Raw genomic sequence first — 49,013 nt, forward strand, 5'->3', positions numbered from 1 at the left:
GAGCCTTGCTCACCCAAGCCCTCAGCGCGTGCAACCCAAGCCGACCACAGACCCGAACGCGGGGCTGAAGGACGAGCAATGGGGCGGCGTGTGACTTGACTAGACATTAGGCTGACTCGCTGCCAAAGGTTTGAGCCAAAATCGCCAACACCAATTGGCTAAAATCCAAGCCGGCTGCTTGAGCGGCCATTGGCACCAGTGAGTGATCGGTCATGCCGGGCACGGTGTTGATTTCGAGCAACCAGAAACGGCCCTGGCTATCGCGCATGGCATCAATGCGGCCCCAACCCTTTGCGCCAATCACCTCAAAGGCTTCTTCAGCAATGGCCTGCAACTGGCGCTCTTCTTCTGCAGCTAGGCCACAGGGGATCTTGTACTGCGTGTCGTTGCGCTGATACTTGGCTTCGAAGTCATAGAAATCGTTAGCTGGGATCATGCGGATCACCGGCAGCGCCTTCCCGTTCAGCATGCTAACGGTGTACTCACTGCCTTCAATAAAGTGCTCAGCAATCACTTCACTATCGTGTTCGGCGGCGACGGCATAAGCCTTGGCCAAATCATCCACGGTGTAGACCTTAGCCATGCCAATGCTGGAGCCTTCGCGTGAGGGCTTGACCATGAGTGGCAAACCCAACTCGGCCACCACAGCGGCAAAATCGCAGCCAGCCGACAGGCGACGATAGGTCGGTGTGGGCAGACCACAACCCAGCCACAACTGCTTAGTACGTGCCTTGTCCATGCCAATGGCAGAGGCCATAACACCACTGCCGGTGTACGGCACGCCGAACTGTTCAAGCACGCCCTGCATCACACCGTCTTCGCCACCACGGCCATGCAGGACGATGAATGCGCGGTCATAGCCTTGGACTTCCACGATGTCACGTTCGGCTGGATCAAACGCATGGGCATCAACGCCCGCTGCCTGCAATGCCTTCAGCACTGCAGCGCCACTGATCAGCGAAATAGGACGCTCAGCCGCAGTGCCACCCATGAGCACGGCAACACGGCCAAAACGCTTCACATCAATCATAGTCATCATCAATCTCACTTTTTCGCAGCGGTCAGATACAGACCGTTCTGAGCCAGCTCCAGCGCAATCGCGCCGACCGTGCCTGCTCCCTGTGTCAGCAGCACATCACCGGCTCGCAATTGCGAAGGCAACAGCTGTGCCAGCTCTTCGGCCTTTTCCACAAACACTGGATCAACCAAGCCACGCGTACGGATGCTGCGCGCCAGCGTGCGGCTATCGGCACCGGCAATGGCTTTTTCACCTGCGCTGTAGACATCGAGCAGCAGCAGCTGATCCACGGTAGACAGCACCTGCACGAAATCCTCGAAGCAGTCGCGGGTACGGCTGTAGCGATGTGGCTGGAACATCATGACCAAGCGGCGACCGGGGAAGGCCTGGCGGGCAGCGGCAATTGTCGCAGCGACTTCACGCGGGTGATGGCCGTAATCATCCACGAGCTGCACACCGCTGGCTTCAGCAAGCCGCTGGAAGCGACGCCCCACGCCTTGGAAGTTACCCAGCGCACTCATAATGGCGCTATCTTCCACTTCTTCATCCGTCGCAATCGCAATAGCCGCCAGCGAGTTCAGTACGTTGTGCAGACCTGGCAGATTCAAGGTGACCCGCAGCGGTTCACGGCCTAAACGATGCACGGTGAAGTGAGTTTGCAGGCCTTCCTGATGCACATCGGTGGCACGCACATCGTTATCAGCATCGAAACCGTAAGTAATGGTTGGACGCGCAATTTTCGGTAACAGCTCGCGCACCACCGGATCATCGCCACAGACCACGGCGAGGCCGTAGAACGGCAGGTTGTGCAGGAACTCGATGAAGGTGCGCTTGAGCACCTCGAAATCGCCGCCATAGGTGTCCATGTGATCGGCGTCGATGTTGGTAACGACCGAGGCCATGGGCTGCAAATGCAAAAAGGAAGCATCGCTCTCGTCGGCTTCGGCAACAAAATAGCGGCTGCTGCCGAGCTTGGCGTTGGTGCCGGCGCTGTTGAGCAGGCCGCCAATCACATACGTTGGATCGAAGCCGCCTTCGCCCAGGATCGATGCGATCAAGCTGGTCGTGGTGGTCTTGCCATGCGTACCCGCGATGGCAATGCCGTGGCGATAGCGCATCAGCTCTGCCAGCATCTCGGCACGGCGAACGATAGGCAAACGACGTTCCTGCGCAGCCTTCACTTCAGGATTGCTCGAATCGATGGCCGTGGAGACCACCAACACATCCGCCTTCTCGATATGTGCCGCATCGTGACCAATAAAAATTTCGGCGCCGAAGGACTTTAGGCGATCGGTGGTCTTGCCCGCTTTGGCATCTGAGCCTGCGACTTCATAACCTTGATTCAGCAGCACCTCAGCGATACCGCACATGCCCGCACCACCAATGCCGACAAAATGAATACGGCGAATACGGCGCATTTCGGGAATTTCAATTAAGCGCGTACGCGGAATGGCTTTCATGCATGACCTCTCAAAATAGCGTTGACGACCAAAGCCGTCGCATCGGGCTTGGCCAGCGTGCGGGCTTTTTCTGCCATTTGCTGCAGCGTCTTACGATCGAGTAACTCAGCCAGCGTGACGGCAAAGGCAGCGGGCGTCAGATCGCGTTGCTGAAACAGGCGAGCCGCCCCTATATCACTTAAAAAACGCGCATTCGCGGTCTGGTGATCATCAACCGCATGCGGGAAGGGAATGAGAATTGAAGCCACGCCAGCAGCGGCAATTTCAGACACCGTGAGCGCACCCGAGCGGCAAATGACTAAGTCAGCCCAGTCGTAAACCGCCGCCATGTCATCAATAAACGGCAGGATGTCGGCTTGCACACCGAGCTTGCGATAAACCTCAGCGGCTTTATCGGCATGCTTGCGACCCGCCTGATGACGAATCTCTGGGCGTTGTGCTTCGGGCAGCTCCGCAAAGGCAGCAGGCACCAATTCATTTAATGCGACGGCACCCAAACTGCCGCCCAAAACCAACACGCGCAGGGAGCCCCGACGAGCGGCATATCGCGCACTGGGCTGAGCCAGTGTGGCGATTTCATCGCGAACCGGGTTGCCGACCCAAATCGCTTTATCACAGGACTCAAAGGCATCAGGAAACGCCTGCAAAACCTGAGTTGCAAACTTGGAGAGGGCCTTGTTGGTAAAGCCGGCAATGGCATTTTGCTCATGGATATACAGGGGTAAGCCGGACAGCCGTGCTGCCAAGCCGCCGGGTCCGGTGACATAGCCACCCAAACCAATCACGGCATCGGCATTCACTGCCGAAAACACGCGAGTGGCCTTCCAGACGGCACGCAGCAATTTGGTGGGGGCTTTCAACAGTGGCTTGAGACCATTACCGCGCAAGCCGCCAACATCGAGATAGGTAATATCGAAGCCCGCCTTGGGCACCAGATCTACCTCAATGCCAGCTTTTGTGCCAAGCCAGTGAATACGGACACCTTGCGCCTGCAGGGCGCGAGCCACTGCCAGCGCTGGGAACACATGGCCACCGGTCCCCCCAGCCATCACGACTACAGACTTAACGAGCGCCATTGCTGCCTCCTTCTGTGCGTCGCAAACCACGCTCGCTGACCTGACTAGACTCGGCATCAATGCGCAGCAGAATGGCGAGAATCACGAAGACCATGACCAGACTCGACCCACCGTAGCTCACCAGCGGCAACGTCAAACCCTTGGTTGGGAAGAAGCCGATGTTTACACCGATATTGATCGCGGACTGCACGCCCAACATCACCGCCAAACCGTAGGCGACGTAGGCAGAAAAATATTGGCCGGCACGTTCAGCTCGCTGCCCAATGCGCAGAGCGGCTGTGACCAAGGAAGCCACCGCCAGCAGCAAAACCAGCACACCAATCAAGCCAAATTCTTCGGCATAGACCGCAAAGACAAAGTCGGTATGTGCTTCGGGCAAATAAAACAGTTTTTGCACGCTGTGACCCAGCCCCACACCGAACCAGTCACCACGCCCAAATGCAATCAAGCTCTGAACCAATTGATAGCCGGTGTTGTACTGATCAGCCCATGGGTCTGTGAAGGCCAACAGGCGCTTCATACGGTAGGACTCCATCATGACAACAGGAATACCCGCCAGCGTGACCGTTCCCATGACGGCGAGAAACTGCTTAAGCGGCGCACCTGCTAGGAACAGCATGCAGGTTGTCGCCATGATGACCACAATACTGGCACCAAAATCGGGCTCTAACATGAGGAACATGACCACAAAAAACAGCGCCACTAAGGGCTTAACGAACCCCATTGCGCGACTGCGAACTTCTTCTTGACGCCTCACGAGATAAGCCGACATCGCCAAAACCGCCGCCAGCTTCATCACTTCAGAGGGCTGCATGGTGATACCGCCAAAGCCAATCCAGCGCATGCTGCCATTGACCCGACGACCAATGCCTGGAATCAACACAATCGCGATAAGAATCAACGCTATTAAGAACACCCAGTAACTGTAGCGACTCCAAAACTGCATCGGCACTTGCAGCACCACGGCACCCACGACCAGTCCGATGCAGAGGTAGATGGCATGACGAATAAAGAAGTAGAACGGATTGCCGAATGTGGCCTCGGCAACACCCATTGAGGCCGACCCCACCATGATCAAACCGATACACAACAAGAAGCCGGAAGCGACCAACACGACCTGGCGCTCCGTCAGCTCAGCAACGATATTTCGTAGCAGTTGCATCGGTGGATTCATGCTTTGGCTGGTCATGCGTGCCCCTCAACCAAACGACGAACGCCCGCAACGAATTGATCACCGCGATCTTCGTAATGCTTGAACATGTCAAAGCTGGCGCAGGCAGGAGACAGCAGCACGGCATCGCCCGGCTTGGCTAAACGCAGCGCCTGAGCAATGGCTTCATCCAGACTTGTGCAATGGAATCGTGGCAATGCCGCCGCGACGGCCAAATCAATAACCGAGGCATCTTCGCCAATGAGAATAAGTGACCGACCAAACTGAGCCATGGCAGGCGAAAGCGGGGTGAAGTCCTGCCCTTTGCCTACACCGCCAGCAATCAGCAGAATTTTGCCGCTAATCGCTGCGCCTAGGCCGTTAATGGCCGCCAAGGTCGCACCAACATTGGTGCCCTTAGAGTCGTTGTACCAACCGATACCATTGTGCATGGCCACGCGCTGGCAGCGATGCTTTAGACCGGTGAATGAACGCAGCGTGTTCAGCATGGCATCCATGGGCAGGCCAACGGCCTCGCCTAGCGCTAGGCAGGCCAGCGCATTCGCCACGTTGTGATCACCAAAAATCTGCAGCTCACTGACCGGCATGAGCATCTCGCGACCGCGCGCCAAGTAGGGTTTCCCCTCGACGACACGAACACCAAAATCATTCAAATCTGGCACGCCCAAACCAAAGCTGGCACGGGGCAGATCATCGGCAATTAATGGCACTGTGAGCGCATCCTCACGATTAAACACAAAGCGCTCACAGTTGCGGTAAATACGATGCTTGGCTTGGTGATAGTCCACCATGCCGGTGTAACGATCCATATGGTCTTCGCTGAGGTTCAGCACCACCGCGACGGCTGCCTTCAGGGAGTGTGTTGTTTCCAATTGGAAGGACGACAGCTCCATCACATACAGGTCTTTTTCACCCTCAGCGAGCATGTCCAACACCGGCGTTCCGATATTGCCGCAGACGCCCGTGCGCTTACCGGCAGCTTCGCCCATTAGGCCAACCAGCGTGGTCACCGTACTCTTCGCATTAGAGCCGGTAATTGCCACAATCGGTGCCTTTGCCGCACGGCAAAACAGCTCCACATCACCGACCACAGAGACACCCGCAGCCATTGCAGCGGCAATGGCCGGCTCGCGAATGGAGATGCCAGGGCTGCTGATGACTTCGCTGGCACGCAAGAACAATTCCGCATCGAGCTTACCGAGGCTGACCTCAACATCTGGAAACTCTGCACGCAGCTCGGCTAGGCCTGGCGGATGCTCACGCGTATCGTTAACCGCAACGGGATAACCCTGCGCTTTTAAATAACGGACGCAGGACAGCCCAGTCTTTCCCAGACCGATGACCACCCGCAAACCGTCGCGCTGAATAAGCATGCCCGCCTCTCCTTAACGCAGCTTCAAGGTCGCAAGACCAATCAGCACCAACATGAAGCTAATGATCCAAAAACGCGCCACCACACGCGTTTCTGGCCAGCCCTTAAGTTCAAAATGGTGATGAATCGGAGCCATGCGGAAAATGCGTTTGCCGGTCAACTTGAAGCTGGCCACTTGCAACATCACCGAGACTGTTTCCATGACGAAGACGCCGCACATGACAAACAGCACAATTTCTTGACGCACGATGACAGCGATGGTGCCGAGCACCGCGCCCAGCGAGAGCGCGCCGACATCGCCCATGAATACTTGCGCGGGGTATGCGTTGAACCAGAGGAAACCGAGGCCGGCACCGATAATGGCGCCGCAAATGATGATGAGCTCGCCAGCACCGATCACGAATGGAATCTGTAAGTAGGTGGCGAATTTGATGTTGCCGGTCAGGTAGGCAAAGATTGCCAACGCACCCGCGACCATCACGGTCGGCATAATGGCTAAGCCATCCAAGCCATCGGTGAGATTCACCGCATTGCTGGCACCGACAATAACGAAGTAGCTAAGCACAATGTAGAACAGGCCCAACGGGATAATCACGTCCTTAAAGAACGGCACGATCAAGCTGGTTTCAATGGGCGTCTTCGCGGTGAGGTAAAGGACAATGGCTGCACCTAAACCACCGACCGACATCCAAAAATACTTCCAACGACTGGGTAGACCCCGTGGGTTTTTCTCGACCACTTTACGGTAATCGTCGACCCAACCGACGAAACCAAAAATCGCCATGACGGCCAACACAATCCAGATATAAAGATTATCTAAGCGCGCCCAAAACAGCGTGCTCACTGCAATAGTCAGCAGAATCAGTACGCCACCCATGGTGGGCGTACCAGTTTTGGCCAAATGCGTTTGCGGGCCATCATTACGAATAGCCTGACCAAACTTCATTTCTTTGAGCTTTTCGATCAAGTGGGGGCCCCACCACAGCGACAACGCGAACGCGGTGACAATGCTGAGCATGAAGCGGAAGGTCAGGTAGTTGAATACCCCGAAACCCTTGTAGTGTTGCGCCAGTTGGTCGGCAAGCCAAAGTAGCATGTCAGTGCACTCCTACTTCGCCCGTCAGGCCTTGCACAACCCGCTCCATACGTGCGCTGCGCGAGCCTTTCACGAGAATGGTCACTACGCCTTGCAGCTCAGCCTCTAAGGCTTTCAGCAACGCTTGGTGATCCGGAAACAGCTGTGCTTGGCTGCCGAAACCGGCGGCATAATGGGCGCTGTGCTGCCCCGTTGCATAAAGGGCGTCGATATTTTTCATAGCTGCATATTCTCCGACTTCAAGATGACCCGATGCCGTGGCATCGCCCAATTCCCCCATATCCCCAAGCACCAAGACATGACGACCCGGCAAGGCTGCCAACAGGTCAATCGCGGCCTTTACAGAGCTCGGGTTGGCGTTATAGCTATCGTCAATGACATAGCGTTGATGACCCAAGCTGTGCGGCACACTTCGACCAGCATAGGCACGTGTCTTTTGCAGGCCATCAACAATGCGTGCCAGGCTGATGCCGCAGGCGTGTGCCAGCGAGGCTGCCGCCAACGCGTTCATGACTTGATGACGACCCAGAATCTGTAACTGAACCGGCGAGCTTTGCGCCCCAATGTGCAGCGTGAAGGCAAACAGCGGCATGTCGCCGGCATGTATGTCGGTGGCATAGACATCGGCAACCGTACGTTCCGAGAAGGTTTGTACGCGACGGCCAGCCAACTTTTCTAACCAATACGAGGCGAAGTCGTCATCGATATTGACGATAGCGATGCCCTCTGGCGTGAGACCGTCGTAGATCTCACCTTTAGCTTTGGCAATGCCTGCACGGCTGCCAAAGCCTTCCAGATGAGCGGTGCCAACGTTAATAATCACCGCGGCTTGGGGCTTAACCAGGCCAGAGGTGTAAGCAATTTCGCCGGCATGATTAGCGCCCAACTCAAACACGCCAAACTGATGCTCTTCGCGAAGACGCAACAGTGTCAGCGGCACGCCAATGTCGTTATTGAGGTTGCCCAGCGTCGCCAGCGTTTCGCCCTGCTGTTCAAAAATGCGCGCCGTCATTTCTTTCGTCGAGGTCTTGCCGGCACTACCGGTCATGGCAACACGCACTAATTGCGGAAAACGCGCACGCCAGGCAGCGGCTATCTCGCCCAAGGCGCGGTGGCAATCGTTCACAATAATTTGGGGAATACCGGCATTGGGGTCCATGCGCGAAACCACAGCGGCAACGGCGCCTTTTTCAGCGGCCTGACACACCAAGGCATTGGCGTCGAAATTGGGTCCTGACAACGCAATAAACACATCATGGGTCTGCAGCGAACGGGTATCACTGGAAAAACTGCCGACATCGGCATCCAGACCAATTAATTCGCCCGACACCACGCGTGCGATTTCAGACAGTCTCATGCTGCACTCCACTTGCTTAGCGCTAGCTGTACTTGCTCAACATCACTGAATGGGTAACGCACACCCATCACTTCTTGATAGGTTTCATGGCCTTTTCCTGCCACCAGCACCACATCATCGGAGACTGCATGGGCAAGTGCATAGGCAATGGCCTCGGCGCGATCCAACATCACCACCGCCGCACGCCCCTGAATACCTTGCTGCATGTCGTCAAGAATGGATTCCGGCGCCTCTTCACGAGGATTGTCCGTGGTCAACACCAGCTTATCGGCGAGTTCAGCGGCAATACGGCCCATGTCCACTCGCTTACCGGTGTCACGACCGCCGCCACAGCCGAATACACACCAGAGCTTACCCATGGTGTGTTCGCGCGCTGCTTTTAGGGCTTGCTCTAAGGCATCGGGGGTATGGGCGTAATCCACAACCGCCAAAGGCGAGTTACCTTGACGAAGACACTGCATGCGCCCCGCGACGGGTGGCACGGATGCTAGGGCATCTGCAGCCGCTTTCAGGTCATAGCCCAGTGTCAGCAAGCCTGCTAACACGGCGAGTAGATTGCTCGCATTGAAACGGCCAAGAAGCGGGCTGTGCAGGCTCAGCGACACATTACCGTAGCGCACTTGCATCCGCAGACCGTCAAGGGACGGGGCTACTTGCTCAGCAACCACATCGGCAGTACTGGCGGCGTTCAAGCTGTAGCGGAGACATTGCACGTCAGCAGCGAGTTGCTGACGATAAATCTCACCCTGCGGGTCATCGGCATTGATGACCGCTGCACGCAGGCCAGGCCAGGAAAACAAACGTCCCTTAGCCGCTGCGTAGCTCGCCATGTCGCCGTGATAATCCAGATGATCACGCGTTAAATTGGTAAACAGCGCAGTATGGATAGGAGTGCCCACCATGCGGCCCTGTTCTAAACCGTGGGAGCTCGCCTCCATTGCAACCAGCTCAGCACCGCGATCACGGAACTCTGCAAGTAAGCGCTGGAGTTGCAGCGGGTCCGGCGTGGTGAACTGCGAGGCCGCTAGCTCACCATAGAAGCCATTGCCCAGCGTACCAATCACTGCACTACGACGACCCAGCTGAAGAGCAGCGCCCGCCATTAAGTTAGCAATACTGGTTTTACCGTTGGTGCCCGTGACAGCCATAACAGTCATGTCAGCCGCCGGCTGATCATAGAAGCGCGCAGCAAATTGGCCTAATTGCTGCGTCAGCTCCGGCACCACTAAAACGGGCACGCCGGCCTGCTCAGCATGAGCCAGCCACTCACCACCCGCCTCCACCAGAATGGCACCGGCACCTGCAGCCAAGGCTGCCGGCACATGGCTACGCGCATCGTGGTGCAAGCCCGCCAGGGCGACAAATACCGAACCCGGCTTAACTAAACGCGAATCGGACACCAGCGAGGGCACAGGCACACCAGCCCACTGCGCTGGTACATCCTTCCAAATTTGCGCTAGTGTTTTCAATTAGCCCTCCCGCCCTGGACGAGCCCATGTTGATGGGTGGGGGTAACGATGCTGCTCCGCTAAGCGTTCAGCACTGCGGTCAGGCTCAATGTTCATCAAGCGTAACGTGTCTGACATCATGCGCGAAAACACGGGCGCTGCGGCAAGGCCACCGTAGTAACCACCCTTACGGGGGTTATCAATAATCACTGCGGTTACGACGCGAGGCGCACTGGCGGGAGCCAAACCAACAAACAATGACATGTAAGCATCGCTGGCATATCCGCCCGCCTGTGCTTTGTGCGCAGTGCCCGTTTTACCCGCAACACGATAGCCTGGAACCGCTGCGCGCAGGGCTGTACCTTCTTGAGTAACCACGGTTTCCATCATCGGAATCAGCGCACGTGCAATCTTCTCATCCATGATGCGCTTGCCCGCTACCGGGCCGCTGACCTTGGTAAAGCTCACCGGGCGTTGAATGCCGCCACTCGCGATGACCGCATAGGCTTGAGCCAGCTGCAACGCAGTGACAGTGACGCCGTAGCCATAAGACATGGTCGCCACTTCAACGGGATTCCAACGGCTTTGTGGCTGCATGCTGCCGGCGCTTTCGCCAGGGAAGCCGCTGCCAGTGTTGCGCCCGAACCCCAAGCGACGATGCAACAGCGGCAAGGTATCGCGGGGCAGCGCCATTGCAATTTGTGCTGTCGCCACGTTACTGGACTTGGTGAGCAAGGTTGTCATGTCAATCACGCCGTAATTGTCATGATCCCGAATCAACTTATTCAACACCTTGTAGGTGCCGGGATGGGTATTAAAGTGACTATGCGTTGAATACTTGCCACTCTCTAGCGCAGCCACCACAGTAAATGGCTTGAGAGTTGAGCCCGGCTCAAACTGATCGGTAACCGCGCGATTACGCAGGGCATTAACGGTCAATTGCTTACGGTTATTCGGGTTATAGGAGGGCATATTCGCCATGGCTAATACCTCCCCTGTATCCACATCCAGAGACACCAATGCGCCTGCGGAGGCATTGTGCTCAGCGACACCACGAGCCAGTTCCCGATACGCCGCATACTGAACGCGAGTATCAAAGCTCAATGAAATGTTTTTACCGGGATGGGCCGCTTTAATAAGTGCCACATCTTGCACACGGTGCCCTTTGAGATCCTTCACGACCCGCTTAGCGCCAGCCTGACCCGACAGCAGATCATTGAGCGCCATCTCAAGACCTTCTTTGCCTTGGTCATCGAGGTCTGTGAAGCCTATCATGTGCGCCGTTACGTCTGCCTCAGGATAGAAACGACGATATTCGGTCATGCCATACACACCCGGCATATCTTTAGCCAGAATCAGCTCGGCGGCGGCAGGCGATAAATGCCGCTTAGCATACATAAAGCCTTTGCGCGCATTACGCTTCACGCGTGCAACTAAGGAGCCCGCAGGTAGCGCCAGATCGCGCTCCAAATCGGCAATCGACGCATTCGCTGCCAAGGCTTGACGTGGATTAATCCAAATAGACACCACGGGTGTGCTGACTGCCAGCGGCGCCCCATTACGATCCAAAATCATGCCGCGCATGGCCATAACAGGTTCAATACGCAGGGATCGCGCATCGCCCTGCTTACGCAAAAATTCACTGTCTACCACGGTTAAATACACGGCACGCGCAACCAAGCCCGCAAACAAAAACAGCAAGGCGCCACCCAGAAAAAAATGACGATGGCGGAACTGCAATGTAGTGCCGCCCGTGGTGTTTTTCTTGAGAGGGATTTGAGTCATGGCCGCACCATCATGACTTCATGGGGCGCGGGGGTACGCATGCCTAATTCATCGGTAGCGACTTTGCCGATTCGACCATAAGCACCCCAAGCTTGCTGCTCCAGCAAAAGCTGCCCCCACTCCACTTCTAGGTGATCTCGCTCTACCTGCAAGGTTTGCAATTGGTTGAGATAGACGCGGGATTTATGAACGCTGTAAGCAACGCCCAGTGAAGCAGCAATCAGGGCCATCAAGATGGCGGCAACTTGACGCATTTCGGGCTGCACAATCATGCGAGCCATTGCGCTTAAGCGCGTGGACCACATCATGAGAACACCTGCAAGCGCTCAGCCACGCGCAAATGCGCACTTCGCGCACGCGGGTTCATGGCCACTTCACTCGGGCTTGGCTCAATGGCTTTACCGATCTTTTTAAGGCCAGGCTTCATTTGCTGCCAGGTCACCGGCAAGCCTGGTGGAAAGTCATCGCCCTTGACCTCACGGTTAATGAATTGCTTAACCATGCGATCTTCTAAAGAATGAAAGCTAATGACCGCTAAGCGCCCGCCGGGAGCCAAAACCACTAAGCTTTGTTCGAGAAAATCTTCTAAATCGCTGAGCTCACGATTGACCGCAATTCGAATAGCCTGAAAACTGCGCGTTGCTGGATGTTTATGCTTTTCCCACGCTGGGTGTGCGACCGCAACAATGTCCGCCAATTGTTTGGTACGAATAATTGGGGCCTGGCCACGTGCCGTCACAATCGCACGCGCAATACGCTTAGCAAAACGCTCTTCACCATAGGTTTTCAGCACATCCGCCAAATCGGCTTCACTCACGGTTGCTAACCAATCGGCCGCACTCTGACCGCGCGTAGTATCCATACGCATATCCAGCGGGCCATCATTCATAAAGCTGAAACCACGCTCAGCGTCATCAATCTGCGGGGAAGACACCCCTAAGTCAGCTAAAACGCCAGTGACCTGGCCAAGCAAACCAAGACTCGCCACATGCGACTTCATGCTCGCAAAAGAATCATGCACGATGCTGAAGCGAGGATCCGCCTTAGCCAATGCCTCTCCCGTCTCGATGGCTTTGGGGTCTTTATCAAACGCAATGACACGAGCTGAGGGGCTCAAAGCTGCCAACAACTTGCGTGTATGGCCGCCACGACCGAACGTGGCATCGATATAGCAGCCAGAAGTCTGCGTCAGCACCGCATCCACGGTTTCATCACACAGTACGGTGAGGTGCTGGAAGTCAGTCATGGTCAGAGCGCCAGGGTATCGATGGCTTGCGCCAATTCAGCCGCAGAGAAATTCGCATTCAGCAGCTCGGCCTGCAGAGCATCCCAAGCTGGCTTGTGCCAAATTTCACACTTCTTACCTTGGCCAGCGACAACGACCGCTTTATCTAAGTGCGCAAACTGGCGCAGCTCAGGGCTCACCAAGAATCGACCCGCACTGTCCAGCGTGACTTCGGTGGCATAACCCAAAATGCGGCGCTTTAACTGAGTCATCGCCACACTGGACGTTGGCAAGGCATTAAAACGCAACTCAATCTGTTCCCACTCGGTTAGCGGGTAAAGCACGAGGCAAGATTCACGAATATCTACGGTCAGCACGAACTTACCCTGACTTTCAGTCATGACGCGGTCGTGGTAGCGCGTCGGCAAGCCGATGCGTCCCTTTGCGTCCATCGTCAGTTCGTCATAACCACGAAACATGCGTTTTTCTTCCTAGAGCAGGTGATTATTTGAAATAAAAACCACAAACCCACACTTTTCCCCACTCTGCGGGCAAATATAGAGAGCACCCCCTAATCCGTCAACATCAAAGGGCGGTGGTTATAAGCGGCATTTATCTTATTTAAATCAATAGCTTATTTAATTCACATCAAATAGACCAAGGAGTCGTAGGTCATTAAAATCAATGACTTACGAAACTATCTTGCAAAAGATTTTAGGTTATCAGAAGTGCTAGAATTTTTTGCTATAAGTGAATTAGTCGTACAAACCTTACACGCAAAGAGAATAGGTCGGAGTCGGCCTGTAAGCCGGGTTCTGTCGTGGATGATCATTCCTCTAGGCCCATCGTCGCCAATGGGCTCAAGCAACCTACCCGTGTCCCGCGCGGGCCGCACGTATGGACACCTATTTGGTCTTGCTTCAAGTGGGGTTTGCCGTACCGGTCTGTTACCAGACTCGTGGTGCGCTCTTACCGCACCGTTTCACCCTTACCACGCCTTCCACTTCGTCTTGCGACGATGCAGAAACGTTCGGCGGTCTGCTCTCTGTTGCACTTTCCGTCGGCTCACGCCGCCCAGGCGTTACCTGGCACTTTGCCCTATGAAGCCCGGACTTTCCTCCCCCCTGCAAGCAGGGCAGCGATCATCCAGCCGACTCCGGCGCGCAGCTTAAGGCTCAAGCTCCCTTAACTCAAGGCGAATCGGTTTCCTGCTTTAACTTAAGCGCCATATCGTAAAGTCCATTGCGCTTCAGTCCCATCAGTTCGGCTGCCAAGCCTGCTGCCTGCTTCACCGGAAGCTCACGCACTAACACTCGCAGAATAGCCTCCGCAGAGAGTGGGCGCGTATCCTGAGCATCACGCTCCGGCGCACCGGCTACCACCAAGACAATCTCGCCGCGCTGCTGGTTACTGTCTGCCATTACCCAAGCCAATAGCTCAGCCAGAGTCGCACGCTTAATCGTCTCAAAGGTTTTGGTGATCTCTCGCGCCAGCGTTGCCAGGCGATCCGCGCCAAACGTAGCGACTAAGTCCTCCAAAGTCTCCACGATGCGATGCGGCGCCTCATACAAAATCAAGGTGGGTGTTGCCTCCGCCAATAAACTCAGACGCGCAACTCGCGGCCCCTGACGACTGGGCAAAAAGCCCTCAAAATGAAATCGGTCAGATGCCAATCCAGCCACGCTTAAAGCAGCAATCGCCGCACAAGGCCCGGGCACGGGAGCTACGGGAATGCCCGCATCATGTGCAGCGGCGATGAGGCGATAACCGGGGTCGCTGATTAAGGGCGTACCTGCATCTGAAATTAATGCCAACGACTCTCCTGCTTGCAGCTTGGCAATCAGCCCCGGCACTCGATGCGCCTCGTTATGGTCATGAACAGCGGTGAGCGGCGTGCGCAAATCCAATTGATCGAAAAGTTTCGCTGAAGTCCGCGTATCTTCAGCTGCGACCTGATCGACTGCGGCCAATACAGCACGCGCACGAACACTCATGTCGCCTACATCACCAATGGGGGTTGCCACCACATACAAGCAGCCCGGCTTAATCGTCACAGTCATGCTCACGGGCCTCCGTCAAAGTTGACGCATTATCGCGGCATCGCGAGTCATCACCAAGACAAACTAGCGATATCTCCCCGGCTGAACTACAACTTAGCCAGACCATCACGGATGATGCCCAATGAAACCAGCGCCCCGAATTGCCAGCTCCCCCAGCCAAAAAGCGGGTAAATTCGCCGAAAACGCGGCACTCAACTTTCTACGGCAACAAGGCCATGAACTGATCGCGCACAATGTTTATTGTCGCCGTGGGGAAATCGACTTGATAACCTTGCATAATCGCTGGCTTGTTTTCACCGAAGTCCGCTGGCGACGCCACAGCAATTTTGGTGGTGCGGCCGCCTCCATAACAGCGCAGAAACAACAGCGCATCATTGCGGCGGCGCGCTATTTTTTATGCCGAGAACCGCACTGGCAGCAATATCACCTGCGTTTTGATGTCATGCTTTTTGAAGGAATACCACCCACCTGGCAGCAACGGTGGATACAGGCTGCCTTTAACGCTTTTTAGAGAGTTCAGATGCAAGCTCAAATCACCCAGATGTGTCATGACAGCATGAATATGCTATCGCGCCTAGCTGAAGAGCAGGCTGAAGCGATATCCCAAGCCGCACTGGTTATGGTCGACGCCCTGATTCATGAGCGCAAGATTATCTGCTGCGGCAATGGTGCTTCGGGAGCCAATGCCCAGTCCTTTGTCAGCAAAATGCTCAATCGATTTGAACATGAACGCCCCGCCCTACCCGCTTTCGTACTAGCACCTGACAGTGTGACGCTCAGCGCCCTAGCGCAAGATAATCGCCTGACCGAATCATTTTCACGCCCATTTTTAGCGTTTGCACAGCCAGGTGACGTCCTTATTGTGCTGTCCGCTACCGCTACTGCCGCCAATATTGTCTCGGTCGTGCAAGCAGCGCAGGAGCGCGGCTGCCCAGTAGTTGCCATTACTGGCGCCAATGGCGGTGAAGTGGCACGCCTGCTCACCTCTGACGATGTGCTCATTCAGATACCCGAACATCGCGCTTATCGGGTTCATGAAGCACAATTGTTTACATTGCACTGTTGTTGCGCGTTAATCGACACCTCACTTTTCGGAGATCCCGACCTTGCTTAATTTAAAACGCACAAGAACGTTTGCAGCCCTAGCCCTCGCCACCACGGTTTTAGCGGGTTGCACGACGCTGGCTAAAGTCGGCGTAGGCCCAAGTGTTGCCGAGCCTGGGACGCGCACCACTTCCTCGCGCATCAATGACTTCACGCTGGCTCAGTCAGTTCGCGTCGATATTTATAAGATGGTGCCTGCTGCCAAAGACGCTCGCATTGAAGTGGTTAGCTTCTACCAGTCCGTCCTTCTGGTCGGTGAAGTGCCCAATGCAGACATAAAGACGCAAATTGGTAACGTAGCAAAGCGTTATACCGATGTGAAGGTCGTGCACAACGAACTCAGCATTGGCCTGAATCGCTCAATCAGCGATCGCTTAGGTGATGACTTATTGGAACGCAAAGCCAACTTCAGCCTGCTATCAGCGGATGGCCTACGCAGCAGCCAGGCCACGGTAACCGCCATTAACGGCACGCTTTATCTGATGGGCAAGTTAACGCAACGCGAAACCGATCGCGCCATCGTTCGCTTACAAGCACTGGATGGCGTGACACGCATTGTCAAGATTGTGGATATATTGCCTGACACCGCCAGCTGATTTATTTCACAACACGCAGACTGGGGCGCGGCTTAGTTTCCTTTTTAGGTAGCTCAGCCGCCTTCACTTCAGCGGTTGGTGCCAAATCTGGCGTGTACTCATCTTCATCAAAGAATAAGCCTTCGCCATTTTCTCGCGCATAAATCCCCAAGACCGCACCGATGGGCACTTGAACCCACTGAGGCGAGCCCGCGAAGCGTGCTGAAAAAGTCACTTCATGATTATTCAGCTGCAGCTCACGAACCGCAGACGGATTGATGTTCAACACGATCCGGCCGTCTTCAACAAATGCCTCAGGCACCTGCACTTGGGGCCACTGGGCATTGACCAATAAATATGGCGTCAAGCCTTGATCTAAAATCCATTCATTCAATGCCCGCACCAAGTAGGGACGCGTACCCTTTAACGACATCGCTTAGCCTCCGCGACGCATGTCTCGCTCGACATCCGTCAAGCTAGCCAAGAAGCCATCACGACGGAAGATACGATCCATGTAACGCAACATCGGGGCACAGGCTTTTTCGGGCAGTTCAATGTCGAGATTCGGCAAACGCCACAAGATGGGCGCCAACATGCAATCCAGTAATGAGAACTCATCGCTCATAAAGAACGCTTTTTCTTGAAAAATCGGCGCAATGGTAATCAGGCTGTCACGCAAATCTTTACGTGCCTTCTGAATAACCAACTCTTTGCCCTTACCTGCCAGCGCAGCATCCACTAAAGCGCACCAGTCTCGCTCGATGCGGTAGGCTAGGAGTCGAGCCTGAGCACGCGCCACAGGATAGACCGGTAATAAAGGCGGGTGCGGAAAACGTTCATCGAGGTATTCCATCATGATCTTGGTTTCGTACAACGAGAGCTCACGATCCACGAGAACGGGAAGCTGATTGTACGGATTCAGATCTGCTAAGTCCGCAGGGCGATTGTTGTCTCGCACATTGATGACATCAACAGAAACACCCTTTTCCGCTAAAACAATACGGACACGGTGACTGTAGTGATCGGCAGCATCCGAATAAAACGTCATTGAGGCGCGACGCGCAGCGGTTGCCATGATGAAACCCTCCTAACAACAAAAAAGACAAAAGGGCGACGCCCGTTTAGACGTCCCCCTTTGTCAAAAGCCGGCTGCACGGCACGTGCAGCCGGCTAGCTTATTTGACGTCTTTCCAAAACTCTTTATTGAGCAAGTAGACTGGCACCATCAGCAATGCCAAGAACAGTAGCACCCACACACCCATGTTTTCACGCGTCACACGGCTAGGCTCAGCCATGTAAGTCATGAAATTGACCAGGTCGCCCACAGCCGCTTCAAACTCTTCTGGGCCTAACTGCTGCTCCAGCGGATCCAAAACGTGTGGCATACCCACGTCCTTGAATACACGGTTGTTCACACCCCAAGGACGCTTGTCATCGGGATAGAAGTTCAACAGGTAGGTGTAAACCCAATCGGGTGAACGGAAACGTGTTTCCAAGGACAGGTCAGGTGGAGCATTACCAAACCATTTCGCCTGATCCTTTTGATTTACTTTGGGGTCAATCGGATCACCGATTTTATCCGCCGCAAACATCATGTACTTCTCAACCAGCTTAGGCTCAATATCCAAGTCCTGAGCCATACGCTCATAACGAAGATACTTGGCGCTGTGGCAGCCCGAGCAGTAGCTCAAATAAAGCTGAGCACCGTGCTGCAGTGACTCTTTGTTGCGCAAGTCAACCGGCGCTTTATCGCACACAGGCAACTCTCCACAACCACCGCCAGCACCCGCCAGAACCCAAGAGGGAGCGAAAACCAGACAAAGGGCAAGAATCAGCTTTTTCATCAGTGTGCTCCCCCTGTGACACGGTCAGGTACGGCTTTGACCGTCTCCATCGAGGTGTAGAACGGCATGAGTAAGAAGAACAAGAAGTAAATGATCGTCAGAATCTGCGAGATCACCGTTTTAACGGGATCAGAAGGTACCGCTCCCAGATAACCCAGACCGATAAAGCTGACCACGAACAAACCTAACCAGATCTTGCTCTGCGTACCCTTGTAGCGCATGGACTTGACAGGGCTCTTATCCAGCCAAGGCAACACAAACAGGATGGCAATGGCAGCACCCATGGCAATCACACCACCAAGCTTGGACGGCACCGCACGCAAAATCGCGTAGTAAGGCGTGTAGTACCAAACCGGCGCAATGTGCTCAGGCGTTTTCAGGGGATTCGCCGGCTCAAAGTTCGGACGCTCCAGGAAGTAGCCGCCACCGTCTGGGAAGAAAAACAAGACCGCGCTAAACGCTGCCAAGAACACCACAATACCCACCAAATCATGAACGGTGTAGTAGGGGTGGAACGGCACGCCATCCAACGGGATGCCGTTCTCGTCCTTCACTTTCTTGATGTCAACGCCGTCAGGGTTGTTGGAACCCACGTGATGCAGTGCGACCAAATGCATAAACACCAGTGCCACTAGCACCAACGGAATCGCGACCACGTGAAGCGCGAAGAAGCGGTTCAGCGTAATACCCGAAATCAGGTAATCGCCACGAACCCAAGTCACCAGCTCTTCACCCACAACAGGTACAGCGCCAGCCAAGTTCAGAATAACCTGAGCACCCCAGTACGACATGTTGCCCCAAGGCAGCAGGTAGCCGAAGAAGCCTTCAGCCATCAGTGCCAAGTAGATGGCCATACCGAACAACCACACGAGCTCGCGTGGCTTTTTGTACGAACCGTAGAGCAAGCCACGGAACATGTGCAGATAAACCACCACGAAGAACGCTGACGCGCCTGTCGAGTGCATGTAGCGCAACAACCAACCATATTCCACATCACGCATGATGTATTCAATGGAGTCAAATGCGCCTTCACCCGATGGGTTATAGGACATCGTGAGCCAAATACCGGTCACCAACTGGTTGACCAATACGATCATGGATAGCACGCCGAAGAAGTACCAGAAGTTGAAGTTCTTCGGGGCGTAATACTTCGACATGTGATATTCGTAAGTTTCAGTCGCGGGGAAGCGCGCATCCACCCAGCCCATCAGGCTTTTGCCGATATTGGCCATTATGCTTTCTCCTCGCCAATGATCACGATTGCATCCGACTCATACATATGGGGCGGAACCACCAAGTTCGTCGGCGCAGGCACATTGTTATAAACACGACCGGCCATATCGAAGCGCGAACCATGGCAAGGGCAGAAGAAGCCGCCTCTCCAATCCGCGCCGAGATCGGCTGCAGCAACTTCAGGCCTGAACAACGGCGAGCAGCCCAAGTGCGTACAAATACCCGTCAGAATAAGAAACTCAGGCTTGATAGAGCGCACCGCATTGCGTGCATACTCAGGCTGCTGCCCTTCTTCCGACGACGTAGGATCTTTCAGTTCCGCATCATTTTTCGGAAGATCAGCTAGCATTTGTGGCGTGCGACGCACCACCCAAACCGGCTTACCGCGCCACTCGAATACCGCACGTTGGCCAACTTCAAGTTGGCTGATATCGGCCTTGACCGATGCACCCGCGGCTTTTGCTTTGGCGCTTGGGTTCCAGGACTTTACAAAGGGAACCGCAGCCGCTGCGACGCCAACTGCGCCCATGGCTGCAGTGGCACCAATCAACAGGCGCCGGCGATCAACATTTACGCCGTCAGTACTCATTGACGCACTCTCCGAATCAGCTAATGGCCACCGAAAATGCACACAAGACGGGCATTTCGGCTCTGCTTAGAAAACCGAGTAATGGTAATGAAATCACCTACCACTGACAAGGTAATTGATCGCCTGAAACAGCCGTATTGCATGGGGTTTGTCCGAATGAAATACAAACATCCTGAGAAACAAAAAAGCCCAAGACAAAGGTCTTGGGCTTTTAAATTGGCTGGGGAACTAGGATTCGAACCTAGACAGACGGTGTCAGAGACCGTAGTCCTACCGTTAGACGATTCCCCACTATTAGCCGCCGTCAGGCGGCCAATATTAACGCTTGGAGTACTGTGGACGCTTACGTGCTTTACGCAGGCCGAGCTTCTTACGCTCAACTTCACGGGCATCACGAGTTACGAAACCAGCCTTGCGCAGCGGCGACTTCAGTTCTTCGTTGTACTCAACCAGCGCACGGGTAATGCCGTGACGGATTGCGCCAGCTTGACCACCGATACCGCCGCCAGCGACAGTAACTTTGATGTCAAACTTAGTCAGCAGCTCAACCAACTCGAGTGGCTGTCGAACAACCATACGCGCAGTTTCGCGACCAAAATAGGTATCCAGCGGACGGTCATTGACAACAATGTTGCCAGTGCCTGGGCTGATGAAAACGCGTGCAGTAGCTGTCTTACGACGGCCTGTTCCGTAATTTGTTGTCATAGCATTCAGCTCAGATGATCAGTTCTTTGGGCTGCTGTGCAGAATGCGGGTGCTCGGCGCCACCGTAAACCTTCAGCTTGCTCAGCATGTCGCGACCCAATGGGCCTTTTGGCAACATGCCACGGACAGCGATCTCGATTGGCGCAGCTGGCTTAGCAGCAATGAGCTTCTCGAAATTGACACCCTTGATACCACCGGGGAAACCCGTGTGGTGCCAGTAAACTTTGGCGTGAGCCTTGTTGCCTGTAATAGCAACTTTAGCGGCATTCACAACTACGATGTAGTCGCCTGTATCAACGTGCGGAGTGAACTCCGGCTTGTGCTTGCCACGCAGGCGGCTTGCAATTTCGGTCGCTAAACGACCGAGAGTCTTGCCGTCTGCGTCAACGACGAACCAGTCGCGCTTAACGTCTGCGGGCTTGGCACTGAAAGTCTTCATGTCAACATGCCTTCATAAAAACAGAGTCCGCGACCCCTGAAAATCAGGCTGTCGCAATGAGGTCGCGAATAGTACCCAAGGTCTTCGACTTTGACAACGCCCAAGCGAATAAAAATTCTCGATTGGGCGCTTTAAGCACTCAGACGGGCCGCAATTAGATCAGTGTGCGGGCAATAATGCCCTTCATGATCTCATTGGTGCCACCGTAGATACGCTGTACGCGGCAATCTGCCCACATACGCGCAATCGGATACTCCCACATGTAACCATAGCCGCCAAAGAGCTGAACACATTCATCAGCCACTTCGAACTGCAGGTCGGTTACCCAGTATTTTGCCGCAGCTGCACTCTGAATATCCAGCTTCTTCTGCATATGCAGTTCAATACAACGGTCAACATAGGTCCGTGCCACTTCAATCTTGGTGTGGATTTCGGCCAACTTATACTGGGTGTTCTGGAAGTCACCGACGCGCTTACCAAAGGCTTTACGCTCACGCACATAGTCTAGGGTCAGCTGCAACGCGCCCTCCATCTGCGCCACCGCATTAACGGCAATGCCTAAACGCTCCTGGGGCAATTCCTGCATCAGATAGACAAAGCCCATGCCTTCGGCGCCAATTAAGTTGGCTTTGGGCACTTTAACGTCATTAAAAAACAGTTCCGACGTGTCTTGAGCCTTCATCCCGACTTTGTGCAAGTTACGACCACGCTCAAAGCCAGGCATGCCGCGCTCGACCACAAATAGCGAAATGCCTTTGGCACCCTGCGAAGGGTCTGTTTTCGCAACCACAATCACGATATCGGCCATCTGGCCATTGGTAATGAAGGTTTTCGACCCATTCAGCACGTAGTGATCACCCTGATCAATTGCAGTCGTTTTCACTGCCTGCAAGTCAGACCCACCGCCCGGCTCTGTCATGGCGATGGCACCAATCAATTCACCGCTAACCATTTTCGGCAGCAGGCGCAGTTTCATCTCTTCGTTGCCGTAATGCTCGATATACGGCGCCACGATATCGGTATGCAGCCCCCAGCCAATGCCACTCTGGCCCATGCGCGCGATCTCTTCCATGACAATGATGGAGTAGAGATAGTCCGCACCCGGCCCACCGTAAGCTTCTGGCAATGTGGGGCATAGAAACCCATTTTCGCCGGCTTTCAGCCATAGCTCTCGCGAAACCTGACCGTCTTCTTCCCACTGTGCGTGATGCGGAACGGATTCTTTCTCTAGGAACTTCCGCAATGTGTCACGAAAGCCTTCATGTTCGGGCGAAAATAGGGTGCGCGGAATCATGGTTCTTCTCCAAATAGTGGGTTGGCGTAGTGCAAGGCTCGCGTCGCCGCTGTTCAGAGTCGGTAAAAACTCAAGGGCGGTGTTCGCGCGCCAAATAATCTCGCGATTGCATTTCTTGCAACCGACTTTGCGTGCGCTGGAACTCGAAGCTCAGCCGGCCTTCGCTGTAAAGCTGAAGAATGGGGAGCTCCGCTGACATAACCAGCTTCACACTACGGTCGTAAAACTCGTCGACGAGATTGATGAAGCGACGAGCAGCATCATCATTGGACGCTCCTAGCGCCGGCACATCTGCCAACACAACCGAGTGATATTCGCGCGCAATCTCAATGTAATCGTGAGCGCTTCGGGGCTTTTCGCACAGCTCCGAAAAACGACACATAAGTACATCGTCGGTGCGGGACATAACCTCGACTGAACGGTCATTGATGTCAATAGGACTTTGCACTATCTGCTGGCCATTTGTGATTTCGCGAAACGATTTCGCCAAAGACAGTGTTGCCGCATCTCCCAGTGGCGAGTGATACAACTCCGCCTGCTCCAACACTCTCAGGCGATAGTCCACGCCAGAGTCAACATTTAAGACACGACAATACTGTTTAACCATGGCAATAGCCGGCAAAAACCGTTGTCGCTGCAGGCCATTCTCATAAAGACGATCCGGCACAATGTTGGACGTTGCTACCAGGGTCACCCCCCGAGCAAACAACGCCTCAAACAACCCGCCGAGTATCATGGCATCGGCAATATCGGTGACAAAAAACTCATCAAAGCAAATCACCACCGCTTCATCATGAATACGCTCGGCAACAGCCGTTAAGGGGTCTTTCGTACCTTGCAGGGCCGCCAAATCTTTATGCACACGCTGCATAAAGCGATGAAAGTGCACGCGCATCTTTCGGCGAAAAGGAATCTGCTCATAAAACAAATCCATGAGATAGGTTTTACCCCGCCCCACCCCACCCCACAGATACAAGCCTTGAGCCGGGATTTTCTGCCGCTTAATTTCTCGCAAGCGCGCCGGGCCACGGACTTTTTTAGCCACATCAAAACGCTGCTGCAGCGCCGCATGAACCTCAGTCAATGCAATCACTGCTTCCGACTGCGCCGGATCAAATTGAAACTGACCACTCGCGATATCGCGCTCGTAACACTGCAATGGCGTCATGCTTAACGTTGCTCTTCACTGGCATTCATTAATTTTTCGCAGACTCGTTGAGCCCACCCCTTTAATACCGCCAACTGACCGTGGAAAAAGTGGCCCGCCCCGGGCACGGTAGTGATTCTGACACCCGCATCTGCTGCAAGCAGCCATTGTGCGATCGCCTGCGGATCGACCACTTCATCTGCATCACCGTAGATCACCTCCGTACCCTCGACGAGGGACGCTGCCGACAAGTCGAAGCGCGTGACCGGCGGCGCAACCAAACAGAGCCGTGGAAGCGGTGGCGGCTCAACCGTGCTATTCGACGACAATGCGGTGTATACACGCAACGCCACAAAAGCACCAAAGGAGAATCCCGCCAAGAGTCGCCAAGGCAATTGAAATTGCTGCTGTGCCCAGCGCATCACCACCAAGGCATCATCCTGCTCACCCTGCCCGTGATCAAACTGACCCGTGCTAGCCCCAACGCCGCGAAAGTTAAATCGAATGGCCATTAAACGTTGATCACGGAACGTGCGCGCGAGCGTGGTGACAACCTTATTATCAAACGTTCCGCCCATTAAGGGGTGTGGGTGACACACCAAGGCCAAACCGACCGCTTGAACAATAGGTACGTGGATCGCCAACTCAATCACAGACGTAGCGGTTGTTAACAGCAGGTGATGCTCACCGGCCGCCAACGTCACTGGCAACAACGAATGTGACGAAACTACAATGGCCTCGGCCATGAGCACTCCTGTACGCTGCACTTTCAAACGAGGGGTGGCAGATGGTATAGATAGTGCCTAGCTGCGCCAATGCCAATTAGGTTTGAGCAACGCTGTTCAGGAGAAGCGTCAGATGGGTGTTTTGGTCTATTTGCTGATTTTTATCTTAGGTGCAGCGGCCGGCGTCGTATTCACGAAACGCCAAGCGCCCGATCGCCGAGTTCAAGAGCTCGAAATGCTGCTGCAAGACTTGCAAGCGCGCCATGATCGCTACCAGAGCGATGTCAGTGATCACTTTAGCGAAACCGCCGAGCGCGTCAATGAGCTCACGCAGCGCTATCGGGAAGTGCACCAGCATTTAATTCAAGGTGCACAATTACTATGTGATGACCCGAAACGAAGCAAAGACTCAAATCCAGCGAACGCATTTACCAGCATCAATACGCCCGAAGCTCGCGAGCCCCACACTTATGATCAGTATGCGGACAGCGAACTGGTCGGCTACGAGCCTCCCCGCGACTATGCAACGAAAAGCCCGCAAGATAAGGGCACGCTGGATGAGCGCTTCGGCTTTAAATAAGCGAATTTACCGGCCACTGGTCATTTGAGACCACCGGATGCTGTAGCAAAGGATGAACAGCCTTACTTTTAGCAGGTCTTTCCGCTACACTTTTCAACCGAATTTCGTGCTTTCCCCAATTGGCATGCCGTGTGCTTCGGCGACGGCAGCCCATTGGGGCAGCATTCCGCCGCCCCCGTAGAGGACACACCCCGTGCTCGAAGCCTACCGTCAACATGTTGCCGAACGCGCCGCTCTCGGCGTTCCCCCGAAGCCCCTGGATGAAGCTCAGGTTGCCTCGCTGGTTGAATTACTGAAAAACCCACCTAAGGGCGAAGAAGCTTTCCTCGTTGATTTGCTCGAAAATCGCATTCCGCCAGGCGTGGACCAAGCTGCTTATGTGAAAGCCGCATTCTTGGCTGCCGTCACGAAAGGCGAAGCCAGTTCCCCGCTAGTGACCAAAGAGCGCGCGACCTATCTGCTCGGCACCATGCTCGGCGGGTACAACGTAGAGCCGCTGGTTGCAGCCTTAGATGATGCAGCCCTAGCCGCTACCGCCGCTGAAGCCCTAAAGAAAACACTGCTCGTGTTCGATGCTTTCCACGACGTAGAAGAAAAAGCCAAGGCCGGTAATGCTTTTGCCAAGGCCGTCATTCAGTCATGGGCAGATGCCGAGTGGTTCACTAGCCGTCCGGAAGTTGCTCGCGAAATCAAGGTCACTGTCTTCAAAGTCACCGGCGAAACCAACACGGACGATTTGTCACCCGCCCAAGATGCGTGGAGCCGTCCAGACATTCCATTGCACGCTAACGCCATGCTGAAAAACCTGCGTGATGGCATCAACCCTGAAAAGCCAGGCGAAATCGGCCCGATCAAGCAGCTCGAAGCCCTTAAGGCCAAGGGCAACATCGTGGCTTACGTTGGCGACGTAGTGGGTACGGGATCAAGCCGTAAGTCCGCCACCAACTCGGTGCTGTGGTTCACTGGCGACGACCTGCCGCACATCCCGAACAAGCGTGACGGTGGTGTCTGCATCGGCTCCAAAATCGCCCCCATCTTCTTCAACACAATGGAAGATGCTGGCGCCCTGCCAATCGAACTCGATGTCGGCCAGATGAACATGGGCGACGAGATCGTCCTGCACATTAACCACGAGTCTGCTGAAGTAACCGCCACCAAGAATGGCGCCGAAATTGCTAAGGCTCCGCTGAAGACGCCTGTACTGCTCGACGAAGTACGTGCCGGTGGCCGTATCAACTTGATCATTGGCCGCGGCCTGACCAAGAAAGCTCGTGAAGCGCTGGGTCTGGCACCATCCACTCTGTTCCGTACACCGGTTCAACCTGCAGACACAGGCAAAGGCTTCACCCAGGCACAGAAAATGGTCGGCCGCGCCTGCGGTTTGCCTGAAGGCCAAGGTGTGCGTCCCGGCACCTACTGCGAACCGCACATGACCACCGTCGGCTCCCAAGACACCACCGGCCCGATGACCCGCGATGAGCTGAAAGATTTGGCTTGCTTGGGCTTCTCTGCCGACCTCGTCATGCAGTCGTTCTGCCACACTGCTGCTTATCCAAAGCCCGTCGACGTGAAGACTCACCACACGCTGCCGGACTTCATTATGAACCGTGGCGGCGTTTCGCTGCGTCCTGGTGACGGCATCATCCACTCCTGGCTGAACCGTATGCTGCTGCCGGACACCGTCGGCACCGGCGGCGACTCGCACACCCGCTTCCCGATCGGTATTTCCTTCCCAGCCGGTTCCGGCCTGGTCGCCTTTGCCGCTGCCACCGGCGTCATGCCGCTGGACATGCCGGAGTCGGTGCTGGTTCGCTTTAAGGGCAAGATGCAGCCTGGCATCACCCTGCGTGACCTCGTGCATGCCATTCCTTATGCTGCCATCCAACGTGGTGAACTGACCATCGAAAAGAAGGGCAAGAAGAACGTCTTCAACGGCCGCATCCTGGAAATCGAAGGCCTCGAAGATCTGACGGTTGAGCAGGCATTCGAATTGTCCGACGCGTCAGCTGAACGCTCGGCCGCCGGTTGCTCGATCACCCTCAGTGAGAAATCGGTTGCCGAGTACCTGACCTCGAACATCACCATGCTGAAGTGGATGATCTCGAACGGCTACGGCGATGCCCGCACCATGGCTCGTCGTATTGTTGCCATGGAGAAGTGGCTGGCTAACCCAACGTTGTTGCGCGCCGACAAGGATGCCGAATACGCCACCATCTATGAGATCGACCTGAACGAGATCAAAGAACCGATCCTGTGCTGCCCGAACGATCCAGACGATGCCAAGCCACTGTCGCAAGTGGCTGGCGCCAAGATCGATGAAGTGTTTATCGGTTCGTGCATGACCAACATCGGTCACTTCCGTGCTGCCGGCAAACTGCTTGACAAGGTAGAGGGCGGCTCGCTCGCTACTCGTCTGTGGCTGGCTCCGCCGACGCGTATGGATGAGCATCAGCTCATGGAAGAAGGCTATTACAACATCTATGGCCGCGCCGGTGCCCGTACCGAAATGCCAGGCTGCTCGCTGTGCATGGGTAACCAAGCTCGCGTCGCGCCGAACACTACCTGCGTTTCCACGTCGACCCGCAACTTCCCGAACCGTCTCGGTCAGGGCGCTGATGTTTATCTGGCCTCGGCTGAGCTCGCCTCGGTTGCCGCGGTGATGGGCAAACTGCCAACCGTAGCCGAGTACATGGAATACGCAGGCAAGCTGGATGCCATGTCTGCCGACATCTACCGTTACTTGAACTTCGATAAGATGAGCGAGTACACGGATGAGGCCGACAAGATCAACATGGCTCAGCTGACCTGATCTCGCTGAACTGATGTGCGAAAAGCCCGGACTTGCTCCGGGCTTTTTTATGCGCATTAACAACGGTCTGTCACTGAGGGGGAATGGTGCTGGAAAACGCTGTAAACCCATCCCTGGGCGCTCTTCTCGGCATCCATGCCTCGACCGTTTCCAGCACCATTCCCCCTCAGCGACAGACCTGCTTCAGTGCATAAATAGCTCGGCTTAGCCAGCCGCTACCAAAGATGCATTCGAGCTGGTTCAGGGACAGACTTGAGCTGTGTTTTGATGGTTTTCTGGTATTGGCTCAGGAAGCTGGGGTTGCTGTCGGCACCTTGATATAGCGCGGCGAGGTCGGCTTGTATGCGCAGAAACAAGTGCGCGGTCATGCTGGCATCAGCAAGGGCTCAGTGGTGACGACCATCGACAGGGATGTTGTAGGTCTACAAGGGTGGCGAGTTTGTGGTTAATTGACCACGGGTACAGGCGACGAGACAAAAGGACCGTGCAGAGAAAATCGTGCTGATGAGGTCGATCAATTCGCGAGAGCTCTTGCTGCCAGAATTTGCGGTCGAAGCTGGCGTTGTGGGCAACCAAGGTGGCATCACCGACAAACTCAGCAATTTCAGCCATCACCCGCTCAGGCGCGGGTGCTCCGCGAATCATCATGGGCCTAATGCCGGTGAGCGAGGTAATGAATCCCGGCACGCGAACGCCGGGGTTCATCAGGCTCTGCCAGGAATCGACAATCTGGCCATCCTGCAGCAAGACGGCGGCCACTTCCAAGGCTCGGCCGCCATGATCTGGCATGAGGCCGTTGGTTTCAAAATCAATGACGGCGTAGCGCGTCATGCGATTACAGCTTAGGTCGATTCGATACCCGTAATCAGCCACGGATTTTCGGCCTTGGAGCCATCACGTTCGAGGTGCCAGACATCAGTGAAGTCTTCTTCCACACCTTCCACGACATCACGATAACGACCGCTGAATCGAATACTGACTTCGGCGAGACCAAATTTTTCATCGGCACGAACCAGCTCAGAATCCACACGAATGACTTCGGTGTGTTGAGCACCGGACAAGCTGGCGCGTTCGGCGACCAACTCGGCGTACAACGCAGGCGTCGCATACTCTTCGATTTTGGCTAGATCATTCTGGTTCCAGGCGTCTTGCAACGTACGAAAATGCTCTTTTGCACCATCCAGAAAAGCGGGTGTATCGAAGCCTAGGGGCAACGTCATAGGCACTGCATCGCTGCCTGCACTCACCGGGCTGCTGCTCACAAAGCTATCGCGACGATTGCCAAAGACAGGAGGCGTCGTGTTCGGCGTGCCTGCATAGGCAGGCTGTGGCACACGCGTAGCGGCTCCAGCAGGCGCATTACCCTGCCGCAGCAAACGGAAAATTTTGAAGGCAACAAAGGCCAGCGCCGCCGCAATCAGGATGTCCATAAACTGTAGACCTTCGAACGCACCGCCCGCGAAGAGAGCCGCAAACAGGCCACCGACCAGCAAGCCACCTAGCAGGCCGCCCATCATACCTTTGCCTGCGGCCTTAGCCGGCTGCGCGGCTGACTGTTCGGCTGCCTGCTGTCGCTGGGCTGGGGCATCAGCACTGGACTTGCTTGGCTGAGAAGGCGTGGTTTGATACGTACGGCCAAATGACTTGCCGCCACCAAAACGCTTGGCATGCGCCACTTCCGTGGTCAGCGTAAACGCCAACATGATCGCAAAAATTGCCCACAAATTTTTCATGATTTATCTCTCTGGAAATGTCAAACGCGTAACGCGACAGTAAGCTTACCCTAGTGGCAAATGAACGCGATGCGTCAGCTGGCGATATTTCGCAGGATGAGGCATCACCATTCCAGCCTTAACTCACTTGGAAAGTACCCGAGCCCGGCAAGCTCTCGACCAACTCCGCCCCCATCAACATCGCTGGCGTGTAGCTGCCACCCGTGGGTTGATTGTTGAGCAGCCAGGTCACCACCGCCAATGCCCCATCAACCGTCAGGCTGTAGACGTTATTCGTGCGAATACGCACCGTCCGCGTGATGCCTGCCGCATTACGCGCCTCGCCCCACACATAGGTCGGCTGCGCCGTTCGCGTGGCTAAGTCGGGGCCTTTCACGCGCAGATCAATTTGGCGCTTGAGAAAGTTTTGCACGAAGGTTAGGCCAAAGATGGATTTGCCTAAGTTCATGACCTTGGCGCCGTAAATGGCCGACTTTGGCAAGGGAATCCACGCGTCAATGTTGGCGATGCCGGTGGTGTAAAACGCAGTCGAGACATCGCCCCACGGGATAGACATGGCCGTGCGAGGCCCGCGACCGAAGTCAATGTCGCGATGCTTGCTGCCCATAGGCACATTCACAAGTCGCCCGTCGCGGCGCTCGATGCTGCCCTTTGACAATCCTTCCAGCAGTGTTTTTGATGTGCCAGGCGAAGGGCCCGTCGGCGACTGGAAGCCCAACGAGAGATACTCTGCATCCGGCAGTAGCTGCTTCAATTTGGCCGCTACACAGTCAGTAGGAATGACATCAAAGCCCACGCCTGGGCAAAGCACAACATTGGCCTCGCGAGCCCGCGCGGTCAGCAAGTGTATATGCTCGAACACGGCAACTTCACCGGTAATATCCAAGTAGTGCGCGCCAACAGCGAGACAGCCTTCGACCATCGGTGCACTGGTGGCTGAGAACGGACCCGCGCAATGCATCACCAGATCGATCTCCGCCAGCCCAGCTTTTACGGTGTCCGGCTGACCAAGACCAAAGGCCCGATAATCAAGACCTAGCTCCGTTGCTAATGTCTGCAGTTTTCCTGTGTTGCGTCCAGCAAGTACCGGACGCAAGCCCTGCGCTACCGCCTGACGAGCAATCAGCTCGCCGGTATAGCCGTTGGCCCCATAAATCATCCATGACTGAGTCGTCATATCAGACCTCATGCACAAAGAGTTCGCGCTCGAAACGTACCTGAGGCCAGAACACGCCATCATCAGCACGCTCACCCGCACCAACGACCATGACCGGGAAAGCGGCGTCTTCTAGTTTAAGTAACTTACGTACGCGGACCTCATCGAAGCCTTCCATCATGCACGTGTCATAGCCATGAGCGCGGAAGGCCAGCACCAAGTTTTCACAGGCCAGAGCCGTACTTTTGGCAGCCCAGAGCTGAACTTCCGAACTTGTGTATGGACCACGAGGCACTGGAGCCACCAGACCACCCACCGCAAACGCGGCTTTCTTCACCATGGCGAAGCTGTTCAGCGGGCCCGGCGCGTAGTTATAGGGAATGAGCTGGTAATAACGCTTCACCAACGTCGGTACATCCGGCATGGGCCATTCACGCAGCATTTTGCGCGAGAACTCTTCAACACGATCGGTGCGGGCGACGCACACAATCAGCTCAGAGGCTGTTTTCGCGGCGAGCTGACTCATGCAAGCCTTAACCAGCTTGGCTTTTTTGGCTGGCGTGCGCACAACATAGAACTCCCAAGGCTGTAGCCCTGAAGAACACGGGGCCAGCAGGGCCATATCCAAGCAATCGTCCACAATCGTCTGAGGGATAGGCTTGCTGGTGAACTTACGCACCGAGCGTCGGCTCATCACCACCTTACGGAACTCTTCGACATCAATGTGTTCAGGGGCCGGCTCATGGTAACGGTCTTTGCCATTGATGCTGATGGTGCTGGCTTGAGGCGAGTTCGACATGCTGTGTTGCTCCTGAAGAAAATGGCGCCCAGTCTATAGTGAGTTCAGTGTGCGCACCAAATACCACTTTGAGCGTTAGTGCTAGCACAACCCACTAAAAAGAAGACTGCTATGAATATCATTCGAAGTGCTTCACTTTCGCTTTTGCTCGGCATTGCGACCCCGGTGTCTCTGGCTTTAGTGAGCCCCGTAGCGGCTGCGGCCAGCGCTGAAGATCTGAACCGTTCTGCCAACCAGGCACTCGACAAACTCTATCGCAGCAACCCGGTTGCCGCGGCGATGGGCAAGCAAGCCAGTGGTATTTTGGTGTTTCCCAATGTGGTTAAAGCCGGCCTGATCTTTGGCGGCAGCTATGGCGAAGGCGTGTTGCTTAAAAATGGTGCCGCCAGTGGCTACTTCAATTCCGTTTCCGCATCTTGGGGGCTGCAAGCAGGCGCTCAATCGTTTGGTTATGTGCTGTTTCTCATGAATGAGAAATCGCTGAGATACCTAGAAACCAGCCAGGGCTGGGAAGTCGGCGTTGGGCCTAATGTGGTTGTCGTGAATGAGGGCGTCGCAAAAAGCCTGACATCAACCACGCTCACCGGCGACACCTATGCATTCATCTTTGATCAACAAGGCCTGATGGCTAGCTTGAGTATCGAAGGCAGCAAAATCACACCGATCAAGCGTTAATCCGAAAATGGCCTGCTTGCCAGGCCATTTTTAAAACCTTTACATCACACACTGTCATATTCGTGATAGCCTCTCGCTACATCCATTGTCGACCTTAGTCGGCAGCAGCGACAGGAGTACTCAGTGACAATTCCTCATTACGACGTAGCCATTATTGGTAGCGGATTTTCTGGCCTCGGCATGGGCATTTTTTTGAAAAAAGCTGGCCGTAGCGACTTCATCATCCTCGAAAAGGCAGCCGACATCGGCGGCACTTGGCGCGACAACCACTATCCTGGTGCGGCCTGTGATGTGCCTTCGCATATGTATTCGTTCTCCTTCGAACAGAATCCCGATTGGTCGCGCTTCTACTCCGGCCAAGCAGAAATTCTCGCCTACATGAAAAAGTGCGCGAACAAATATGACTTGATGCCGCACTTCCGGGGCAACAGTGAGCTCATTGAGTCGCGTTGGATTGAAGCCAAAAAGCACTGGCAGCTCACCACAGGTAACGGCGATCAATACACGGCTCGCGTAGTCGTGTCCGGTATTGGCGGACTAAGCCGTCCCGCATTGCCGAATGTAAAAGGCCTCGATGGTTTCGAAGGCGCGATGTTCCATTCTGCCCAGTGGAACCATGATTACGACCTCACTGGCAAGCGCGTCGCCGTTATTGGTACAGGCGCCAGCGCCATTCAATTCGTGCCGCAAATCGCCCCCAAGGTCGACAAGTTGGTGCTGTTCCAGCGCACGCCACCGTGGTTAGTGCCAAAGCCCGACGGCCTGATGCACGATAACGTGAAGAAACTATTCAAGTTCATTCCAAGCTCGCAGCGGTTATTCCGCGCCAGCATTTATTGGCAAGCCGAAGGCTTTGCGTTGGGCTTTGTTAACCCCAAGCTCATGGTCGTGATTGAAAAGCTGGCACGCTGGCACCTGGCCAACCAAGTCAAAGACCCCGTGCTGCGAGAGAAACTCACGCCCAACTACACCATCGGTTGCAAACGCGTACTGTTCTCCAACAACTACTACCCCGCATTAGCGCGAGACAATGTTGACGTTGTTGCGGCTGGCGTTAAAGAAGTGCGCGCCCATAGCGTGATTGACAGCAACGGCGTTGAGCATGAAGTTGATGCCATCATCTGCGGCACCGGCTTTGATGTGGCCGATCCGCTGGGTCCATTAAAAATTTACGGCCGTAGTGGCGTTGAAACCCGTGAAACGACGGGCGGCATGAGCGCCTACCTCGGCACCACACTGAAAGACTTACCAAACTTGTTCATGTTGCTTGGACCCAATACCGCGCTGGGTCACAACTCCATCATTTTCATGATTGAGCAGCAAATTAAGTACGTCATTGCCTGCTTGGAAGAGATGGACCGCCAGCAAGCCAACGTCATTGAAGTTAAGGCGGCGGCTGAGGCTGCCTACAATGACAAAATCCAGGCAGAGCTGCAGAAAATGGTGTGGAGCGAAGGTGGCTGCAAGAGCTGGTATATCGACAATGAAACCGGCCGCAACTTCACCATCTGGCCCGGCTTTACCTGGAAGTACTGGATGAAGATGCGCAAGCCAAACTTCCGCAATTTCATTTTTAGTCAGGGTTAAGAAAAAAGCCCGAGCTCGGCATCACGCACGAGCTCGGGCAAAAACCCATGAACCCTTAAGCAAGCTCAGCGCCCCCGCGTAATTTCTCTAATCTTGTCGATATAACGCGGCATCATGCCTATATCTTCGTAAATATCTTCGCCGTCTTCGACACGTATCACTTTGTTTCCCTGCTCATAGGGAATCTTTGATTCCAGCTCGAACAGTCCGTGGTGAATAATGCTCGCCACAACTTCCTGCTCGCTCAGACCAAAGACTGCAGCCAAGGCTTTCACCTTGACCATGTCGGTGTCATACAAGCTTATGGTGCGAGTCACCTTCTGCCGCTGCGATAGCTGCCGCGCAGTCCAGTCTTTCAGCAGATCATTGAAGGTATTCGGCGTCACGACAGGCCTCCGATTTCGGCAACCCAACACTCGTCAGGTCAAATACGACCATACGCCAGTATTCATGCAGCGCACACTACCTCTCGTCTGGCGCTGATTGGCGTCAACCAAAGTGGGCGACCAGTGGTATGTCGTTGGAATGTGATGAAACTACAGCAGGCGCAGTGGCGGCTCACCCATACGCTCGATCTGCATTTGCAGCTCACCGATATGGGTTTGCCAGTAATGCGGCGTATCGAACCATGGAAAGGCCGCAGGAAAAGCGGGGTCTTCCCAGCGCAAAGCCAGCCAGCCGGCGTAATGAATCATGCGCAAGCTGCGCAATGCTTCTATAGACGCCAACTCACGGGCATCGAAATCGCAGAACATCTGATAACCGTCCAGCAATTCGGCGAGTTGTAGCTCCTGCTCAGGTCGCGAACCGCTCAATAACATCCATAAGTCTTGCACCGCAGGAGCCGATTGGCAGTCGTCGAAATCAAGCAGCCACGGGCCGTCGTCACGCGTCCATAGGATGTTGCCCGGATGGGTGTCTCCTTGCGTGCGAATATGACGCAACTGGCCTAGGCCGCTGGCCTGAATTAAGCCCTGCAACTGCTTAATAGCCGCACGATAGGCCGCCAGCAAATATGCTGGCAGGCGAACCTCTACCCGACACACGGGCTGCGTCAGGTAACGCTCAATATCGAGTACTGGGCGATGACTGAATGCCTGTTGGCGTCCAATCTGATGCACTCGCCCAAGCAACATACCCACCCGATGCAATTGATCGAGGTCGCCAGCCTCCAGGCCCTGCCCGCCCTTACGCAAAAACAGCGCAAAGCGGTAATCGCCATAGCGAAACAGCGTTTCAGCATCGTCATTGGCAAGGGGCGCGATGACAGGCAGCTCGGCCGCCGCCAGCTCACGCGTGAAACTGTGTTCTTCGCGGATTTGCGCGTCGCTCCAGCGACCGGGACGATAAAATTTGGCTACTAGTGGCAGCTCATCTTCAATGCCGACCTGATAGACCCGGTTCTCATAGCTGTTCAGCGCAAACACGCGGGCATCTGACAGACGCCCCGTATGCTCGATGGCATCGATTACGAGGTCCGGCGACAGCCGAGCGTAGTCGCTAAAGGATTGCCCGGCGTGATCTTGCGTCATGAGTGTCGCATCAGAAAATGAATATCCACGCCATGAGGCCGCCCAAAATAAGCCATTTCAGTACGTAATAAAGTGTGCGATTGGTCTTTTTCAGCGCCTTGGCACGCAAGCGAACTTGATACAAATAGCGAAACGCCCGATTGATACCACCGGTCTTATCGCCTTCCGTATTAGGCGAGCTTGCCGCCGTCATGACATGGCGCGAGAACCAGCCATTGAAGGCTTGCGCCCAGCGCGCGGTCATCGGCCGTTCAATATCACAGAGCAAGATAATCCGATTCTGATCTGTGCCATTTTCAGCATAGTGAATGTAGGTTTCATCAAACATTACCCCCTGACCGTCGCGCCAGCTATATTGCTCACCGTCAACATCAATAAAGCAACGATCATCATTTGGGGTAATCAGTCCCAGGTGGTAACGCAAGGAGCCGGCATACGGGTCACGATGACGCACCAGACGACTGCCCGGGGGCAACTCGGTAAACATTGCCGCCTTGACTGAGTCGAGACTACGCACTAATGCCGTGGTTTTCGGGCAGAGCTCGGCAGCAGACGGATGACCATCCTCGTACCACTTCAAATAAAAACGCTTCCAGCCCACTTTGAAGAAGGAATTAAAGCCGGCATCGTTATATTCTGCCGACACCTTGATCAGGCCTTTATCCGCCAGCGCCTGGGCTTCATCGCGAATGGTTTCCCAGTTCGCCTCCAGCACCTTTAGATCGGAAAAATGATCGCTCGACAGATACGGCGTGGTAGGCACTTTCGACCACCAGTACATGATGACGTTAATGGGGGCCATCAACGTGGAATGATCAAAGAATTGGCGTGAAAACTTATGCTTAACCTTGCCCCGTCGCTGCACATACAGTGCAGAAGCAATGAACACCGCTAAAATTATCCACTTCAACATTTATTAACACCTCAGCCGGCACGATTCGCCCAGCGCTATCAATGGGTATTACCACATCAAATCATCGGGGATCTGATAGTTGGCATAAGGATCATCATCTGCCACGACACTGGCCTGGCGTGTATTCAGCAGCACAATCGGCGAAGGATCTCGCTGCTGAATTTTTTCTGCAATCGCAGTAGGCACCAGCTCGTATTGACTATCCAAGGTAACAATCGCTATTTGACCGTGAATGAGCTGATACTGCTGCGGCTCGCTGACTAAGAGCTTTTTCACCTTACGCTCGTGGGTGAATTGATAGCTCAATTCGCCGCCTTTACGCTCAATACGATGCGCCTCAATTAGCTGGCGAATCTGCGCGGCGACCGCTTTCTGTTCTTGTTGAAGGACAAATTGCCGGCTGGCCTCGCGGTCCTTTTGAACCTGAGCTTCGCGGGCTTTTTGCACCGCTAACGCGGCACTTTCGCCCTCGTGTTTGCCCTTGGCCGCTTGGCGCTTGGCATGATCGGCCTGACGTGCTCGCTTGTTATCGGCGAGCCCCGCTTTTAGCAGCTGATCCTTTAACGAAATAGCCACCGCTTACACTCCGTGCGCAGCCAAGACCGCTTCAATACGGCCTGAGGCATAAAAAGGCAGGAGCTGGCGACGAATAATGCCGTCTAAAAGCCCCTGCTCATGCAGGGTCACCAAAATTGGCGGGGCAAAGCGTACGATTTCACGCAGGATCATCTCGCGCGTCACCCCCACCTCTTCAAGAATAAAAGCCAAGGAGCTGTCGCCATATTTATCGAAGAACGCATCCACACCCACGTCAATAACGGCCTGGTAATACGGCGTTTTGCGTAACTCGCTGCGCCAGTATTCGTAGCCAATCACAAAGCATTCTTCTAGCGTTTCCGCTGTCACGAATCGCCGTAAAGCGCTTGCCGGCTGGTGCTTAATTTCGGCCCAGAAGTCCAACGCAATGCGCTGCAAGGCCTTATCGTTGAGACGCTCGAGTAAGGCTTTTTCGCTGCTGCGCAGGGTCGCCTGCGCACTTTTGTGAACATAGGTTTGCAGGCCTTCATCCAGCTTCTTTTCCAAGTCTGGCGACGCCTTACTGAGCATGGATTTGCCAAAGCCCATCAGCGCCGATGCGCCAGGAATACTTTTCGCCGCCTCGTTGCCCTGCGCCAAATAACCCTTAATACCCCGCAGAATTAAATCGCCGGCCATATCGGCCAAGACCGGATTACCCAGTACCTCATGAATAACGCGCTCACGAACTTCGCGCATCTCCACGGCTTTAGCGACGATTTCACGCACTTGCTGATCAGAAATGACATCAATGAGTCGCGTCGTTTCCTGCATGGGGTGCGCATGCAACATGCGCGCAATATCGCCAACAAGTTCGGGAATACCGCCAGCCATTGGCATCTCTACGGCATAGGCGTGCACCGTCGACTTAATCATGTCGCGGGTCACGACGGCATTGAGGGTCAGCAAGCTGGCGTTGGCAAGATCCGCGTCCAGCTCATGGGTTAGGTGCGGGATCAAACCATCGCCGGTTAACAGCGCATGACTATGTTGCACATGCGCTTCAAAGAGTGCGGCAACAACGGGGTGGGTCAAGGTCGTCATAGCAAACTCCGTGCACTTAGCGCGCGTAGGTCTGGTCTAAATAGGCAAGGATATCTTCCGACTCGAACAGCGCCGCACCTGTATTGGCATCCTCTAAATAAGGCACTTGCACGCGACCATACTGCTGCAAAAAGGCTTCGCGCTTTCCGCCAACCATAGGCACATACGGCCCTGATTTTACGCGGCGTACCGCCGGGCCCACATCCGCCCACTGCTCTTTACCTAAGTTATAGAGGGTATAGGGTAGCTCGAGTTCACAGAGACGCTCTCTCACCAAGCGCGAATAGGGGCTGGATTCAAAACTCCAAAGCGCTAAGGGCTGCGCCGGGGCTTGGGAAGGCTTAGCCTTCAACCCCTTCAGGCCACGAGCAACCGTAGCCACATAGCTGCCACCCTTTTGCAGGGCCGACGCACGATAGCGTGGCGGGGTTTCGCCCCGCCCATAGGCTTTAAACAAATAAGCAATGATGTCGGCAGACTCATACAACACAACGCCACTATTGCTATCCACCAAGAGCGGGAACTGTTGCTTTCCACCAAGGCGCTCGGCCTCTAAGCGAAAACGTGTGCCACCTTTGGGGCAAGGGCGAATGTCAATATCCAACTGCAGCGCGGTGCAGGCTTCACGCACCAGTCGGCAGTAGGGCGAGGCTTCAATATCAAAGAGAATGGGGCGTTCAGCAGGCTGCTTGCGTTGCTTGAATACGGAAGAACCACGCCAGGCCGCAAACGTTGATGCAAATACTGAGCTTACGACCTGTAATTGATGACTTAACGACATAACACGCTCCTCAAAAATGGCGTTACTTGAATGCCGCAGACTCTGCCACAAACCATTGCAATTGTCCGAAATGGCCGCGCATTTCTTCAATTGGGTCAGTGTTTTAAGCCCCAGCTAGGCTATATTTCGCGCCAATTACTTTCCATGCCGTGGGCCGTCAGGGGATTACCGTGAATATTAATGATCTGACACAGAACATTCGCCAGCGTGTGCGTGAACAGACCGCCAGCTTGAATCAATCCTCGCAACGGGTTCGAGCACGCGCCGAAGTCGCGCTCACCAATGCCAGTGACCGTTTTTTTCGCGCCGACAAACTCACACTAGCTGACCAAACGCCCTTTCGGGTGCTCTACGATGACGGCCTCATCAAGCTGCGTTATTACTTACCGCTGAATGAAGAACGTATTCCCGTTGACGGTGAAACCCTGCAAGTCGAGAAACGGCGTCACCGTGTGCCGGTGGTCATTGTGCCTCCTCTGGCCGTGAAAATGAGTATCTATGACTTATTTCCTGACCGCAGTCTGGTGAAGTACCTGTTGGCGCGGGGTTATGAGGTCTATCTCATTGATTGGGGCGTACCCGGGCGCAAGCACACCCACTTCAACTTAAATACCTACATCAGCGAATTCATGCCGCAGTTTTTGCAACGCATTCGTGCCCATGCCGGGGTTGAGGACTTAAGCCTACATGGCTGGAGCCTAGGTGGCGTATTCACGCTGGGCTATAGCGCACTCAGTCGTGACCCCCACATTCGCAACATCGTAATTGTGGGCACACCGATTGACGGTCATGCCTCTGGGGCCATTGGCAAAATGTATCAACAGCTGGCCAAGCAGGCGAACTGGGTTCGTAAAAACACCAGTTTCCGAGTGCATAACATCAACCCGAACTGGCTACACACGCCGGGCTGGGCCAATGTGCTGGCCTTTAAAATGCTCAGCCCTGTGGGCTCCATCATGGGCTATTGGGACTTACTCAAGCAGCTTGGCGATCGCGAGTATGTGGTCAACCATGCCACCAACGGCGCTTTCCTAGACAACATGGTGGCCTACCCTGGCGGCATTGTTCAGGACATGCTGATTCGCGTGTGGATCGACAATGATTTGGCCGACGGCCTGATGACCATTGGCGAGAAGACCGCAGACCTCCTACAAATCAAAGCGTCCTTACTTGCCTTCGCTGGCAAGAGCGACACCATGGTCACCGCCGATGCCGTTCGGCCCTTGCTCGGGCTCGTGGGCAGTAGCGACAGCCGCTTTGAGCACATTTCGGGTGGCCACATGGGCATCTTGGCTGGCAGCAAAGCGCCTAAAGAGGCCTGGCGCCTGATGGCCAACTGGTTGAGCGAGCGCTCCGCATAGTCAGCTTTGCTTATATACAAAATCAAATATTTGCGTTGGCGCTGATATAGGCTGCCCGTTAAAATTACACCATACCTTGTTAATGCTGCCTGAGCGGGCAGCTTACTTTAGAGAAACCACATGTCTACGATCGGCCAAGAGACCATCCTCAGCGTACACCACTGGAATGACACGCTTTTTAGCTTCACGGCCACACGTGATCCTGCCTTGCGCTTTCACAATGGTCATTTCGTGATGATTGGCTTGGAGACCGAAGGCAAGCCATTGATGCGCGCCTACTCGATTGTTAGCGCGAACTATGAAGAGCACCTGGAGTTCTTCAGCATCAAAGTGCAAGACGGTCCGTTAACGTCGAAACTGCAACATTTGAAACCCGGCGATAAGCTGATGGTCAGCCGCAAGCCCACAGGTACACTGATCATGGACAACCTGCTGCCGGGCAAAACGCTTTATATGCTGTCCACCGGCACGGGGCTGGCGCCGTTCATGAGCATCATCAAAGATCCGGAAGTTTACGAACGCTACGATCACGTGGTGCTCTGCCACGGCGTGCGCCAAGTCAGCGAGCTGGCTTACAGCGAATACATCAGCGAAAAAATTCACGACAATGAATTTTTTGGTGCAGAAGCCCGTGAGAAGTTGATTTACTACCCCACAGTCACGCGTGAAACGTTTCGTAACCAAGGTCGTTTAACGGATCTGATTGACAGCGGAAAACTGTTTTCCGACATCGGCCTACCGCCGCTCAATCCCGAAACAGACCGTGTCATGATGTGTGGCAGCCCAAGCATGTTGAAAGACTTGGTTGTAATGCTTGAGGCGCGCGGCTTTACCGAGTCCCGTCACGGTCAGCAAGCGCATTACGTGATTGAGCGTGCGTTCGTCGAGAAATAAGCCGAAGCATACAAGTCACCCCCGACGCATACATGAAACCGGGCAGACAAGGCTATTACCTTATCTGCCCGGTTTTTTCATTACACCAACAAGCGCCTGATGTCCGCCAGCAGCAGCGCGAGTCGCGTCGTAAAGCGAGCCGCCATGGCGCCATCAATCACGCGATGATCGTAAGATAGCGACAACGGCAGCATGAGCCTGGGTACGAAGCCCTTGCCATCCCACACCGGCTGCTGACTGGCTCGCGACAGACCGAGAATGCCCACCTCCGGCCAGTTCACCAGCGGCGTGAATGCCGTACCACCAACACCCCCTAGCGATGAAATGGTGAATGTCGCGCCTAGCATTCCTGCCGGCGGCAACTTGCCGGTACGTGCCTGCTCAGACAACTCGCCCAGCTTGCGCGCCATCTCGCTCAGACTCATGCGATCAGCATTGTGCAGCACCGGCACCAGCAAGCCATTAGGCGTGTCTACGGCAATGCCGAGATTGACGTAGTCCTTCATCACCAGGTTTTCGCCATCTCGCGCGAGTGAGCTGTTGAACATCGGCATCTCACGCAGCAGATAAGCCACCGCCTTTGCCACCAGCACCGTCATGGTCAGCGACAGCCCTTCTTTCTTGAAGCTGTCACGCAGACTCAGGCGAAACGCTTCCAGATCAGAGATGTCGGCGCAGTCGAACTGCGTTACCTGCGGCACGATCAACGCCGAACGCGCAAGGTTCTCCGCCGACTTGCGCTGGATGCGCGAGCGCGGCTTGAGCTCGACCGCACCCCATTTCGTGTAATCCGGTTCTGCCGGCAAATCACCGAACAGACCGGCCATGCCACCACCAGAGGGAGCGGCAATGACTGGCTGCGTCAGACGCTGCTTCACCCAGGCGTGCAGGTCCTCCTTGAGGATGCGTCCACGCGGCCCGCTGCCGGCGACCAGCGTCAGATCCGCGCCCAGCTCACGCGCCAGACGACGCACCGCCGGGCCGGCATGGCATTTGCCGGCCGGAGCTTCATCGCACGATACCGCTGGCGCAACTGAGGCCTGCGATAGCGCAGGAGCCGGTGCGACCGCAGCCACCGAGGCTGGCGCCACCACTACAGCGCCAGCCGTCTCCATTACCAGAAGCGCATCGCCAGCCTTCACCACACTACCGACCTTTACCGACCACGACACCAGTACGCCATCTTCTGTCGCCGGCAGCTCCAGACTGGCCTTGTCCGACTCCAGCAGTGCAATCGGCTGGTCTTTCTTGACCGTGGCACCTGCCGGCACCAATAACTCAATGACCTCAGCCTGCTCGACACCGAGGTCAGGCACCGCAATTTGCGTCGCCATAACGATCTCCTCAGGCCTTCGCCGCTGATGGTTGTTCCGGGTTGATGCCCCAGCGCTCACGCGCCGCCAGCAGCTTCGCCGTGCTGATGTCGCCGCTTTCATGCAGAGCCAGCAACGCCGTATAAGCCACATGCGCCGCATCGACCTCGAAGTGACGACGCAGCTGCCCGCGCGCATCCGAACGCCCGAAGCCATCTGTGCCCAGCACGCGATAACTGCGCCCCGCCGGCAGGAAGGCGCGAATCTGATCGGCATGCACCTTCATGTAATCGCTGGCCGCGATGATCGGCCCGACGCTGCCTGTCAGCTGCTCCGTCACCCAGGCCTGCTTCGCTTTCTGGTCAGGATGCAGCATGTTCCAGCGCTCCACCTCCAGGCCCTCGCGACGCAGCTCGGTGAAGCTGGTCGCGCTCCACACCGTGGCACGCACACCCTCTTCGGCGAGCAATGGCAACGCGCCCTCAACCTCACGCAAGATCGCACCGCCGCCGAGCAACTGCACCTCGACGCCCTTGCCCTTCTTTGCCGCCTGCAACTTGTACAAGCCGCGACGAATGCCCTCTTCCGCGCCCTTCGGCATCGCCGGATGGGGATAGCTTTCGTTCAGCGTGGTCAGGTAGTAGTACACATCCTCGTGCTCGCCAAACATGCGACGCAGACCATCCTGCACGATGACCGCGATCTCGTAGCTGTAAGTCGGATCATAGGAGATGCAGTTCGGCACCGTCGACGACAGCACATGCGAGTGGCCATCCTCATGCTGCAAGCCCTCACCATTGAGCGTGGTACGCCCGGAGGTAGCACCGACCAGGAAGCCGCGCGCGCGACTGTCGCCCGCTGCCCAGGCCAGATCGCCGATGCGCTGAAAGCCGAACATGGAGTAGAACAGGTAGAACGGCACCAGCGGCTGATCGTGGATGCTGTAAGCCGTACCACAGGCTATCCAGGCGCTCATCGCACCGGCCTCGTTGATGCCCTCCTCGAGAATCTGACCCTTCACATCCTCGCGGTAATACATGAGCTGCGACTTGTCTTCCGGCTCATAGAGCTGGCCGACATTGGAGTAGATGCCGAGCTGCCGGAACATGCCCTCCATACCGAACGTACGCGCTTCATCCGGCACGATGGGCACAATACGGTCACCCAGCCCTTCCTGCTTGAGAAGCACACCCATGAGGCGCACCAGTGCCATGGTGGTCGAAATCGGTCGCTCCGACGCGGCTGTCACCGTCGCCAGACTCTCGATGCTCGGCACCGGCAACGCCCGACTTTGCGGACGACGCTGCGGCAGATAACCACCGAGCTTGGCGCGCTGCTCGTGCAGATACTTCAGCTCCGGGCTGCCCTCAGGCGGCCGATAGAACGGCAGATCTTCGAGCTGCTCATCGCTGAACGGCATGTCAAAGCGGTCGCGAAATTTGCGCAATGAATCGATATCCAGCGATTTGAGCTGGTGCGACTTGTTCGCGGCCTGACCGGCACCGGTGGCATAACCTTTAACTGTCTTGGCCAGAATCACCACTGGCTGGCCCTTGGTGGCCATGGCTTCGGCATAGGCGGCATAGACCTTGAACGGATCATGACCACCGCGATCAAGGGCGGCGATTTCATCATCGCTCATATCCTTGACCAGCTCGGCCAGCTCCGGGTACTTGCCGAAGAACTTCTCGCGGGTATAAGCACCGCCATGGTTCTTGAAGGCCTGGTACTCGCCGTCCACCGCCTCATCCATTCGTTCCCGCAAAGCACCAGTCACATCACGTGCCAGCAGCGGGTCCCACTTCTTGCCCCAGACCACCTTGATGACTTTCCAGCCGGCACCACGGAATACCGACTCCAGCTCCTGAATGATCTTGCCGTTGCCGCGTACCGGGCCATCCAGACGCTGCAAGTTGCAGTTGATGACATAGATCAGGTTGTCGAGCTTTTCGCGACCGGCGAGCGCGATGGCGCCCAGCGACTCCGGCTCATCCATCTCGCCATCGCCGAGGAAGGCCCAGACCTTGCGATTCTGATCCGGCAGCACGCCGCGATTGATCAGGTATTTCATGACGTGAGCCTGGTAGATAGCCATGATCGGCCCCAGTCCCATCGATACCGTCGGGAACTGCCAGTACTCGGGCATCAGCCAGGGATGCGGATAACTCGACAAACCCTGCCCGCCGACTTCACGACGGAAATTGTTGAGCTGCGCCTCACTCAGGCGGCCCTCCAGAAACGAGCGCGCATAAATGCCCGGCGCTGAATGTCCCTGGTAATAAATCAGATCGCCGCCGTGCTCGGCACTGGGCGCGCGAAAGAAATGATTGAAACCAACATCGTACAGCGTGGCCGATGACGCAAAGGTGGCGATATGGCCGCCCAGCTCGTCATCGTTCTGGTTCGCACGCATCACAATCGCCAGCGCATTCCAGCGAATCAGCGAGCGCAAACGCCACTCCAGATTCGGGTCGCCCGGCATCAACGGCTCTTGCTCACGGGGAATGGTGTTTACATAGGGTGTATTGAGTCGGCCAATATGCACGCCGAAGCTGGGTGCATGATTATTCAGCCATTCCAGAAGTTGCCTTGCGCGCTCTGGTGAATCGTTTTCTGCGACGGATGCCAGTGCATCCAACCACTCTTGTGTTTCCACGTGGTCGCGGTCGCCGTAATGACGAAGCCGTGCCATGTTGCCTCCTTTCCGATACCGGATTGCGGCCTGTTGAGCCGGGTCATGACCAGCCTAACGATAATCTTGGGTAAAGAATTTCGTGTGACTGATCGGTCACATAGAGCATGGCATACTTGATCAGTTGGGCAAAGTACGGAAAGGTAATAATTGGTCGCAGAGTGTGGGTAATTCGCGCAGTAAAGACAGGCCGGGGCGTGTAAGCTCTCGATCATTCACAACCACTAAACGTTGCTTTTTTACCGCAGGTATTTGGTGAAAGCGCTGCCAAAACTTTTGTGAAGGCAGCAGTTGATCTTGCGAGAGCAAAATGACATCCGGCTTAGCCTTTAACACAAACTCTAATTGCAAAATGGGTGCGGGCACCGATGTTTTCGGCACGATTGAATCCACCCCGCACACCGCCATGGCTTGGCTGACTAGATGCTGTGGCGCAAGGCTGTATAGAGGCTGCAACCAGACTTGATACAAGCCGCGCAAACGTGGGCCTTGAGCATAGCGCAGCCGGGTTTCTTGCAAGTTCTTCTGAAGTTCATTGGCTTGATTAGCGGCACGCGCTGACTGCCCTGCCAAGGCGCCCAGCCAATTTAATCGTGTGGGAAGATCTTCGAGTTTTTTGGGGTCGATGGCGAGCATGGGGACACCCAATTGGCGCAAACGAGCTTGTTGATTTCCAGCAAGCCCAGAAGGCCAATAGACCACGAGGTCCGGCCTCACCCGTCGTATTTGCTCTTCGTTGATTTGGCTCGCCTGAGCCACCACGGGAAAGCCCGTCAGACTTTTTTGCCAGCGACCAACCGAAGAGTGATCATCTTGAACTCCCACAATGACATGTTGGACCTGAAGATCCCGCAGCATATCAACCAGATGAGGCCCTAACACGACCCAGCGCTTGGGTAGCGTCTGCGGTACCTGCCATGCTTGGTGGTTGTCGTCCGTCCAAGTAGTGAGGGCTACCGCCGCCTTGGCTGACGATTGCTGAGCTTGAGACGCCGTACTCAACAGGGCCAAAAGTACAATGACACTCCTCAGCCATGAGGATTGACTCAAGCGCCGGGCCACAAGGTATGCAACGCTAACATCACCATCCACACGATCAACGCGCGTTGCAGCAGAGCTTGCAAGCCCGTCATGGCCTCCGAAAGGGCTACAGACGGTTCAACATGAGCATCCAGATCAACCGGCTCCGCAGCTTCTGCTGCTTCGTCAATGAGCTCATGACCTGGCGCATCGGGCTTCAACAAACGCTCGCGAATGACAGCCCACGTGGCCGTAAAGTTACCCGCCAAGGCAAAGCTCAACGCCAACAACCGAGTTGGAATCCAATCGGCCAATGTCAGCCAGTGACTGACCAAGTCTTGGTTTTCACCCTCTGACTCACGTTCAGCCAAGCGTAAAAAATAGTAGCCCAAGGCTGCCACTGGGGTCGCCAGCAAAAACCAGAATAACGGCGAGAAAAGCTGCTGCAAGGACTCACGCAGCATGTCTTTACGTGCCTCACCTAACTCTGCCGACAATGCGAGGTCAGGCGTGACCCAGTCATTTTGTTCCGCATCCGGAATGGGCGTGGCCCACGGGCGCTGCTTCCAATGCTCCAAATGCTTAGCAGCGGCAGATGGCTGCGCTACATCGCCAAAAATAACGAGCAACACTAATGCACTAGGCACAAAAATAAGCAGACTTAAGCCCAGCTCTTTGAGTGCCTGCAAGCAGACTGCCAGAACAACCATCGGAATTAACAAGGTGAGCGCCAGCCGAATGCCCGAACTCAAACTACTGGGCAACTGACTGCACCAGGCCAACCAATGATTGCCGGGTTTAGCAACGGCTTGGCGCCACTCTAAAGGCAAGGCGAAGTAGGCTGCCAAGGCCAACAAGGCTAATAACAAACTCATGTACGTTCGCTCCTACTCAGCGTCATAAAACGGAGGCTTAACGCCTCTCTGCTAATAATTGATTCAATCGAGGCCAATCAAAAAAAGGCCCAGGATCTGTTTTCCGGCCCGGTGCAATCTCACTATGACCCACCAGGCGGCCTTTAGACTCGGGATAATGTTGCCATAAGGTTTTTATCACAAGTGCCAATCTTTCATACTGCGCATCCTCAAAGGGCTGATCATCACTGCCTTCTAACTCAATACCAATGGAGAAATCATTACAGTTATCTCGCCCTAAGTACTGAGAGCGACCGGCATGCCAAGCCCGCTGATCAAAGGCTACAAATTGAATAATTTCCGCATCACGGCGAATCAACAAATGCGACGACACTTCTAGCCGATGAATCTCAGCAAAGTAAGGGTGATCGTTCGCATTTAAGGAACCGAGAAATAACTGCTCGATAAACGGACCGCCAAATTGCGAGGGGGGCAGGCTAATGTTGTGGATAACCGTCAGCGAAATCTCAGCCTGAGGCCGCTGATTAAAAAATGGAGAGGGGCAATGCCTCGCTGCATCTAGCCAATGCGTTGCACTGATGCGCATGCAAACTCCAAGACAGACATTAGGTGATTTATACTAGCGCAATGCAGGCCCTTAACGGACAGCCTCCCCCTATCTGGTCTTGGATTTTTTCACATGATGACCCCCGAGCTCGTAAAAGCAGCCCTTGCCGCCAATGTGGCGTCAGCTCTCGTTGAAGATATTGGTAACGGTGACATCACTGCTGCACTTATCCCTGAAGATCGCATCGCGACGGCACGCGTAATCACTCGCGACCCCATGGTACTCGCAGGCAAACTGTGGGTTGAGGCCACCTTCATGGCGGTTGATCCACAGCTTAATTTGCAATGGATGGTGGATGAAGGCCAAGCAGTGGCGGCCGGCAGCACGTTGTTTGAAATTACGGGTAAGGCGCGCAGCCTGTTAACCGCCGAGCGCGCCGCACTGAATTTCCTACAGACCTTATCCGCAACAGCTACGCAGACGCGCGAACTTGCCGAGTTAATTCGTGATACATCCGCCAAACTGCTCGACACGCGTAAAACGCTGCCCGGGCTACGTGTAGCGCAGAAATATGCGGTTCTGATTGGTGGCGGTGAGAATCACCGTATGGGGCTTTATGACGCCTTCCTGATTAAAGAAAACCACATCATGGCCGCAGGCTCGATTGCGGCAGCAATCAACACGGCGAGAGCTCAGGCGCCCGGAAAGATGGTCGAAGTAGAAGTTGAGAATCATCAGGAGCTAGAGCTAGCACTGGCTGCGGGCGCGGACCGCATCATGCTCGATAACTTCTCTTTAGAACAAATGCGTGAGGCCGTTCTTCACACAGCCGGTCGTGCTCAGCTTGAAGCATCCGGTGGCGTAAACAAAACCACCTTACGCGCCATCGCCGAAACAGGCGTGGACTATATTTCGCTGGGCACGTTGACCAAGGACATTAAAGCCATCGATTTATCGATGCGACTTATCTGAGCCTTATTAATCTAAGTCCTTCAGCCTAGTTATTTACTAGCTACAAGGCCTTCTGGATGCTGCTTGCCGACACAGGCAAAGCGTTGCTGCTCAACCCCATCAATCAAAACCGTTCCGGTAAACATATCGAACGGCCGTACCCACAGCGAGAAATCGCCATAGCACGTGCGATACAGCACGTACCACTCCTCGCTTTCAGAATGCCTGACCAGATCAAGCACTTCGTAATAGCGCCCTTTGTAATGGCGATAAAATCCTTTATTGAGTATGGGCGCCATAATCTGCTCTGAAATGTAGTTGATTAAAAAAGCAAAAACCCCTGACCAGTATAACTGATCAGGGGTTCGTGCATTAGGTGCCTGGCAATGACCTACTTTCGCATGGCTACTGCCACACTATCATCGGCGCTGAGCGGTTTCACTTCTGAGTTC

At 55.0% G+C, this 49,013-nt stretch carries 48 protein-coding genes, 1 tRNA gene, 1 other RNA gene and 1 pseudogene; 10 read left to right on the forward strand and 41 right to left on the reverse strand.

Annotated elements, in window-relative coordinates; all coding sequences use genetic code 11:
• Positions 1-106 precede the first annotated feature (106 nt).
• The 14 genes from AC14IB_RS00005 to rsmI form a co-directional block, all read right to left on the reverse strand.
• Positions 107-1,039 carry a D-alanine--D-alanine ligase gene (locus tag AC14IB_RS00005; protein ID WP_264753524.1) on the reverse strand — a complete coding sequence of 311 codons (933 nt, stop codon included), beginning with the start codon at positions 1,037-1,039 and terminating at the stop codon, positions 107-109.
• A 5-nt stretch (positions 1,040-1,044) separates the two neighbouring features.
• On the reverse strand, positions 1,045-2,478 hold the full coding sequence (gene murC / locus AC14IB_RS00010) for a UDP-N-acetylmuramate--L-alanine ligase (protein ID WP_484229979.1): 1,434 nt from the start codon (positions 2,476-2,478) through the stop codon (positions 1,045-1,047).
• Complete coding sequence (gene murG, locus AC14IB_RS00015) at positions 2,475-3,554, reverse strand: undecaprenyldiphospho-muramoylpentapeptide beta-N-acetylglucosaminyltransferase (RefSeq protein WP_484229980.1); 1,080 nt, start codon at positions 3,552-3,554, stop codon at positions 2,475-2,477. Before murG ends, murC begins: the two co-directional genes overlap by 4 nt.
• Positions 3,541-4,743, reverse strand: a complete 1,203-nt coding sequence (ftsW, locus tag AC14IB_RS00020; protein ID WP_484229981.1) for a putative lipid II flippase FtsW — start codon at positions 4,741-4,743, stop codon at positions 3,541-3,543. Before ftsW ends, murG begins: the two co-directional genes overlap by 14 nt.
• Positions 4,740-6,098, reverse strand: a complete 1,359-nt coding sequence (gene murD, locus AC14IB_RS00025; protein ID WP_484229982.1) for a UDP-N-acetylmuramoyl-L-alanine--D-glutamate ligase — start codon at positions 6,096-6,098, stop codon at positions 4,740-4,742. The genes ftsW and murD overlap by 4 nt, the downstream gene beginning before the upstream one ends.
• A 12-nt stretch (positions 6,099-6,110) precedes the next feature.
• Positions 6,111-7,193, reverse strand: a complete 1,083-nt coding sequence (gene mraY, locus AC14IB_RS00030) for a phospho-N-acetylmuramoyl-pentapeptide-transferase (RefSeq protein WP_484229983.1) — start codon at positions 7,191-7,193, stop codon at positions 6,111-6,113.
• A gap of 1 nt (position 7,194) precedes the next feature.
• A complete protein-coding gene (locus AC14IB_RS00035) occupies positions 7,195-8,550 on the reverse strand; it encodes a UDP-N-acetylmuramoyl-tripeptide--D-alanyl-D-alanine ligase (RefSeq protein ID WP_484229984.1) in 1,356 nt (451 codons plus the stop codon).
• Complete coding sequence (locus AC14IB_RS00040) at positions 8,547-10,019, reverse strand: UDP-N-acetylmuramoyl-L-alanyl-D-glutamate--2,6-diaminopimelate ligase (protein WP_484229985.1); 1,473 nt, start codon at positions 10,017-10,019, stop codon at positions 8,547-8,549. The genes AC14IB_RS00035 and AC14IB_RS00040 overlap by 4 nt, the downstream gene beginning before the upstream one ends.
• Positions 10,020-11,783: a peptidoglycan D,D-transpeptidase FtsI family protein gene (locus AC14IB_RS00045; protein ID WP_484229986.1), complete on the reverse strand. Its 1,764-nt coding sequence runs from the start codon at positions 11,781-11,783 to the stop codon at positions 10,020-10,022.
• Complete coding sequence (ftsL, locus tag AC14IB_RS00050) at positions 11,780-12,091, reverse strand: cell division protein FtsL (RefSeq protein WP_082968639.1); 312 nt, start codon at positions 12,089-12,091, stop codon at positions 11,780-11,782. The genes AC14IB_RS00045 and ftsL overlap by 4 nt, the downstream gene beginning before the upstream one ends.
• Positions 12,088-13,029, reverse strand: a complete 942-nt coding sequence (rsmH, locus tag AC14IB_RS00055) for a 16S rRNA (cytosine(1402)-N(4))-methyltransferase RsmH (RefSeq protein WP_484229987.1) — start codon at positions 13,027-13,029, stop codon at positions 12,088-12,090. The genes ftsL and rsmH overlap by 4 nt, the downstream gene beginning before the upstream one ends.
• 2 nt (positions 13,030-13,031) lie before the next feature.
• On the reverse strand, positions 13,032-13,487 hold the full coding sequence (gene mraZ, locus AC14IB_RS00060; RefSeq protein WP_484229988.1) for a division/cell wall cluster transcriptional repressor MraZ: 456 nt from the start codon (positions 13,485-13,487) through the stop codon (positions 13,032-13,034).
• A 309-nt stretch (positions 13,488-13,796) separates the two neighbouring features.
• Positions 13,797-14,166, reverse strand: an RNA gene (gene rnpB / locus AC14IB_RS00065) — RNase P RNA component class A.
• A 32-nt stretch (positions 14,167-14,198) separates the two neighbouring features.
• Positions 14,199-15,068 (reverse strand): 16S rRNA (cytidine(1402)-2'-O)-methyltransferase, encoded by an 870-nt coding sequence (rsmI, locus tag AC14IB_RS00070; protein ID WP_484229989.1) that lies wholly within the window; start codon positions 15,066-15,068, stop codon positions 14,199-14,201.
• A gap of 121 nt (positions 15,069-15,189) precedes the next feature.
• Here rsmI and AC14IB_RS00075 point away from each other — a divergent pair, with 121 nt between their 5' ends.
• From AC14IB_RS00075 to AC14IB_RS00085, 3 genes are read left to right on the forward strand one after another with little or no spacing between them, the layout of a single operon-like run.
• Entirely contained in the window at positions 15,190-15,579 is a 390-nt protein-coding gene (locus AC14IB_RS00075) for a YraN family protein (RefSeq protein WP_484229990.1), read from the forward strand.
• A gap of 45 nt (positions 15,580-15,624) precedes the next feature.
• Positions 15,625-16,182, forward strand: a complete 558-nt coding sequence (locus AC14IB_RS00080) for a D-sedoheptulose-7-phosphate isomerase (protein WP_484229991.1) — start codon at positions 15,625-15,627, stop codon at positions 16,180-16,182.
• Complete coding sequence (locus tag AC14IB_RS00085; RefSeq protein ID WP_484229992.1) at positions 16,175-16,768, forward strand: BON domain-containing protein; 594 nt, start codon at positions 16,175-16,177, stop codon at positions 16,766-16,768. Before AC14IB_RS00080 ends, AC14IB_RS00085 begins: the two co-directional genes overlap by 8 nt.
• Position 16,769: 1 nt before the next feature.
• Here the strand turns inward: AC14IB_RS00085 and AC14IB_RS00090 are convergent, their stop codons facing one another.
• The 11 genes from AC14IB_RS00090 to AC14IB_RS00140 all read right to left on the reverse strand — a co-directional run bounded on the left by AC14IB_RS00090 (position 16,770) and on the right by AC14IB_RS00140 (position 24,744).
• Entirely contained in the window at positions 16,770-17,180 is a 411-nt protein-coding gene (locus AC14IB_RS00090; protein WP_484229993.1) for a ClpXP protease specificity-enhancing factor, read from the reverse strand.
• A gap of 3 nt (positions 17,181-17,183) precedes the next feature.
• A complete protein-coding gene (locus AC14IB_RS00095) occupies positions 17,184-17,822 on the reverse strand; it encodes a glutathione S-transferase N-terminal domain-containing protein (protein ID WP_484229994.1) in 639 nt (212 codons plus the stop codon).
• 100 nt (positions 17,823-17,922) lie between these two features.
• Positions 17,923-18,591 (reverse strand): cytochrome c1, encoded by a 669-nt coding sequence (locus tag AC14IB_RS00100; RefSeq protein WP_484229995.1) that lies wholly within the window; start codon positions 18,589-18,591, stop codon positions 17,923-17,925.
• Positions 18,591-19,799: a cytochrome b gene (locus tag AC14IB_RS00105; protein ID WP_484230021.1), complete on the reverse strand. Its 1,209-nt coding sequence runs from the start codon at positions 19,797-19,799 to the stop codon at positions 18,591-18,593. The genes AC14IB_RS00100 and AC14IB_RS00105 overlap by 1 nt, the downstream gene beginning before the upstream one ends.
• Before the next feature lie 23 nt (positions 19,800-19,822).
• The gene (gene petA / locus AC14IB_RS00110) at positions 19,823-20,413 is read right to left on the reverse strand and encodes a ubiquinol-cytochrome c reductase iron-sulfur subunit (RefSeq protein WP_484229996.1); all 591 of its coding nucleotides are present in this window, start codon (positions 20,411-20,413) and stop codon (positions 19,823-19,825) included.
• A gap of 217 nt (positions 20,414-20,630) precedes the next feature.
• Positions 20,631-20,704, reverse strand: a tRNA-Gln gene (locus AC14IB_RS00115).
• 27 nt (positions 20,705-20,731) lie between these two features.
• The gene (gene rpsI, locus AC14IB_RS00120) at positions 20,732-21,118 is read right to left on the reverse strand and encodes a 30S ribosomal protein S9 (protein WP_068858182.1); all 387 of its coding nucleotides are present in this window, start codon (positions 21,116-21,118) and stop codon (positions 20,732-20,734) included.
• A 10-nt stretch (positions 21,119-21,128) separates the two neighbouring features.
• Positions 21,129-21,557 carry a 50S ribosomal protein L13 gene (gene rplM, locus AC14IB_RS00125; RefSeq protein ID WP_068858181.1) on the reverse strand — a complete coding sequence of 143 codons (429 nt, stop codon included), beginning with the start codon at positions 21,555-21,557 and terminating at the stop codon, positions 21,129-21,131.
• Between the two features lie 154 nt (positions 21,558-21,711).
• Entirely contained in the window at positions 21,712-22,851 is a 1,140-nt protein-coding gene (locus AC14IB_RS00130) for an acyl-CoA dehydrogenase family protein (protein ID WP_484229997.1), read from the reverse strand.
• 70 nt (positions 22,852-22,921) lie between these two features.
• Complete coding sequence (zapE, locus tag AC14IB_RS00135; RefSeq protein WP_484229998.1) at positions 22,922-24,019, reverse strand: cell division protein ZapE; 1,098 nt, start codon at positions 24,017-24,019, stop codon at positions 22,922-22,924.
• 2 nt (positions 24,020-24,021) lie between these two features.
• Entirely contained in the window at positions 24,022-24,744 is a 723-nt protein-coding gene (locus AC14IB_RS00140; protein ID WP_484229999.1) for an alpha/beta hydrolase, read from the reverse strand.
• Between the two features lie 112 nt (positions 24,745-24,856).
• On the opposite strand from AC14IB_RS00140, the gene AC14IB_RS00145 reads away from it, so the two are divergent.
• Entirely contained in the window at positions 24,857-25,303 is a 447-nt protein-coding gene (locus tag AC14IB_RS00145) for a Z-ring associated ZapG family protein (RefSeq protein WP_484230000.1), read from the forward strand.
• A gap of 193 nt (positions 25,304-25,496) precedes the next feature.
• Positions 25,497-28,112 carry a bifunctional aconitate hydratase 2/2-methylisocitrate dehydratase gene (locus tag AC14IB_RS00150; protein ID WP_484230001.1) on the forward strand — a complete coding sequence of 872 codons (2,616 nt, stop codon included), beginning with the start codon at positions 25,497-25,499 and terminating at the stop codon, positions 28,110-28,112.
• Positions 28,113-28,327: 215 nt separating this feature from the next.
• Here AC14IB_RS00150 and AC14IB_RS00155 read toward each other — a convergent pair.
• From AC14IB_RS00155 to AC14IB_RS00170, 4 genes and pseudogenes are all read right to left on the reverse strand, one after another.
• A pseudogene (locus AC14IB_RS00155) lies at positions 28,328-28,943 on the reverse strand (3'-5' exonuclease).
• A gap of 11 nt (positions 28,944-28,954) precedes the next feature.
• The gene (locus tag AC14IB_RS00160; protein ID WP_484230002.1) at positions 28,955-29,845 is read right to left on the reverse strand and encodes a Tim44 domain-containing protein; all 891 of its coding nucleotides are present in this window, start codon (positions 29,843-29,845) and stop codon (positions 28,955-28,957) included.
• Between the two features lie 118 nt (positions 29,846-29,963).
• Positions 29,964-31,022, reverse strand: coding sequence for a saccharopine dehydrogenase family protein (locus AC14IB_RS00165; protein WP_484230003.1), 1,059 nt, complete (start codon positions 31,020-31,022; stop codon positions 29,964-29,966).
• Between the two features lies 1 nt (position 31,023).
• The gene (locus AC14IB_RS00170; RefSeq protein WP_484230004.1) at positions 31,024-31,800 is read right to left on the reverse strand and encodes a nitroreductase family protein; all 777 of its coding nucleotides are present in this window, start codon (positions 31,798-31,800) and stop codon (positions 31,024-31,026) included.
• A gap of 111 nt (positions 31,801-31,911) precedes the next feature.
• On the opposite strand from AC14IB_RS00170, the gene AC14IB_RS00175 reads away from it, so the two are divergent.
• Together AC14IB_RS00175 and AC14IB_RS00180 are read left to right on the forward strand one after the other, a co-directional pair.
• The gene (locus AC14IB_RS00175; RefSeq protein WP_484230005.1) at positions 31,912-32,475 is read left to right on the forward strand and encodes a lipid-binding SYLF domain-containing protein; all 564 of its coding nucleotides are present in this window, start codon (positions 31,912-31,914) and stop codon (positions 32,473-32,475) included.
• Positions 32,476-32,598: 123 nt separating this feature from the next.
• A complete protein-coding gene (locus AC14IB_RS00180; protein ID WP_484230006.1) occupies positions 32,599-34,062 on the forward strand; it encodes a flavin-containing monooxygenase in 1,464 nt (487 codons plus the stop codon).
• A gap of 65 nt (positions 34,063-34,127) precedes the next feature.
• On the opposite strand, the gene AC14IB_RS00185 is transcribed toward AC14IB_RS00180, so the two are convergent.
• The 6 genes from AC14IB_RS00185 to AC14IB_RS00210 all read right to left on the reverse strand — a co-directional run bounded on the left by AC14IB_RS00185 (position 34,128) and on the right by AC14IB_RS00210 (position 38,908).
• The gene (locus AC14IB_RS00185; protein ID WP_484230007.1) at positions 34,128-34,448 is read right to left on the reverse strand and encodes a hypothetical protein; all 321 of its coding nucleotides are present in this window, start codon (positions 34,446-34,448) and stop codon (positions 34,128-34,130) included.
• Positions 34,449-34,598: 150 nt separating this feature from the next.
• On the reverse strand, positions 34,599-35,594 hold the full coding sequence (locus AC14IB_RS00190; protein WP_484230008.1) for a serine/threonine protein kinase: 996 nt from the start codon (positions 35,592-35,594) through the stop codon (positions 34,599-34,601).
• A 10-nt stretch (positions 35,595-35,604) separates the two neighbouring features.
• Positions 35,605-36,504, reverse strand: coding sequence for a lipid A hydroxylase LpxO (gene lpxO, locus AC14IB_RS00195; protein WP_484230022.1), 900 nt, complete (start codon positions 36,502-36,504; stop codon positions 35,605-35,607).
• Positions 36,505-36,555: 51 nt separating this feature from the next.
• Positions 36,556-37,083, reverse strand: a complete 528-nt coding sequence (locus AC14IB_RS00200; protein WP_484230009.1) for a DUF2058 domain-containing protein — start codon at positions 37,081-37,083, stop codon at positions 36,556-36,558.
• A gap of 3 nt (positions 37,084-37,086) precedes the next feature.
• Positions 37,087-38,127 carry a hypothetical protein gene (locus tag AC14IB_RS00205; protein ID WP_484230010.1) on the reverse strand — a complete coding sequence of 347 codons (1,041 nt, stop codon included), beginning with the start codon at positions 38,125-38,127 and terminating at the stop codon, positions 37,087-37,089.
• A 16-nt stretch (positions 38,128-38,143) separates the two neighbouring features.
• On the reverse strand, positions 38,144-38,908 hold the full coding sequence (locus AC14IB_RS00210) for a glutathione S-transferase N-terminal domain-containing protein (protein ID WP_484230011.1): 765 nt from the start codon (positions 38,906-38,908) through the stop codon (positions 38,144-38,146).
• Between the two features lie 170 nt (positions 38,909-39,078).
• On the opposite strand from AC14IB_RS00210, the gene AC14IB_RS00215 reads away from it, so the two are divergent.
• Positions 39,079-40,269: an alpha/beta fold hydrolase gene (locus AC14IB_RS00215; protein ID WP_484230012.1), complete on the forward strand. Its 1,191-nt coding sequence runs from the start codon at positions 39,079-39,081 to the stop codon at positions 40,267-40,269.
• A gap of 120 nt (positions 40,270-40,389) precedes the next feature.
• Entirely contained in the window at positions 40,390-41,163 is a 774-nt protein-coding gene (locus AC14IB_RS00220) for a ferredoxin--NADP reductase (RefSeq protein WP_484230013.1), read from the forward strand.
• Between the two features lie 80 nt (positions 41,164-41,243).
• Here AC14IB_RS00220 and AC14IB_RS00225 read toward each other — a convergent pair whose 3' ends face one another.
• From AC14IB_RS00225 to ampD, 5 genes are all read right to left on the reverse strand, one after another.
• Complete coding sequence (locus AC14IB_RS00225) at positions 41,244-42,497, reverse strand: 2-oxo acid dehydrogenase subunit E2 (protein ID WP_484230014.1); 1,254 nt, start codon at positions 42,495-42,497, stop codon at positions 41,244-41,246.
• Between the two features lie 10 nt (positions 42,498-42,507).
• The gene (aceE, locus tag AC14IB_RS00230) at positions 42,508-45,168 is read right to left on the reverse strand and encodes a pyruvate dehydrogenase (acetyl-transferring), homodimeric type (RefSeq protein WP_484230015.1); all 2,661 of its coding nucleotides are present in this window, start codon (positions 45,166-45,168) and stop codon (positions 42,508-42,510) included.
• A gap of 120 nt (positions 45,169-45,288) precedes the next feature.
• On the reverse strand, positions 45,289-46,179 hold the full coding sequence (locus tag AC14IB_RS00235; protein ID WP_484230016.1) for an ABC transporter substrate-binding protein: 891 nt from the start codon (positions 46,177-46,179) through the stop codon (positions 45,289-45,291).
• 35 nt (positions 46,180-46,214) lie between these two features.
• Positions 46,215-47,063 carry a regulatory signaling modulator protein AmpE gene (gene ampE, locus AC14IB_RS00240; RefSeq protein WP_484230017.1) on the reverse strand — a complete coding sequence of 283 codons (849 nt, stop codon included), beginning with the start codon at positions 47,061-47,063 and terminating at the stop codon, positions 46,215-46,217.
• Between the two features lie 37 nt (positions 47,064-47,100).
• Positions 47,101-47,649: a 1,6-anhydro-N-acetylmuramyl-L-alanine amidase AmpD gene (gene ampD / locus AC14IB_RS00245; protein WP_484230018.1), complete on the reverse strand. Its 549-nt coding sequence runs from the start codon at positions 47,647-47,649 to the stop codon at positions 47,101-47,103.
• A 93-nt stretch (positions 47,650-47,742) separates the two neighbouring features.
• Here ampD and nadC point away from each other — a divergent pair, with 93 nt between their 5' ends.
• A complete protein-coding gene (gene nadC / locus AC14IB_RS00250; RefSeq protein ID WP_484230019.1) occupies positions 47,743-48,582 on the forward strand; it encodes a carboxylating nicotinate-nucleotide diphosphorylase in 840 nt (279 codons plus the stop codon).
• Positions 48,583-48,611: 29 nt separating this feature from the next.
• Here nadC and AC14IB_RS00255 read toward each other — a convergent pair whose 3' ends face one another.
• Positions 48,612-48,860, reverse strand: a complete 249-nt coding sequence (locus AC14IB_RS00255) for a DUF1653 domain-containing protein (protein WP_484230020.1) — start codon at positions 48,858-48,860, stop codon at positions 48,612-48,614.
• Positions 48,861-49,013: the final 153 nt, after the last annotated feature.

The organism is Perlucidibaca sp. (genome assembly GCF_057084925.1).

Coding starts and splice junctions, on each gene's coding strand:
- AC14IB_RS00005 (WP_264753524.1), bottom strand. CDS start 1,039: ATGATGACTATGATTGATGTGAAGCGTTTTGGCCGTGTTGCCGTGCTC.
- murC (WP_484229979.1), bottom strand. CDS start 2,478: ATGAAAGCCATTCCGCGTACGCGCTTAATTGAAATTCCCGAAATGCGC.
- murG (WP_484229980.1), bottom strand. CDS start 3,554: ATGGCGCTCGTTAAGTCTGTAGTCGTGATGGCTGGGGGGACCGGTGGC.
- ftsW (WP_484229981.1), bottom strand. CDS start 4,743: ATGACCAGCCAAAGCATGAATCCACCGATGCAACTGCTACGAAATATC.
- murD (WP_484229982.1), bottom strand. CDS start 6,098: ATGCTTATTCAGCGCGACGGTTTGCGGGTGGTCATCGGTCTGGGAAAG.
- mraY (WP_484229983.1), bottom strand. CDS start 7,193: ATGCTACTTTGGCTTGCCGACCAACTGGCGCAACACTACAAGGGTTTC.
- AC14IB_RS00035 (WP_484229984.1), bottom strand. CDS start 8,550: ATGAGACTGTCTGAAATCGCACGCGTGGTGTCGGGCGAATTAATTGGT.
- AC14IB_RS00045 (WP_484229986.1), bottom strand. CDS start 11,783: ATGACTCAAATCCCTCTCAAGAAAAACACCACGGGCGGCACTACATTG.
- ftsL (WP_082968639.1), bottom strand. CDS start 12,091: ATGATGTGGTCCACGCGCTTAAGCGCAATGGCTCGCATGATTGTGCAG.
- rsmH (WP_484229987.1), bottom strand. CDS start 13,029: ATGACTGACTTCCAGCACCTCACCGTACTGTGTGATGAAACCGTGGAT.
- mraZ (WP_484229988.1), bottom strand. CDS start 13,487: ATGTTTCGTGGTTATGACGAACTGACGATGGACGCAAAGGGACGCATC.
- rsmI (WP_484229989.1), bottom strand. CDS start 15,068: ATGACTGTGACGATTAAGCCGGGCTGCTTGTATGTGGTGGCAACCCCC.
- AC14IB_RS00075 (WP_484229990.1), top strand. CDS start 15,190: ATGAAACCAGCGCCCCGAATTGCCAGCTCCCCCAGCCAAAAAGCGGGT.
- AC14IB_RS00080 (WP_484229991.1), top strand. CDS start 15,625: ATGAATATGCTATCGCGCCTAGCTGAAGAGCAGGCTGAAGCGATATCC.
- AC14IB_RS00090 (WP_484229993.1), bottom strand. CDS start 17,180: ATGTCGTTAAAGGGTACGCGTCCCTACTTGGTGCGGGCATTGAATGAA.
- AC14IB_RS00095 (WP_484229994.1), bottom strand. CDS start 17,822: ATGGCAACCGCTGCGCGTCGCGCCTCAATGACGTTTTATTCGGATGCT.
- AC14IB_RS00100 (WP_484229995.1), bottom strand. CDS start 18,591: ATGAAAAAGCTGATTCTTGCCCTTTGTCTGGTTTTCGCTCCCTCTTGG.
- AC14IB_RS00105 (WP_484230021.1), bottom strand. CDS start 19,799: ATGGGCTGGGTGGATGCGCGCTTCCCCGCGACTGAAACTTACGAATAT.
- petA (WP_484229996.1), bottom strand. CDS start 20,413: ATGAGTACTGACGGCGTAAATGTTGATCGCCGGCGCCTGTTGATTGGT.
- rpsI (WP_068858182.1), bottom strand. CDS start 21,118: ATGACAACAAATTACGGAACAGGCCGTCGTAAGACAGCTACTGCACGC.
- rplM (WP_068858181.1), bottom strand. CDS start 21,557: ATGAAGACTTTCAGTGCCAAGCCCGCAGACGTTAAGCGCGACTGGTTC.
- AC14IB_RS00130 (WP_484229997.1), bottom strand. CDS start 22,851: ATGATTCCGCGCACCCTATTTTCGCCCGAACATGAAGGCTTTCGTGAC.
- zapE (WP_484229998.1), bottom strand. CDS start 24,019: ATGACGCCATTGCAGTGTTACGAGCGCGATATCGCGAGTGGTCAGTTT.
- AC14IB_RS00140 (WP_484229999.1), bottom strand. CDS start 24,744: ATGGCCGAGGCCATTGTAGTTTCGTCACATTCGTTGTTGCCAGTGACG.
- AC14IB_RS00145 (WP_484230000.1), top strand. CDS start 24,857: ATGGGTGTTTTGGTCTATTTGCTGATTTTTATCTTAGGTGCAGCGGCC.
- AC14IB_RS00160 (WP_484230002.1), bottom strand. CDS start 29,845: ATGAAAAATTTGTGGGCAATTTTTGCGATCATGTTGGCGTTTACGCTG.
- AC14IB_RS00165 (WP_484230003.1), bottom strand. CDS start 31,022: ATGACGACTCAGTCATGGATGATTTATGGGGCCAACGGCTATACCGGC.
- AC14IB_RS00170 (WP_484230004.1), bottom strand. CDS start 31,800: ATGTCGAACTCGCCTCAAGCCAGCACCATCAGCATCAATGGCAAAGAC.
- AC14IB_RS00175 (WP_484230005.1), top strand. CDS start 31,912: ATGAATATCATTCGAAGTGCTTCACTTTCGCTTTTGCTCGGCATTGCG.
- AC14IB_RS00190 (WP_484230008.1), bottom strand. CDS start 35,594: ATGACGCAAGATCACGCCGGGCAATCCTTTAGCGACTACGCTCGGCTG.
- AC14IB_RS00205 (WP_484230010.1), bottom strand. CDS start 38,127: ATGACGACCTTGACCCACCCCGTTGTTGCCGCACTCTTTGAAGCGCAT.
- AC14IB_RS00210 (WP_484230011.1), bottom strand. CDS start 38,908: ATGTCGTTAAGTCATCAATTACAGGTCGTAAGCTCAGTATTTGCATCA.
- AC14IB_RS00220 (WP_484230013.1), top strand. CDS start 40,390: ATGTCTACGATCGGCCAAGAGACCATCCTCAGCGTACACCACTGGAAT.
- AC14IB_RS00225 (WP_484230014.1), bottom strand. CDS start 42,497: ATGGCGACGCAAATTGCGGTGCCTGACCTCGGTGTCGAGCAGGCTGAG.
- aceE (WP_484230015.1), bottom strand. CDS start 45,168: ATGGCACGGCTTCGTCATTACGGCGACCGCGACCACGTGGAAACACAA.
- ampE (WP_484230017.1), bottom strand. CDS start 47,063: ATGAGTTTGTTATTAGCCTTGTTGGCCTTGGCAGCCTACTTCGCCTTG.
- ampD (WP_484230018.1), bottom strand. CDS start 47,649: ATGCGCATCAGTGCAACGCATTGGCTAGATGCAGCGAGGCATTGCCCC.
- nadC (WP_484230019.1), top strand. CDS start 47,743: ATGATGACCCCCGAGCTCGTAAAAGCAGCCCTTGCCGCCAATGTGGCG.
- AC14IB_RS00255 (WP_484230020.1), bottom strand. CDS start 48,860: ATGGCGCCCATACTCAATAAAGGATTTTATCGCCATTACAAAGGGCGC.